Source organism: Streptomyces sp. NPDC000151 (genome assembly GCF_040301705.1).
Classification (GTDB): domain Bacteria; phylum Actinomycetota; class Actinomycetes; order Streptomycetales; family Streptomycetaceae; genus Streptomyces.
The window spans coordinates 1-55,480 of the sequence record NZ_JBEPFC010000003.1 but is presented as its reverse complement, the minus strand read 5'-3'; the positions used below and the strand labels follow the sequence as shown (position 1 = coordinate 55,480).

Genomic DNA, 55,480 nt, shown 5'->3' with positions numbered 1-55,480 from the left:
GAACCGCCAGAGCGATGTCGTCCTCGTACGGAACGACCGCTACAACTCGCCGCCGCCGTACGCGAAGCACCGCGGCCCGGCACATGTGCGCAAGGTCGTCTGGCGTTTCATCCCGGAGCCCGCGACGCGGTTCGCCGCGGTGCAGTCGGGCCAGGTCGATGTGATCGACGCGCTGCCGCCCGAGGACCAGCGGCTCGCGCAGCAGGACGAGCGGCTGCGGGTGGTCGTCCGCGACCGGCCCGGCAATCCGACGAACCTGGCGCTGAACACCGCGCGCCCGCCGTTCGACGACCGTCGCGTACGGGAGGCGTTCCTGCGCTCGGCGGATGTGCAGGACGGCCTGAAGAGCGTGTTCTTCGGGCAGTACCGGCGCGCGGGCGGGCCGCTCAGCTATGTCACGCAGGCGTACGACCCCGGGTACGAGAACGCCTGGACCTACGATCCGGCCGCCGCGGGCCGCCTCCTGGACCGGGCCGGCTGGACCGGGCGCGACAGCGCGGGCTACCGCACCCAGCACGGCCGCAGGCTCACCGCCGAGGTGCTGCTCAAGTCCGACATCAGCCCCAATCAACTGGCCCTGATGGAGCAGATCCAGGCGACCGCCAAGGCCGTCGGCTTCGACCTGCGGCTGCTGCGCCTGGACACCGCGACCGTCACGGACCGCTACAACAAGGGCGAGTACGACCTGCGGGACGGCTACTGGAACACCAACACGCCGGACGTGCTGCGCACGATGTTCGGCAGCGAGTACGCCGTCCGCAACGGCATCCACTCCAACTCCTCCTACGTACGCGACCCGAAGCTCGACGGTCTCCTGCGGGCCGCGCTCTCCAGCACCGACGAGGCCGAGCAGCGGCGGCTGTACGCCCGCGCCCAGCGCATCGTCTCGGCCGGCGCCTACCAGCTGACGCTCTATCCGCAGACGACCAGGCTCGCGGCGGGCCGTGCCTCGGCGCGCGGCGCCACGCTCGAACCGGCCCTGTCCCTGCCCTACCTCTACGACGCCTGGGTGGTCTCCCGATGACGCTCCACCGACAGATCGCCGCCCGGGTGGGCGGCGCCGCGCTGGTCCTGTGGGCCGCCGCGACCGTCACCTTCGCCGCCCTGCACCTGGTGCCCGGCGATCCGGTGATGGCGCTGCTGGGCGGCGGCGCGGGCAGCAACCCGACGCCCGAGACGATCGCCGCGACCCGGCACGCGTACGGCCTGGACCAGCCGCTGCCGCTCCAGTACGCACACCACCTCGGCCGCATCCTCACCGGCGACCTGGGCGTGTCCACCTCCCTCAAGGAGAACGTGGACACGGTCATCGCGGGCCAGCTGCCGGACACGATCGAACTGACCGTGACCGCGCTGCTGTTCGCGTGGGTACTGGCCGGGGCCGTGGTGCTGCTGTCGGTCGGCCGCGGGCGGTTCGCCGCGGCGCTGGGGTCGGGCCTGGAGACGGTCTCGGCCGGGCTGCCGCACTTCTGGCTGGGCGTGGTGCTGCTGTACGCCTTCGCGTTCCGGCTCGGCTGGTTCCCGGTCGCGGGCGGTACCGGCTTCGCCGGGCTCGTGCTGCCCGCGCTCACCCTCGCCGTGCCACTCGCGGGCTACCTCGGGCAGGTCACCCGTACCGCCCTGCTCACCGCGCTCGACCAGCCGTTCGTCACCTCGGCCCGGCTGCGCGGCATGAGCGCGGGCGCGGTGAAGGCCCGGCGGGCGCTGCGGCACGCGCTGCTGCCGCCGCTGACGCTGTCCGGCTGGGCGGTCGGCGCGCTCTTCAGCAGCGAGGTCGTCGTCGAGGCGGTGTTCGCGCGGCAGGGCATCGGGCGGGCGCTGCTGAACGCCGTACTCGCCCGTGACCTGCCGCTGACCACCGGCATCGTCCTGCTCATCGCGACGGTGTATGTGCTGGTCAACCTGATCGTCGACCTGGTGCACGCGGCCGTCGACCCCCGTGTCCGCACCTCCGTACGGGAGCTCCCCGCATGACCGCCCTCACCCTCTCGCCCGCCAGGACCCGCGCCCGGCCGTCCCTCCGCCCCGGAGCCGGCGCCGCCGCGCTCTTCCTCGTCCTCGTCGTCCTCGCGGCGATCTCCCCCGGGCTGCTCGCCACGCACGCGCCGGACGCGATCCGGCCCGCAGAATTCTTCCAACCGCCGTCAGCGGCACACTGGTTCGGCACCGACCAGAACGGCCGCGACGTGTACGCCCGCGTGGTCCACGGCGCCCGGCAGTCCCTCCTCATCGGCGTCAGCGCCACCGCGATCTCGCTCGGGCTGGGCACGCTGCTCGGACTGCTCGCCGCGCTCGGCGGGCGAGTGGCTGACTTCGTCGTCGGGCGGGTGCTGGAGGTGCTGTTCTCCTTCCCCGGTCTGCTGCTCGCGCTGCTGTTCATCGCGGTGTTCGGTACCGGCGTCACCACCGCGGCGATCGCGGTCGGCATCGGCGAGGCACCCGGGTACGCCCGGCTGATCCGCGCCCAGGCGTCCGGCGTCGTCCGGTCCGGGTACGTGGAGGCGGCCCACGGTCTGGGCCACCACCCGTTGCGTGTCGTCCGCCGTACCGTCTTCCCCAACGTGCTGCGTCCGCTGGTCGCGCTCGCCACGCTCGGCATCGGCCAGTCCGTGGTGTGGGCGTCCTCGCTCAGCTTTCTCGGGCTCGGCGCGCAGCCGCCCGCCGCCGAGTGGGGCGCGATGCTCGCCGACGGCCGCACCTACCTCCAACTGGCCTGGTGGGCCTCGCTCTTCCCCGGCCTGTTCATCGTCCTGACCACCCTGTCCACCACCGTGCTGGGCCGCCGGCTGCAGGCCCGGCTCGACTCCAGGAGCAGCTGATGAGCGACGTACCGATACTCGACGTCCGCAATCTGAGCGTGCGCTTCGGCGGCCGGCCCGTCGTACGGGACGTGTCCCTCACCGTACGTGCCGGCGAATCCCTCGCGCTCGTCGGCGAATCCGGCTCGGGCAAGAGCGTCACCGCACGCACGCTGGCGGGACTCACCGGCCCCGGCTCTCACGTCGCTGCGGAGCGGCTGGAGTTCGACGGGCAGGACGTACGCGCGTGGCGCGACCGGCGCTGGCGGGCGGTGCGCGGCCGGCGGGTCGGCTTCGTGCTGCAGGACGCGCTGGTCTCGCTCGATCCGTTGCGCCCGGTCGGCAAGGAGATCGAGGACGCGCTGCGGCTGCACGGCTACGGCAGCCGGGCCGCGCGGCGGGCACGCGTGCTGGAGGTGATGCGGGAGGCGGGCATCCCGGAGCCGGAGCTGCGCGCGGGGCAGCGCCCGCACGAGCTGTCCGGCGGGCTGCGGCAGCGCGCGCTGATCGCCTCGGCGCTCGCCCTGGATCCACCGCTGCTGATCGCCGACGAGCCGACCACGGCCCTGGACGCGACCGTACAGGCACAGATCCTGGACCTGTTCGCGTCGGCGGCGGGCCGGGGCCGGGCGCTGTTGTTCATCAGCCACGACCTGGCGGCGGTGGAACGGATCGCGGACCGGGTGGCGGTCATGCGGGACGGCGAGATCGTCGAGCAGGGCCCGGTGGAGTCAGTACTGACGCGCCCTCAGCATCCCTATACACAGCAGCTGTTGGCAGCCCGACCGGGCGCTCGACCAGGCGCCCGGAGCGTCCGGAAGCCGGGGCACGGGGACGTCGTCCTCAAGGCCGACCGGCTGTCCAAGTCCTACCGCGGGCGCCGCGTGGTCACGGACGTCTCCTTCGAGCTGCGGGCCGGGCAGACCCTCGGCATCGTGGGCGAGTCCGGCTCCGGCAAGTCCACCACCGCGCGGATCGCGCTGGGCCTGACAGCGCCGGACGCGGGCAAGGTCACGTTGCACGGCGAGCCGTGGAGCACCGTACGGGAACGCGACCGGCGCGCCCGCAGACCCGGCATCCAGCACGTGCATCAGGATCCGCTCAGCTCCTTCGACCCGCGCTGGACGGTGCGGCGTACCCTCGCCGACGCGGTGCGGGTGGCGGACCCCCACGGCGATCCGGTCGACCGCGTCGAGGAGCTGGCCGCCCAGGTCGGCCTCCCCCTGGACACGCTCGACCGGCACCCCCTCCACCTCTCCGGCGGGCAGCGGCAGCGCGTCGCGATCGCCCGCGCGCTCGCGCCCCGCCCGCGGGTGCTCGTGCTGGACGAACCCGTCTCGGCGCTCGACGTCTCCATCCAGGCGCAGGTCCTGGACCTGCTGACCGATCTGCAGCGGGCACTGGGCGTGGCCTATCTGTTCATCTCCCACGACCTGGGCGTCGTCCGGCAGCTCAGCGACGACGTGCTGGTCATGAAGGACGGCCGGGCCGTCGAGTCCGGCCCCGCCGACGCCCTCTTCCGCGCCCCCCGGCACCCCTACACGCAACGGCTGCTGTCCGCCGCCCTGCCCGCCTTCGACACAGAACTGGCCTCATGATGACCGACCGCCCCGCTCCCCGGCCGCTCCGCTTCAACGCCTTCGCGATGCACTGCGTCTCGCACATCAACCACGGCCAGTGGGTACGCCAGGACACCCGCCAGCTGGACTACGCGGACCTGGACACCTGGGTCGAGCTGGCCCGCATCCTGGAGCGCGGCCGCTTCGACGCCCTCTTCCTCGCCGATGTCGTCGGCCCGTACGAGACCTTCGGGGGCGGCCGCGGGACCGCCGTCCGCGAGGGACTGCAGATTCCGGTGAACGACCCGTCGCTGCTGGCCGCGGCGCTGGCCGGGGCCACCGAGCACCTGGGCCTGGCCTTCACCCAGTCCGTACTGCAGGAGGCCCCGTACGGCTTCGCGCGCCGGCTGAGCACCCTGGACCATCTGACCAAGGGCCGGGTGGCGTGGAACGTCGTCACGTCGTACCTGGAGGGCGCCGGGCGCAACTTCGGGTTCGGCTCGCTGCCCCTGCACGCCGACCGGTACGCCCGCGCGCACGAGTACGTCGACGTGCTGTACCAGCTCCTGGAGGGCAGCTGGGAAGAGGACGCGGTGGTGCGGGACACCGAGCGCCGTATCCACGCCGATCCGGCGAAGATCCACGATGTACGGCACAAGGGCACGTACTACGAAGTGGACGGGCCGCACCTGTCCGAGCCGTCACCGCAGCGCACCCCGCTGCTCTTCCAGGCCGGCTCCTCCGAGGCGGGCCGGGAGTTCGCGGCCACCCACGCCGAGGCCGTCTTCCTCGGCGCGATCTCGCCGGAGGGCGCGAAGGCGCAGGTGGAGGACGTACGGGCGCGAGCGGTGCGGCACGGCCGCGCCCCCGGCGACCTCCTCTTCTTCCAGGGTCTGACGCTGATCGTGGGCAGTACGGAGGCGGAGGCGCGGCGCAAGCGCGCGGAGTACGAGGAGTACGCCAGCTTCGACGGGTTCGCCGCGCACCTGTCGGGCTCGCTGGGCATCGACCTCGCGCAGATCGACTTCGACGAGCCGATCGGCGAGATCGACACGAACGGGGTGAAGGGGTTCGTGCGGGCGCTGATCGAGGGGGCGCCGGACAAGACGTGGACGTTCGGGGAGGCGCTGCGGGCGCGCGCCTGGACCCGGCCGCTGTCCGGCACGCCCGAGCAGCTGGCCGACGCGCTGGAGACCTGGCGGGCCGCCGGCATCGACGGCATCAACCTCAGTTACGTCACCACGCCGGGCAGCTTCGCGGACTTCGCCGACCACCTCGCGCCCGTGCTGCAGGAGCGCGGGCTGCTGAAGCGGGAGTACGCGCCGGGGACGCTGCGGGAGAAGCTGTTCGGGCGGGGTGCCCGGCTGCCGGAGACGCACCCGGCAGCCGGGTACCGGATCAGTCCAGCCCGCCCCGCTTGACCAGCTGTGCGGCGATGACGTTCCGCTGGATCTCGTTGGTGCCCTCGCCGACGATCATCAGCGGGGCGTCGCGGAAGTACCGCTCGACGTCGTACTCCGTGGAGTAGCCGTAACCGCCGTGGATGCGCACGGCGTTGAGGGCGATCTCCATCGCCGTCTCGGAGGCGAAGAGCTTGGCCATGCCGGCTTCCATGTCGACGCGGCGGTCCGCGTCCGCCTCGCGGGCCGCGTGCAGGGTGAGCTGCCGGGCCGCGGTCAGCTTGGTGGCCATGTCGGCGAGGTAGTTGCCGATGGACTGGTGCTTCCAGATGGGCTTGCCGAAGGACTCGCGCTCCTGGGCGTAGGCGAGGGAGTCCTCCAGCGCTGCCCGGCCCACGCCCAGCGCGCGGGCCGCCACCTGGAGGCGGCCGGTCTCCAGGCCCTTCATCATCTGCCCGAAGCCCTTGCCCTCGGTACCGCCGAGCACGGCGTCCGGCGCGGCGCGGTAGCCGTCGAAGGACAGCTCGCAGCTCTCGACGCCCTTGTAGCCGAGCTTGGGCAGGTCGCGGGAGACGGTGAGACCCGGGCCGTGCTCGACGAGGAGGATGGAGATGCCGTGGTGGGCGGGGGTGGCGTCCGGGTCGGTCTTGCAGAGCAGGGCGATCAGCCCGGAGCGGCGGGAGTTGGTGATCCAGGTCTTGGAGCCGTTGACGACGTAGCCCTGGTCGTCCTTGCGGGCGGTGGTGCGCATGGCCTGGAGGTCGGAGCCGCCGCCGGGTTCGGTGAGTGCCATGGTGGCGCGGATCTCGCCGGTGGCCAGCTTCGGGAGGTACCGCCGCTTCTGCTCCTCCGTGCCGAAGAGCAGCAGCAGCTTGGCGACGACGGTGTGGCCGCCCATCGCGCCGGCCAGGCTCATCCAGCCGCGCGCCAGTTCCTCGGTGACCAGGACGTAGCAGGGCGTGGAGACCTTGGTGCCGCCGTACTCCTCGGGGATGGCGAGCCCGTAGATGCCGAGCTCCTTCATCTTCTCGATGAGCGCTTCGGGATAGGTGTTGGCGTGCTCCAGCTCCTGGACGACGGGCTTGACGTCCTTGTTGACGAAGTCGTGCACGGTCTCGACGACGAACCGCTCGTCCTCGGGGAGGGTGTCCAGGGTGCTCATGCGGGGTTCCTTCGAAGAGTCCGGGTCAGATGACGGAGTCGGCACGGAGGGCGGCCAGGTCCTCCGGTGTACGGCCGAGCGCGGTGAGGATCGCGTCGGTGTGTTCGCCGACGGCCGGTACGGGGTCCATGCGGGCGGTGAGTCCGGCGAGGTCGGCGGGCGGGAGGAGGGCCTGCACGGTGGCGCCGGGGACGGCGACCTCGCGCCAGCGGTCCCGGCCTTCCAGGACCGGGTGGTCCAGGAATTCCGCGACGGAGTTGACCCCGGCGTTGGCGACGCCGATCTCCTCCAGGACCTTCATGATGTCCGCGGCGTCGGAGCGGGCGAAGCGCTCGGCGACGATCGCGTTGAGCGCGTCGCGGTGGGCGACGCGCGCCGATCCGGTGGCGAACCGCGGGTCGTCGACGAGTTCGGGCCGACCGAGGAACTCCCGGCACAGCGCCGTCCACTCCCGCTCGTTCTGGATCGAGAAGAGCACGTCCTTGCCGTCCGCCGCGGTGTAGGCGCCGTACGGGGCGATGGTCGCGTGCTGGGTGCCGACGCGCGGCGGCTGGCTGCCGCTGTGCCGGGTGTAGTACGCGGGCTGGCTCATCCACTCCGAGAGCGCTTCGAAGAGCGAGACCTCCACCGGGCGGACGGTCCCGGTGGTGGCGCGGGCGAAGAGGGCGGTGAGGATGCCGCTGTAGGCGTACATCCCGGCGGAGATGTCGGCGACGGACACACCGACCCGGGCGGCCTCGTCGGCGCTGCCGGTGAGCGAGACCAGGCCGGTCTGACACTGGACGAGCAGGTCGTACGCCTTGCGGTCCGCCCACGGGCCGGTGGTGCCGTAGCCGGAGACCGTGCAGGGGATCAGCCGCGGATAGCGGGCGGTGAGCGCGTCGGTGCCGAGGCCGAGGCGGTCGGCGGCACCGGGGGCGAGGTTCTGTACGAACACATCGGCCTCGGCGAGGAGTTGGTGCAGTATTTCCCGGCCGCGCTCGTCCTTGAGGTCCAGGGTGAGGCTTTCCTTGGAGCGGTTCAGCCAGACGAAATAGCTGGAGTGGCCGTGCACGGTGGTGTCGTAGCGGCGGGCGAAGTCGCCGTCACCGGGGCGCTCGATCTTGATGACGCGGGCGCCGAGGTCGGCGAGCTGGCGGGTGGCGAAGGGGGCCGCCACCGCCTGCTCGATGCTGACGACGGTGATGCCTTCAAGGGGGCGCTGCTGGTGCTTGCGTTGCTGATGCTCGCCTTGCTGATTCCCCATCAGGACTCCTTGCCCGTACGGCCGGTGGCGGCGGGGAACGCCGTCCGCATCAGCTCGGCCGCTCCCTCCCACGTGATGCCCGCGAGCAGGTCCGGTACGTCGGGGCCGCAGGCGGCGAACTTGGCCCGCAACTCGCCGTCGGTGGGCGGACGTTGCGGGGAGCCGGGCGGCAGGGCCAGTACCGAGTGCAGGGCCGTGCCGTCGGCGAAGTCGAGGCGGAGGGCGACCTCGCCGTCGAGGAGGGTGGTGGTCTCGCCGGGCCGCCGGTCGACAGTGACCTGCCCGACGAGCTTCTGCGCTGCGGGGCGGCTCACGGCCTCGTCGGTGAAGCTGTCGAAGCCGGGATAGGCGTCGAGGAGCGCGGTGGCAACGGCGTACGGCATGGAGAACTTGCCCTCCAGGCCGGTGCCGGGCCGGTCATGGATGAGGGGGTGGACGGTGCCCGCCGGGGTGGTGACGGTGACGCCCGTGAGCTCTCCGTGCACCTGGTCGCGGATCTCGCGGAGCGCGGCGATCGGGCGCTGCATGGCGTAGCAGCAGGGGTACATCTTGATCGCGAGACCGCCGGGGACGGCCGGGGCCACGGGGAAGTCGGTGGCGGGGGTGCCGCCGACGCGCGTCAGCCAGGCGTCCAGGGCGCGCGGGTCGGCGGTGGCGCCCGCCTGCGCGAGCCGTGCGGCCCGTACGCCGGCGTCCGCGGCGAAGCCGACCTGCAGGGACTTGCTGTGCGTGCCGAACGCCTCCTGGACGCCGCCGGCCGCGGGCACGGCGAGCGCCATGGCGGTGGCGAGCTGCTCAGGGTCGAGCCCGAGGGCGACACCGGCCGCGACGGCGGCGGCCGGGGCGCCCGCGGTGCAGGTCGCGTGCCAGCCGTTGGCGTAGTGGCCCCAGCCGAGCATCGCGCCGAGCCGGGCCATGACGCCGGCGCCCGCGAGGTAGGCGCGCGCGTCGCCGCCGGCGGCGAGCACGGCCGGGACGGTGACCACGGAGATGTGCGTGGTGGTCTCGATGTGCAGATCGTCGAAGTCCAGTACGTGCGCCATGGCCGCCCAGCGGGCCGCGTCCGGGAGCGGGGCGGCGATCGGCTGCAGCGGGTGCGCGCGGGCGGCCAGGGCGACGGCGACGGTGTCGGCCAGCGCGCGCCCTGCGAGCGCCAGGTCGTCGGGGTCTGCCCGGTGGTCGTGGGCCCACTGGGCGAGGGCTCGGGCGGCGGTCATGCGATCCCCTCCGTGGTGCGGCGGCCGTCGGCGGTCCGGCCGACGACTCCTCTGCCGAGGATTTGTACGGCCAAATGATCGCCGTGTCAACGGTGCCGGAGGTGCCCCGCGATTCCCCGCCCACCCTTGAGTACCAGGCCCTTGACGCCGCCGTGAGCCGGGCCACAGAATGCCGACGCCATCCGTCGAGCCGCTTTGTACGGAGCGATGCCGTACATGCCCGCGCTAAATGGCCGCCCGTTTCTGGGACCCCTTTGGAGGTAGGTCAGTGACGACCCCATCCCCCGCCCTCGCCGCGCTGAGCGGGGCACCGATCGGCCGGACGCACCGAAGAGTGCTCCTGATCATCAGCGCGATGTTCCTGTTCGACCTCGCCGACCTGAACACCTTCGCCTTCGCGGCCCCGGCGATCCGCGCCGTGCACGGCTTCACCGTCCAGGACGTGGCCCTGGTGACCGCCATGAGCTTCGCCGGCATGGCGGTCGGCGCCGTCCTCGGCGGCCGCGCCGCCGACCTGCTCGGCCGCCGCCTCGGCATGTCCGCCGCCGTGGCCGTCTTCTCGGCCGCCTCGCTGCTCAACGCCGTGGTCTCCACGCCCGGCCCGATGGCCGCGGCCCGCGCGCTCACCGGCTTCGGCCTCGGCGCGATGACCGCCATCGCGATCTCCTACCTCTCCGAGGTCACCCCGGCCACCCACCGCGGGCGCTTCCAGGCCGTGGCCCTCGGTGTCGGCCTCGTCGGCATCCCGCTGGTCGCCTTCACCGCCCGCGGGATCACCGTCTCGCACCCCACGGCCTGGCGCTGGCTCTTCGTCGCCGGGGCGCTCGGCTTCCTGCTGCTCCCGCTGGTCCTGCGACTGCCGGAGTCGCCGCGCTGGCTGCTCTCCCGGGGCCGGACCTCGGAGGCCGCGGAGGCCGTGCGCCGCTTCGTACCGGACTTCCGCGACGGACAGGAGCAGTCGTCCGAGCCCACCCCCGCCGCTCGGCCCAAGGCCCGCTTCCGCGATCTCTTCGCGCCTGCCCAGCGCCGCAACTCGGTCGTCATCATGATCGTGTGGGTCTTCGCGCTGACCGGCTTCTACGGTTTCCAGTCCTGGGTGCCGACCCTGCTGGCCGACCGCGGCCAGGACTTCGCCCAGTCGATGACCATGTCGGCGATCACCACCATCGGCGCGGTGCCCGGCGCGTTCCTCGCCACCCCGTTCATCGACCGCTTCTCGCGCAAACACCTCGCCGTGGCGCTCGGCCTGGTCGTCGCCGCCGTCGGCATCGGTTACGGGCTGAGCACCAGCACCGGGGCCGTCATGGTCTTCGGCGTACTGGTCGCCGCGCTCAGCCAGGCGTACATCGCCGTCCTGTACTCCTACACGCCCGAGCACTTCCCCACCGCGCTGCGCACCGCGGGCTCCGGCCTCGGCAACGGCGCAGGGCGGGCCGCCAACATCGTCGCTCCCCTGGTCATCGCGGCCGTCTACACGACGCCGCAGCTCGGTTACGTGGGCGTCTTCGCCTTCGTCGCCGGGGCCTGGCTGATCGCCACCCTCACCGTCGCGTTCTTCGGCATCGACACGCGGGACCGGGCGCTGGAGGACCTGCACGGCCGCCCGGCGCAGGAGGATCCGGTACGCCCCGGCTCCCCCAGCCCGGCCGCCACCCGCTGACCCGGCCCACCCCCGACCCGTACAGACAGGAGCCCCCATGTCCGGCGCCCCCGCCGACTTCAGCGTCCTCGAAGAGACCGCCCGCAGCTGGCACCCGGCCGACACCGGCGCCACCGACCCCCTCGACCCCGCCCCGGTCGCCGCGCTCTCCGCCGTACTGGACCTGCCGGAGCCGGTGGCCGCCGCCGGGCAGCCGCTGCCGCCGCTGTGGCACTGGCTGCACTTCCTGACCTGGGCCCGCCAGAGCGAGCTGGGTCCGGACGGGCACCTGCGCGACGGCCACTTCCTGCCGCCGCTGCCCGAGCGGCGCCGGATGTTCGCGGGCGGCCGCCTGGAGGTCCGTACGCCCCTGACCGTCGGCCGGCCCGCCGAGCAGACCAGCCGCGTGGCCAAGGTGCAGGCGAAGCGGGGCCGCACCGGCGGGCTGCTGTTCGTCACCGTACGCACCGAGTTCCGGCAGGACGGCGAGGTGCGGGTGGCCGAGGAGCAGGACATCGTCTACCGCAGCGGCGGCGACGCGCCCGTACCGGACCGGATCGTCCTCGACCCCGGCGCCGAGCCGCACGGCGACGCGCCCTGGCAACTGCCGTGGACCACCGACCCGGCCGTCCTCTTCCGCGTCAGCGCGCTGACCGCCAACGCGCACCGCATCCACTACGACGAGCCCTACGTCACCGGGGTCGAGGGCTACCCGGGCCTGGTCGTGCACGGCCCGCTGCTCGTCCTGCAGATGCTGGAGCTGGTCCGCCGCCGCGCGCCCGAGCGCACCGTCCGCACCCTGTCCTACCGGCTGCGCACCCCGTCGTTCTGCGGCGAGCGGCTGCTGTCCTGCGGCACGCCGTACGAGGACGGCGACGCGTCGGGCGTACGGCTGTCGGTGGCCGGGCCGCGCGCGGCGGAGCACGCCACGGCGGAGGTGACGTTCGCATGACCGGCACCGGGGCACCCTCGTACGCGCAGGCGCTCGCCGCGGCGCGCAGCCTGCTCTTCGTCCCAGGGCATCGCGCCGACCGGTTCGCGAAGGCGGCAGCGGCGGGCGCCGACGGGGTGATCGTGGACCTGGAGGACGCGGTCGCGCCGGACGGGAAGGACGCCGCGCGGGACGACGTGGCCAGGTGGCTGGCGGGCGGCGCGCGGGCCGTGGTGCGGGTCAACGCGCCGGGCACCGAGTGGTTCGAGGCCGATCTCGCGATGGCGGCGGCGCACGGCGCGCCCGTCATGCTGCCCAAGGCCGAGGACCCGGCCGTACTGGAATCGATCGCCTGCCGGACGGGCGGCAGGAGCCCGGTACTGGCGCTGATCGAGACCGCGGCCGGGGTGGAGAACGCCGCCGCGCTGTGCCGCGCCCCGAACCTCCTCCGGGCCGCCTTCGGCAACATCGACCTGGCGGCCGATCTCGGCGTGGACCCCGACGACCACCAGGCGCTGGCGTACGCGCGCTCGCGGGTGGTCTGCGCCTCGGCGGCGGCCGGGCTCGCGCCGCCGCTCGACGGCGTCACCGCCGACCTCTCGGCCGACGGCCCGCTCCCCGCGGACATCGCCCACGCCCGCCGGCTGGGCTTCGCCGGCAAGCTCTGCATCCACCCGCGTCAACTCGACGCCGTACACGAAGGGTTCACTCCGTCGGCGACCGAACGGGACTGGGCGCTGCGGGTACTGGCGGCGGGCGAGGCGGTCACCGTGGTCGACGGGCGGATGGTGGACCGCCCGGTACTGGAGCGGGCCCGTCGCATCCTGGGCGCCGGCGGCGGCTGAGCGGCCGTCCCCGCAGGTGACCCGCCCGTTCCGCGGCCGATAAGCTGGCCGTCCTTTCCTGTCCGGCCTGTCCGGACCGATCCGAACGGCGACGAGGATGTGATGGCGGCCAACAAGCCGGCCCGTGGGCGGTCCGCGTATCAGCAGCTGGCGGACGATCTGCGCACGGACCTCGCGGGCGACCGGTACCCCAAGGGGGTACGGCTGCCGACCGAGGCCGAGCTGGCCGAGACGTACCGGGTCAGCCGCCAGACCGTGCGCCGCGCCTTCCACGACCTGGTCGCCGAGGGCCTGGTGTACCGCGTCCCCGGGCGCGGCACGTTCGCCGCGCCGCGCGACGGCCGGTACGTCCGCAGGTTCGGCTCGGTGGACGACCTGATGGGGCTGTCCCTGGACACCACCATGCAGCTGTCCAGCCCGCTGCGGCGACGCGTGGACATCGACGCGGCCGGACGGCTGCGGCTGGACAGCGACATGGTGCACACCCTCGCCTTCCGCCGGTTCCACGACGACGTGCCGTTCTGCCACACCACGGTATGGCTGCCGCCGGACGTCGGCGAGACGCTGGCGGGCGTCGGCCAGCTCACCGAGACCGGCGCGCGCTCCACGTTCACCATCATCGGCCTGCTGGACGACCGGCTGGACTCGCCGATCACCGAGGCCGAGCAGTCCATCACGGTCGCGCCGGCGCCGGACGCCGTCGCGGAGGAGCTGGCGTGCGCGCCGCACCACCCGCTGCTGCGCATCGACCGCCTCTACACGACCTCCGAGGGCCGCCGCGTCGAGCTGGCCATCAGCTACTTCCTGCCCGAGCAGTACTCCTACCGGGTGCGACTGCGGCGCTGACGCCGTTACGCCCTTACGCCAGCGGTACGTCCAGGATCGCCTTCCGGTGGCTGAACGTGGCGATGGAGTGCGGGCCGTGGTAGGCGCCCATCCCGCTCTCGCCGACGCCGCCGAAGGGCAGGTCGGGGACGCGGAGGTGGGCCATCGGCATACCGAAGCCGAGGCCGCCCGAGGAGGTCTCGGTGGCGAGCCGGCGGCGCGTGGCCTCGTTCTCGGTGAAGCCGTAGAGGGCCAGCGGCTTGTCCCGGTCGTTGATGAACGCGATCGCCTCGTCCAGGTCCGCGACCTCGACGATCGGCAGCACCGGGCCGAAGATCTCCTCCTGCATGACCGGCGCCTGGGGGCTCACGTCGGCCAGTACGGTCGGCGCGAGGTACTTGCGCGCGCGGTCGTGGCCGCCGCCGGTGACGGTGCGGCCGGAGTCGAGCAGGCCGGTCAGCCGGTCGAAGTGGCGGTGGTTGATGATCCGGCCGTACGCGGGCGAGGCCGCCGGGTCGGGTCCGTACAGCTCCTCGACGGCCTCGGCGAGCGCGACTTGGAGGGCCTTGGAGGTCTCCGGGTCGGTCAGGACGTAGTCGGGGGCCACGCACGTCTGGCCGGCGTTCTGGAACTTGGCGCGGGCCAGCCGCTGTGCCGTGCGCGTCACGTCCGCGTCCCGGTCCACGAACGCCGGTGACTTGCCGCCCAGTTCGAGCGTCACCGGCGTGAGGTGCTCGGCGGCGGCGCGCATGACGATCCGGCCGACCGTGCCGTTGCCGGTGTAGAAGATGTGGTCGAAGCGCTGGGCGAGGAGTGCGGTGGTCTCCGGTACGCCGCCCTCGACGACGGCGACCGCGTCGGTGTCCAGGTACTCCGGCAGCAGCCGGGCCAGCAGCGCCGAGGTCGCCGGGGCCAGCTCGCTGGGCTTGGCGACGACGGTGTTGCCCGCCGCGAGCGCGCCCGCGAGCGGGACGAGCAGCAGCTGCGCGGGGTAGTTCCAGGGCGCGATGACCAGGACGACGCCGAGCGGGTCGTACCGGGTGCCCGCCGAGCTGCCGGCGGGGAAGCCCTCGGCGGACAGCGCGACCGGCGTGGGCCGCAGCCACTCCTCCAGGTGCTCCAGGGTGTGGTCGATCTCCCGGATCGGGAAGTCCACCTCGGCGCCGAACGCCTCCGCCTCGCTCTTGCCCAGGTCCGCATGGAGGGCGGCGGCGAGGTCCGCGCGGTGTTCGGTGAGCAGCGTACGGAGCTTCCAGAGCTGCTGCGCTCGCCACTCCAGGGAACGGGTGCGGCCGCCGCGGAAGGTGGCACGCAGCCGGGCGACGAGGTCGGCGGGGGCCTCGGCGGTCCCGGCGGCTGCTGCGGGGGCTTCGGCGGAGGTGGCGGGTGAGCCGGTCATGCGGTGCTCGATTCGTTCAGGGTGGTGCGTGCGATCGACCATGCACAGCGTCGGCGCGGAAGGATTCATTCCGCGCCGGGTCGGAAAAGGGGCCCGGTCAGCCCAGTGCCTTGACCATCTCCGCGGCGAGCGGGCCGGAGGAGGCCGGGTTCTGGCCGGTGACGAGGTTGCGGTCGGTGCGGACGTACGGCGCCCACGGCTCGCCCTCGCGGAAGTCCGTGCCGAGCTCCACCAGGCGATCCTGGAGCAGCCACGGCGCCTTATCGGCGAAGCCGGCCTGCTGCTCCTCGGCGTTGGTGAAGGCGGTGAGGCGGTACCCGGCGAACGGCGAGGCGCCGTCGGGGCCGCGGGTGGCCAGCAGCGCGGCCGGGCCGTGGCAGACGAGGCCCAGCGGCCTGCCCGAGGCCAGCGCGTCGGTCAGTACCCGGCCCGAGTCCTCGTTCGTGGCGAGGTCCTCCATCGGGCCGTGGCCGCCGGGGTAGAAGACGGCCGCGTAGCCGGCCACGTCGACCTGCTCCAGCTTGACCGGGCTGCGCAGCGGGTCCATCGACTGGAGCGCGGCGGCGACCGCGTCCGCGCCCTCCTGGCCGCCGTTGACCTCCGGGGCCAGGCTGGCCGGGTCCAGTGTGGGCAGCACGCCGCCGGGCGTGGCGACCACGACCTCGTGGCCGGCCTCGGTGAACGCCCGGTACGGGGCCACCACCTCTTCGCCCCAGAAGCCGGTGGGGTGCCGGGTGCCGTCGGCCAGCGTCCAGTGGTCGGCGCCGGTCAGCACGAAAAGGATCTTCGCCATGTCGGTCCTCCGGGTCCTTCGGTTCCTTCGGTTCCGCGCGGTTCACGTGGTGCCCCTGAACGTAACGGCTGTACGCGGCGGAGGCGGCCTACCGCGCCGGGGCCCGCATTCCCGGCGTGCCGCGCGCTATGCCTTCTCCAGCCGGTCGGGGTGCGGCGCGGGCGCGGCGTCCGCCGGGGGCGGGGCGAGCGGCTCGGTCACGGGTTCGGGAAGCGCGGGCCGGTTCCCCGCCTCCCGGGCCGGTTTCCGGTCCGTGCCGCCCTCCGCCTCCCGGTCCATCTCCCGCCACTCGTGGCGCAGCCCCGCCAGGTTGGTGGCGAGGAAGTACGCCGCGCCGCTCACCGCGAGGACCGGTACCAGCCCCGCCCAGACCACCGCCGCGCCGGCCAGCAGGCCGCCGAGCGGGATGCCCGCCCAGGCCAGCGAGTCGCCCAGCGCACCGACCCGGCCGAGGAGGCGGCGCGGTATCCGCTCCCAGATGACCGCGCCCAGGATCGGGTTGAGGAAGCCGGAACCGAAGCCGGAGAGCGCGTACACCGTCACCACCGCCCACACCGGTACGTCCACCGCCAGGATCACGAACTGGGGCGCGCCGGCGATCAGGAAGCCGGCGAAGAAGACCAGCCGGCGGCGCATCCGGTGCGCGACGACCGCGGCGACCAGGCTGCCGGCCACCGCCGTGAGGCCCGCCGCGCTCACCGTCAGGCCGATCGCGGACGGCCCGTGGCCGGACTCCTTGGCCCAGATCGGCATCAGCACGGAGTTGCGGGCCGCGTCGAGAAAGTTGGTGAAGCCGACGGTGCAGATGATGATGAGCAGCAGCGGCTGGCCGCGCAGGTAGGAGAAGCCCTCGGCGAACCGGCGCCAGTACCCCGCTTCGGCTCCGGCGGCGTCCCCGCCGTGCGCCGTGCCCGTACCGTCGTCCGCGCCGCCCATCCCGCGCGGCAGTGCCAGGCCGACGAGGACCGATCCGAGGGCGAAGGTCGCCGCGTTGACGAGCAGGCCGGCCAGCGGCCCGAGTACGGCGACCACTACGCCGCCCACGCCGGGGCCCACCGTGGCGGCCAGCCGCTCGACCACGCCGAGCAGGCCGGTGGCCCGCTCGATGGGCATCGCCGAGCGGGCAGCGGCCTCCGGGATCATGACCTCTTTGGCCAGGTCGCCGGGGCCGCGGGCGCCGCCGATCACCGCGACCATGACGAGCAGCAGCCAGAAGTCCAGCAGGCCCAGGGCGTGCAGCGCCGGCACCGCGGCGACCACCCCCGCGCTGACCACGTCCGCCGTCCAGGAGATCACCCGGGCTCCCGCCCGGTCGACCAGCGGCCCGGTCAGCGCCTTGATCAGGACGTACGGCGCCATCTCGCAGAACGCGACCAGGCCGGTCTGTGCCGCGCTGCCGGTGGTGACCAGGACGAACCAGGGCAGCGCGATCGCCGACACCCGCGTGCCGGCCTGGGAGACGGCGGCCGCCGCCAGCAGCCCGGCCAGCGGTCGCATTCGCGTCCGGCCGGCCGACCATCTGCCGCTGCGGCCGCCTCCGGTCCGTCTGCTCCCGTCGGCCCGCTCCCCCATGGGTCCGCTCACGCCGCCCGCCCCCGTTCCGTCCGCGCGCCGTCGCGCGCCCGCGCCAGTACCTGTGGATGTATTTCGTTCCTATACCGCCCGATGTGCTCGCGCGGCAGTGCTCGCTCCCCGCGTAATCCGTCGCGCGGGCGGTACGGCAGACTCCCTCCATGACCGAACTTCAGCCCGAACCCACAGCGCCCGCCGACCTGCCGGCCCCGATGCGCGTCCGCACCGGCGGCGAACGCGAAGTACTGGAAGCGTTCCTGGACTTCCACCGCTCGACGCTCCGGGGGAAGGTGCGCGGCCTGGCCGACGCCGCGGCGCGCCGCCGGCTCGTCCCTTCGGAGACCACCCTCGCGGGGCTGGTCAAGCACCTGACCGTGGTGGAGCGGGCCTGGTTCCCCGACCTGCTGTCGGGTCCGGCGTCGCCCGCGGGGGACGCGAAAGCGCCGGGTGAGCACGACGGCGGCTGGGAGCTGGAGCCCGAGGAGTCGCTCGACGGGCTGCTGGCGGCGTACGACGCGGCGTGCGCGGAGTCGCGCGCGGTGGCCGCCTCGTTCCCCCTGGACCACGTCGTGCCCCATCCGCAGATCGGCGAGATCTCCCTGCGCTGGGTCTATGTCCACCTCATCGAGGAGACCGCCCGGCACGTCGGCCACGCCGACATCCTCCGCGAGCAGACGGACGGCGCGACGGGCGTCATGGCATAAGTACTGGCTCAGGCGGGGCAGCACCGGATGTCCGGTAGCCTGAAATTGCTTGCATAGCCCACATACGTACGTGCCGTACGGGCGGCGCGCCGGTACGGACACGCGCCGTACGGGACGCCGCCCGCGTCCCGACCGGAGTTCTCCCATGCGCCTGCTGCTGATCCGTCACGGTCAGACCCCGTCCAACGTCGGCCACCTGCTGGACACCACAGCGCCGGGGCCCGGTCTGACCGAGCTGGGCGAGCAGCAGGCGGCCGCGCTCCCGGAGCGGCTGGCCGACGAGAAGATCGACGCGCTCTACGCCTCCACCCTCGTGCGCACGCAGCTGACCGCGGCACCGCTCGCCGAGACCCGCGGCCTGGACGTGGTGATCCGCGACGGCGTCCGCGAGATCGCCGCGGGCGAGCTGGAGATGCGCGGCGACGCGGCCTCGAACGACCAGTACCAGCGCGTGGCGTTCTCCTGGCCTGCGGGCAAGCCGGAGCTGCGGATGCCGGGCGGCGAGAACGGCGTGGAGATGCTGGCGCGTTACGACGCGGTGATCGAGGAGATCGCCGCTTCCGGCGCCGAGACGGCCGCCGTGGTGAGCCACGGCGCGGCGATCCGTACCTGGTCGGCGGCGCGCGCCCACAATCTGGACGCCGACTTCGCCATCGCCCACCCCCTCCCCAACACCGCGGTCGTCACCCTGGAGGGCTCCCCCACCACCGGCTGGACGGCCCTCACCTGGTCGGACATCGACATCCCGGCGACGACCAGCCCCGACCTGGCTGGCTGAGCCTCGACCGCGCCCGACCAAACGGGCACAGTCAGGAATATGCCGACGGAACATACTCATGGCCGGAAATCATCTTCCCAGCTCCGGCCGGGCGGGGTCCGATACTGCGCATGCCCTGTGTGTCTGTGCGGTCGCGTGCGATGCCTGTAGCACGCAGGGTGCAGCCGGTCACCCTAGTGAAAAGTGAATGCCATGCACCAGCGTCCCGATGTCGATGCCGCGCTCACCCGCCTGCAGGGCGCCACGGACGCCGTGCAGCGTGAGCTGTGGGCCCTGCCGCAGGTGCTGCACGACGGTGAGGCCGTCGAGCTCCTCGCCGTGGGGGCATGCGACGGCACCGACGGCATCTTGGCGGTCACTACGTCGCGAGCCTTCTTCCTGAGCGAGACCACGGGCAGCCGACTGCTGCGTGACCTGCCGTACCAAGCTCTGATGGGACTCCGCTGGGAACCGGGGATGATGCGGGGCGGCTTGCACATCGACGTGTGGTCGGCGCCTCCGGTGACCGTCACGGGCATCGACCGACGGGACGGCGACGAAGTCGCGGCACGGTTACGCCAGTGGGTGGAGCACGTACGCGGCGGCGGGCCGACTGCCGCTGCATCGCCCGTCCAGACTCCGGCTCGGCCGGCCCCAGCCCCGTCGGCACCCCCGCCCGCGCAGCCGGGTTCCGGGCACTCCGTGGGCGGCGTCTTCGGGCGCCGTCGCCGCCAAGCTGAATCCGATGCCGCGCGGCTGACCGAGCAACTGGCCGGCATGCAGGCAGGTGCCGCCGCACTGCATGCGGACAACGAAGTCCTGCGACAACAACTTGCGCAGGTGATGGGCCTGGATTCGGCACAGATCCTTGCGGAACAGCAGCGGTTGCGACGTGCGCACGAAGGACTTCTGGACGACATCGCACGGTCGGAAGCGGTACTGGACTCCAAGATCGAAGCGGCTGCCGACAGGGCGGAGGCCGAGCTCACCGGAGCTCGGCAGCGACAGGCCGAGCTGGCGCGTGACATCGCCGCGGCGGAGGCCCGGCTCACACAACTCCGGCAGTCGGTCGTCGAGACCGAGGAGAACGCATTGCTGCAGGAGGCCGGGATCTACGAGTTCCGGCACCGGCTCGCGGATGCCGTGGCATACAAGGCCGAACTGACTTCGCTCAAGGACCGCTACAAGATTCTGGCGAAGAACGGCAATGCCGTGCTGGGGTCGGTGAACTGGCAGGTCAACGGCTCACTGCAGGCCGGGCGCAAGATGGTGAAGGATTTCTCCACACTCATGCTGCGCGCCTACAACGCGGAGGCGGATGCGGCTGTACGCACCATGCGACCGCATCGGCTCACCGCTGCCGTCGACCGGCTGGACAAGTCCCGGGCCGCCATTGCCCGGCTGGGCGCCACCATGCAGATCCGGGTAACGGACGAGTACCACGGCCTGCGTGTACGCGAATTGGAGCTGACGGCCGACCACCTGGAGCAGCAGGAACGAGAGAAGGAGCACCGGCGGGAACTGCGCGAGGCGCAGCGCGAGGAAGAGAAGCTGCAGCGCGAGATCCAGCGGGAGCGGGAACGACTGGAGAAGGAGCGCCGCCACTACGAGAGTGCGCTTGCGCGGCTGCGCGCCTCGACAGGGGTGGCCGACGCCACCTCCATCGCAGAGCTGGAGGCCAGGCTGGCCGAGGTCGACGCCGCCACCGAGGCGGTCGACCACCGGGAAGCCAATGTCCGGGCGGGCTATGTGTACGTGATCTCCAACGTCGGTGCGTTCGGTGACCGGACGGTCAAGATCGGCCTGACCCGCCGACTGGATCCGATGGACCGGGTCAACGAGCTCGGCGACGCGTCCGTGCCGTTCCGGTTCGATGTCCATGCGCTGATCTTCAGTGAGGACGCGGTGGGGCTGGAGCGGCGGCTCCACCAGGAGTTTGAGGATCGTCGCGTGAACCGCGTGAACACCCGCAGGGAATTCTTCCGGGTGCGACCTACGGAGGTACGGGAGGCACTCGGGCGGCTGGCGGGGCAGCACCTGCTGGAGTTCCGCGAGGAGGCGGAAGCCCTGGAGTGGCGCGCGAGCGGGACGCCCTGAGCGCCGCCGCCGGACACGGCCCGTGAAACCCACCCGTCAGTCGAACAGGCTGCTGAACACCCACAGCACCAGTGCCCAGCTTCCGATGAGGGCCGCGGCGCCGAGGAGGAAGGCGACCCACGCGGAGGGGGGCAGGCGTTCCGGGAGGACCGGCTTCGGAGGGACGACCGGGCAGCACTTCGAGCAGTGCGGTCGCACGGTGACGGCCATGGCGCACACACTCCTGCGGACCGAAGTGCCGCACAAGGGGCGCGACCGGCATCTACGGCGCTTGTAGGCACACTCCGGGGCAGATTGCGCTACGACGGGGCCCGATTGGGCGGTTTCAACGATAAATCACCCATTTGCGGCTTTGCCGGGCTTGATACGGGCTGTGAGGCTGGAAGAACTCATGGTGACCGTCCCCACCACCCAGGAGAGAACCCCCATGGTCCTGTCCATCTCCGGCGTTGTCCTGCTCGGCGTCATCATGTTCCTGTTCTTCCGCAAGGACGGATTGAAGGTCTCCCACGCCGTCGTCTGCGCGCTGTTCGGCTTCTACCTCGCGGGCACCGCCATCGCCCCGGGCATCAAGGCCGGCGGCGCGAGCCTCGCGGGCCTGCTCAAGGGGCTCTCGCTCTGAGAGTCCCGCCGAGTCGTCACGCTTCCCCAGGAGACCTTCCGTGCCCCGGCGTCCACTGCCCAGCATCCTGAGCAACACCGCTCCCCTCGCCCGCGGCCGCGACTTCGCGCGGACCGCGGCCGACAGCGCCTCCGACGTGTTCCACCCGCTGCTCGTCATCGGCCGCGGCCTGCGCCGACTGCTCTCGGCCGGCCGGCAGCGGTGGTCGGCGACGCCGCAGGAGCGCCGCGGCCCGCTGCTGGCCACGACGGCCGTGTGCCTGGCGTCGCTGGCGCTCGTGCCGTACGGACCGCTGCTCGGCCTCATCTCGGTGATGGCGGCGGCGGCCTGGGCGGGCCGGGAGCGGACGCCCGCCGACGCCGGGCCGACCGAGGCCGAGACCGGCCGGCTGCGCGCCCTGTACGAGGCGCTGGTGCCGTACTTGAGCTTCGAGGGCGACCCGAACCCGCTGTACGTCCACGACGGCGACTGGGCCACCGCCTTCCCCGAGTACGAGTTCGACGAGGACGGGCGGCTCGCACGGCTGCGCCTGAAGTACCCGGTGTACTTCACCGATGCCGAGCCCCAGTCCCGGGCCCGCATCGAACAGGTGCTGCTCGCCAAGTCGGGGCGCGGCCGGGAGTACCACTTCGCGTGGGACCAGGAGGGCAACCAGCTCGTCCTGACCGTGCTGCCCGCGCTGCCGACCGACATCGCGGCCCAGCGGTTCGTGACCACACCGGGCGAGACCGTGCTCGGCTTCACCGACGCGGGCGCGGTCCAGCGCACCGTACCGGTGGCGGGCGCGGCCGAGGAGGCGGAGCCGCGGGACGTGCCGCCGGTGGTCTGGCGGACCGGGCCGCGCTCCACCGAGTCGCACCTGCTGGCCCTCGGCCGCCCCGGGAGCGGCACCACGACCCTGCTGCGGTCCGTCGCCCTGCAGGCGCTCTGCCACGGCGATGTGCTGGTGATCGACGGCAGCGGGACCGGCGAATTCGCCTTCCTGCTGGGGCGGCCCGGCGTGCTCGGCGTGGAGTGCGGGCTGACCAGCGCGCTGGCCACGCTGGAGTGGGCGGCGCACGAGACGGAGCGGCGGCTGATCGCCGCGAACCGCGCGCGGCAGGCCGGGCTGCCGGTCCCCGACGACATCCGGCAGCCGCTGTGGGTCCTCGTCGACCGGCCGAGCGCGCTGACCCACCTCGCCGCCGCCGAGGGCCGCGAGGACCCGCAGCGCCTCCTCCAGGTGCCGCTGCGCCACGGGCGCGCGGCGAGCGTCACCGTGGCCGTCGCCGACCAGTTCGAGAGTGCGGAGCTGCTGAGCGAGCCGGTACGCGCCCACACCCGGGCGCGCGTCGTGCTCGGGCCCGCCGGCCCGGAGGACGTGCGCGCCGTCCTGGGCGCGCCACCGGAGACCACGCCCGCCGACCAGGTCCCGCCGGGGCGCGGCTACGCCCGGCTCGGCTCGGGCCCGGTCCTCCGTCTCCAAGTGCCCGCCACGCCCGACCCGTTCGACGACGCGACGAGCGAGTACCACCGGCAGGCGGTACTGGCGCTGCTGCCGGAGCGCACGGCGCTCGGCTCCGTGCCCGCGGCCGCCGCCCCGCCCGCCGACAACGCGGACTTCGGGTACCGGGCCGGCACCGCCTCGGGGGCGGTGTGACCGACCGCCCTCACGGGCCTCTGTTCTCCGGGCGGCCACCGGTGACGCGCTCTGCCGGCGGCCGCCCGGATCCTTCTTCCGGGACCGGTGTCAGGCCTGGCAGTCCGTGTCAGGCCTGACAGGCCACGAACAAGTGCAGCTGTCAGGCCACGAACGAGTGCAGTGTGTCGCTGTCCTGGGACCGGCCCGTGGCGATGAGGTGGGCGGCGCCTGCCAGCCGGGAGGCGGCCTGGTCGGCGACCGCGCCGCTGACCGTGAACGGGAGCCGCACGAAGCCCTCGAAGGCGCCGTCCACGCCGAAGCGCGGCCCCGACGGCACCCGTACGCCCAGCCGCTCCCCCGCCTCCGCGATGCGCGAGCCGGACAGGCCACCCGTGCGCGCCCAGAGGGTGAGGCCGCCGCTGGGGACGCTGAACTCCCAGTCGGGCAGGTGGCGTCGGACCGCGTCGACGATCGCGTCCCTGTTCTCGCGCGCCTGTTCCCGCCGGATGGCGACCGCCTCTTCCCAACCGCCGCCGTCCAGCAGCGTGGTGATGGCGAGCTGTTCGAGGACCGGGGAGCCGAGGTCGGCGTAGGCGCGGGCGGCGACCAGGCTGCGGATGATGTCCGGGGCCGCACGCACCCAACCGATGCGCATACCGGCCCAGAACGCCTTGCTCGCCGAACCCACGGTGATCACCGAGCTGCCCGACGGGTCGAACGAGCAGACCGAGGGCGGCACTTCGACACCCGGGTCGAGACACAGCTCGGCCATCGTCTCGTCGACGACCAGGACCGTACCGGCCGAGCGGGCCGCCGCGACCAGTCCGCGCCGCTGCTCCTCCGTGGCGAGCGAGCCGGTGGGATTGTGGAAGTCGGCGACGACGTACGCCATACGGGGCGCGGCGTCCCGCATCACCTGGCGCCAGGCCGGGATGTCCCAGCCGCCGAGCCGCTCGGCCAGCGCCACCGGGACGAGCCGGGCCCCGGCGTCCCGCATCAGCTGCAGGATGTTCGCGTACGAGGGCGAGTCGACGGCCACCCGCTCCCCGGGCCGGGTGATCAGGCGGCAGATCGCGGCCACCGCGCCCATCGCGCCCGTGGTCACCATGATCTGCTCGGGCATGGTGGGGATGCCGCGGGCCGTGTAGCGGTCGGCGAGGGCCTGGCGCAGCGCGGGCAGCCCGGCCGGGTAGTCGCCGTGCGTGTGGGCGTACAGGGGCAGGTCCGCCATGACGCCCTGCACGGAGCGGGTGAGCCAGGGCTCGGGCGCGGGCAGCGCCGCGCAGCCCAGGTCGATCATCGAGCCGGCGGCCTCCGGGGGCAGCGGCTCCAGGCCCCGGGTGGGCAGCGGGTTGCCGGCCGGCACGGCCGTCCAGCTGCCCGAGCCGCGCCGGGACTCCAGGAAGCCCTCGGCGCGCAGCGCTTCGTAGGCGGCGGCGACGGTGGTCCTGCTGACCGACAGCGCGGCGGCCAGCTCGCGCTCGGCGGGCAGCCGGGCGGCCACCGGGACCCGCCCTTCGAGCACTAGAAGGCGGACGCCGTCGGCGAGGGTCCGGTACGCGGGGATGCGACGGCCGCCGACCGCCGCCGAGGCAGCGCGGTCGTCCTGCGACCGCACCAGGCGGGCGAGTTGGGCCGCACCCACCGCTGAAGTCCACTGCGCCATCTCGACCAGTCCACCTTTCCGCGATTGGCCATGGAACCCGGCCGCCAGCCCGCCACAGGCTGACCTCGTACAGTCCAATTCTGCCAGGAGGGGAAAGCATTGTCTGCAAAGGGGTCAGCAAAGGGGTCCACGGAGGAACCCGCTGAGGGGTCCGCGAAAGAGCGCCATCTGCCGCGCCGACTGATCCAGCTCTACGTGGGTCTCGTGCTGTACGGCGTGAGCATGGGGCTGATGGTACGCGCGGACCTCGGCCTGGAGCCGTGGAGCGTGCTGAACCAGGGCATCGCGGAACACACCGGCCTGACGATCGGCACGGTCACGATCGTCTCCGGCGCGCTGATCCTGCTGCTGTGGATCCCGCTGCGGCAGCGCGTGGGCCTGGGCACGGTCTCGAACGTCATCGTGCTGGGCCTGGTGATGGACGCGACGATGGCCCTGGTGCCCGCGTCCCCGTCGTTCTGGGTGCGCGTCCCGATGCTGGCCGGTGCGGTCGCCCTCAATGGCGCGGCGACCGGCCTGTACATCTCCGCGCGCTTCGGCCCGGGGCCGCGGGACGGGCTGATGACCGGGCTGCATCTGCGCACCGGCCGTCCCATCCGTCTCGTCCGTACCTGCATCGAGATCACCGTACTGGCCGCGGGCTTCGCGCTCGGCGGCTCGGTCGGCGTGGGCACGGTCGTGTACGCGCTGGCCATCGGGCCGATGGCGCAGTTCTTCCTGCGGCTCTTCGCGATCAAGGGACTGGACGAGGCGTCCCGGGTGGTCACCGGGAAGTCCGCACCGGTCGCCGGGACGTCCGCGCCGGTCGCCGGGGCGTCCGCACCACAGGAGCAGTCGGCGGCGGCACCGGAGGCGGTCGCGGGCTGCGACTCCTGAGCAGCGCCGGCCCTCGGGGCCCGGGGCCGCCGCACCTCTAGGGCCAGCGCCGCACCTCTGGGGGCCGGACCCCGCTCCCCCGCCATACGGAGCGCCCGCCATACTGCCCGCGTGACCGTCCTGCGCCCGCGCCCCCGCCACCCGTACCTCGACCACCCGGCGCCGCTCGCCTTCGCCCACCGGGGCGGGGCTGCGGACGGCCTGGAGAACACCGCGCTCGCCTTCCGCCGCGCCGTCGAGCGCGGCTACCGCTATCTGGAGACCGATGTGCACGCCACGTCGGACGGCCGCCTGGTGGCGTTCCACGACGCCACCCTGGACCGGGTCACCGACGGCAGCGGCCGCATCGGGGCGCTGCCCTGGCGGGCCGTGCGGCAGGCCAGGGTGGCGGGCCGGGAGCCGCTGCCGCTCTTCGAGGAACTTCTGGAGGAGTTCCCGGAGGCCCGCTGGAACGTGGACGTGAAGGCCGAGGCGGCGCTGCGCCCGTTGCTGGCGCTGCTGCGCCGTACGGGCGCGTGGGACCGGGTGTGCGTCGGTTCGTTCTCCGAGGCGCGGGCCGGGCGGGCGCAGCAGCTCGCGGGCGGCCGGCTGGCCACCTCACTGGGCACCCGCGGGGTGGCGGGGCTGCGGCTGCGCTCCTACGGGCGGAGCCTGCCGCTGGACCGGTTGCTGGGCGCAGCGGTACGGCGCAGCGCGGTGTGCGTACAGGTACCGGAGCGGCACGCGGGCCTACGGGTGGTGGACCGGCTCTTCCTGCGGGCGGCCCGGCAACTGGGCCTCCAGGTGCATGTCTGGACCGTGAACGACGCCGCGCGGATGGCCGATCTCCTGGATCTAGGTGTAGATGGCATCATGACCGATCACATAGACACGCTGCGGGATGTGCTGACCGCGCGGGGCGCCTGGACCTGACCTGACCACGGGCGCCGTACCGCGACCGCTCCCGCCGCCGTGACGGGGAGCGCGAGGGGGAACCTGTGGGTGTCGACATCGCCGTGGAAGCGGCCGAGCCGAGGGACGCGGCCGACCGGCGGCGCGAGCAGCGCGGCTGGTACTGGTACGACTGGGCCAACAGCGTCTACTCGACGACCGTCCTGACGGTCTTCCTCGGGCCGTATCTGACGGCCGTGGCGAAGGCGGCGGCCGACGCGCACGGATTCGTCCACCCGCTGGGCATCCCGGTGCGGGCCGGGTCGTTCTACGCGTACTCGGTGTCGGCCTCGCTGCTGCTGTCGGTGCTGGCGATGCCGCTGGCGGCGGCCGTCGCCGACCGCACAGGGCGCAAGAAGCCGCTGCTGGGCGGGTGCGCGTACGGAGGCGCAGCGGCGACGACGGGGATGCTCTTCCTGGGCGGCGACCGCTATCTGCTCGGTGGTGCGCTGCTGATCGTCGCGAACGTGTCGTTCGTCGTGTCGATGATGCTCTACAACTCCTACCTGCCGCAGATCTCGACCCCCGAGGAGCGGGACGCGGTGTCCTCACGGGGCTGGGCATTCGGTTACGCGGCGGGCGCGCTGGTCCTGGTGGCCAACCTGGTCCTGTACGCGGGCCACGCCTCCTTCGGGATCTCGCAGGAGAACGCCATCCGGATCTGTCTGGCGTCGGCGGGCCTGTGGTGGGCGGTGTTCACGCTCGTCCCGCTGCGCCGGCTCCGGGACCGCCGCCCGGTCCGTACGGCCGCGTCCCCGGCCCCCGGAGGCGGCCTGCGGCAGCTCCGGGAGACGCTGCGCGACCTGCGCCGGTACCCGCTGACGCTGGCCTTCCTGCTGGCGTACCTGGTCTACAACGACGGGGTACAAACGGTGATCACCCAGGCGTCGGTGTTCGGCTCGGAGGAGCTGGGCCTGGACCAGACGACGCTGATCGTCGCGGTGCTGCTGGTGCAGGCGCTGGCGGCGGCGGGCGCGGTGCTGATGGGCCGGCTGGCCCGGCGGCACGGCGCCAAACGGACGATTCTGGCGTCGCTGGTGGCGTGGACGGCGGTGATCGTCGCGGGGTACTTCCTGCCCGCGCACGCGCCCGTGTGGTTCTTCTGTCTGGCCGTGGCGATCGGGCTGGTGCTGGGCGGCAGTCAGGCGCTCTCGCGGTCGCTGTACTCGCACCTGATCCCGCACGGAAAAGAGGCCGAATACTTCGCCGCGTACGAGATCAGCGACCGGGGGGTGAGCTGGCTGGGGCCGCTGGTTTTCGGTATCGCCTACCAGATGACGGGCAGCTACCGTGACGCGATCGCCTCGCTGGCGGCGTTCTTCTTGATCGGTTTTGTCCTGCTTGCCCGTGTGCCCGTGCGGCGTGCCGCGACGGCGGCCGGAAACCGCACCCCCGACCTGATTTAGGCAAGTGGGGCGCGGGCCGGTAGTGTACGCCTTTGGCTCACCAGGCGGACCGTTACTGCGCGCTGAACTTCGGACAGCGCCGGGTGACATCTGCTGCCAGATGTGACAAACCGGGCGTTGGTGGGTACAAGAAGGGGCGGCACGACGGGCGACCTGGGTCCCCATTACGGGAATCTTCACCGCCGACCGGACGTTGACCGGATGACGACGACAGCGACACCTGTCCTGTGGGCGACAAAGCCCGGGAGGCACGATTCATGAGTGAGCGAGCTCTTCGCGGCACGCGACTTGTGGTGACCAGCTACGAGGCCGACCGCGGCATCGACCTGGCCCCGCGCCAGGCGGTGGAGTACGCATGCGAGAAGGGACATCGCTTTGAGATGCCCTTCTCGGTAGAGGCCGAGATTCCGTCGGAGTGGGAGTGCAAGGTTTGCGGCGCTCCCGCACTTCTGGTGGATGGCGATGGCCCTGAGGAGAAGAAGGGCAAGCCCGCGCGTACGCACTGGGACATGCTCATGGAGCGGCGCACCCGCGAGGAGCTCGAGGAGGTGCTGGCCGAGAGGCTGGCCGTCCTGCGCTCCGGCACCATGAACATCGCTGTGCACCCGCGCGACAGCAACAAGAAGTCCGCCTGACGACGGACCTCACGTCGAGGGCCGGTATCCCTGCTGCGGCAGGGGTACCGGCCCTCGTGGCGTTTCTCGGCGCGGTGTTTCTCAGCGGGGCAGCGGCGGGTCCTGCCGGGGCGGAGCCGGCGGCTCGTCGTCGCGGATGACCTCGCCCTGGACGACCTTGCCGTCCGGAGCGCGCATACGCGCCTGCTGGAAGGCGTCGCCGAAGGAGCCGGGGGTGTGACGCACCTGGCGGGCCAGCAGGCGCTCCACGCGCCGCTGGAGGAGTTTCCGGGTCGGCGGGAAGAGGCACAGCAGCCCCGCCGCGTCCGAGACCAGCCCGGGGCACATCAGGAGCAGGCCGCCGAGCATCGGGAGCATGTTGCCGCCGCCGGCCTCCGGGGCCGGCTTCGCGGGGTCGGCGCCGGGCTGCTGGAAGGCGCCCGCCAGGTTCTGCCAGGCGCGCCGGCCCGCCCGCTTGATGACGTAACCGCCGATCACCACACCGGCCACCAGCAGGAGAAAGACCGTCAGTCCGCCCGCTGCCTGCCCGACCAGGGTGAGCAGCCAGATCTCCAGGACGATCCACACGGCGATGCCGAGCGGCACCAGGCGGCGGGCGCGGGAGCGCTGGGGCGGACGGGAACGCGGTGGGGTGTCAGCGGACGTCATGCTTCAAGTGTGCCTGGCGCCGCGGCGTTCGCGATGTCCCCCTCGCCGTGGGCAGGGCCCCTCCCTCTCCCCGACCAGTGGGTGGGGCCCCCTCCCCCGCCACCACCGCACACCCCCAAGCTAGCCCCACCCTCCGACCGTCCCCCCAGTTATCCACAGGCTCTCTTCACCCGCTCTTCTTCCCCCGCAGCTTGTCCAGCCGGGAGCCGACGCCCCAGGCCGTCACGCGCCACAGGGCCTCCACGACGATGTCGCGGTTCATCTTGCTGTCGCCCCGCTCCCGTTCGACGAAGGTGATGGGCACCTCGACGACGTGGTAGCCGGCCTCGACAGCCCGCCGGGCCAGGTCGACCTGGAAGCAGTACCCCTGCGAGGCGACCTCCTCCAGACCCAGCCCCTGCAGCGTCTCCTTGCGGAAGGCCCGGAAGCCGCCGGTGACGTCCCGGATCGGCACGTCCAGCAGCAGCCGGGAGTACGTGCTGCCGCCGCGGGAGAGGAACTCGCGGTACTTGGGCCAGTTCACCACCCGGCCGCCGGGCATCCAGCGCGAGCCGAGCACGAGGTCGGCGCCCTTCAGCGCGGTCAGCAGCCGGGGCAGTTCCTCGGGCTGGTGGGAGCCGTCGGCGTCCATCTCCACCAGGACGTCGTAGCCGTGCTCGATGCCCCAGCGGAAGCCCGCGAGGTAGGCGGCGCCCAGGCCCTCCTTGCCCTTGCGGTGCAGGACGTGCACGTGGTCGTCGCCCGCGGCCAGTTCGTCGGCGAGCTTGCCCGTGCCGTCCGGGCTGTTGTCGTCGGCGACCAGTACGTGCGCGTCGGGCACCCCGGCGCGTACCCGCTCGACGACCGGCTTGATGTTCTCCGCCTCGTTGTACGTCGGAATGATCACCAAGATGTCGCCCAGCGGTCCGTACTGCCGCCGCCCGTCGCCCTGTCCGCCGTCTGTCACTGCTGCCCCTTCTCGTCCTTCGTACGCCCGCGCCGGCCGAGCACGAAGGCGGCAGCGCAGGACAGAAGGCCCACCATAGCGATCACCCATTCAGGAGACGCGCCGACGCGGTCGGCGACGGTCTTTTCCTCCCGCAGCGGAAGGCTCGCGCTGACCACGCCCCGGGTGAATTCGGGGATGCGGTGGGTGACTTCGCCGTCCGGGGCGACGACGGCGCTGATGCCGCTGGTGGCGGCGGTGACGACGGCGCGGCCGTGCTCGACGGCGCGCAGCCGGGACATCGCGAGCTGCTGCTCGGGCTGGCCGGTGCGCCCGTAGGTGGCGTTGTTGGTCTGCACGATGAGGGCGCGGGCCCCGGCGTTCACGGTGTCGTGCACGATCTCGTCGTACGCCACCTCGAAGCAGATGACGTCGCCGAGCTTTGCCCCGGCCATGTTCATCACGCCGGTGTGGTCGCCGGGGTAGAAGTCGCGCGGCACCCGCTGGAGCCGCGTGATGACCTGGCTCAGCTCCTTGCGGAAGGGCACGTACTCGCCGAACGGCACCGGGTGCTGCTTGGTGTACGAGGCGCCGGGGCCGGTCTTCGGGTCCCAGAGGATGCCCTCGTTGAAGACGTAGCCGGGCTTGGTCGGGTGGTCCACGAGGGCGCCGACGAGCACGGGGACGCCGATGGCCCGTACCGCCTCCTGGATACGGTCGTACGCCTGCGGGTACTGGAACGGGTCCAGGTCGGAGGAGTTCTCCGGCCAGATGACCAGGTCGGGCTTCTTCGCCCGGCCGGCCTTGATGTCGGCGGCCAGCTTCTCGGTGGCCGTGGCGTGGTTGTCCAGGATCTGCATCGGGCGGCCGAGGAAGTCCATGCCGGGCTGCTGGACGTTGCCCTGCACGACGGCGATGTCCAGGTGGTCGGTGGCCTTGGTCGGTACCGGCACGGCGTACCCGGCGACGGTGACGGCCGCGGCCAGCCCGAAGGCTTCCAGTGCCGGGATCGCCCGGCGCAGCCGCGTACCGCCGCCATCGGCCTTCCTGCGCAGACCCCACACGGTCACGGCGACCGCGGCGAGCAGCGTGCCGCTGAGCGCGACGGCGAAGGTCACCAGGGGCGCGCCGCCGAGCGCGGCGAGCGGGGTGTAGGGCGAGTCGGTGTTGGCGAAGGCGAGGCGGCCCCAGGGGAAGCCCCCGAAGGGCAGCCGGTCGCGGGCCCACTCCTGGGCCACCCACAGGCAGGCCGCCCACAGGGGCCACGCCTTCAGGCGCGAGGTGACCGCCAGTCCGGCGCCGAGCAGCGCCACGAAGACGGCCTCGGCGAAGGAGAGGCCGACCACGGCGTCCCAGCCGACCACGTGCAGCCACTTCAGCAGCAGGAAGAAGAACGGCCAGCCGAACACGAGGCCGGTCCAGGCCGCCTGACGTGCCGTACGGCCGCGGGTGAGCAGGCCGAGTCCCGCCACGGCCAGGATCGACAGCGGCCAGAAGTCGTACGGCGGGAAGGCCAGTCCGAGTGCGAGTCCGGCGAGGACCGCGAGCACCGTGCGGGGCGTCTCGCGGCGCACGAGGGCGGCGAGGCGGCGCAGGCGTCCGGGGCGGCGGCCCGCGGCGGCGGGCGCCTCGGTGGCCACGGGGCCGCCGTCGGCGGCGGGGCCGTCCCCGCCAGGGCCCTGGGCAGGGCCTGGCACGGTTTCGGCGGTGGTTTCGGAGCCCGATGGCACGGTCGCGGCCTTCCTGCAGGTCGTGCGGTGGTGAGCCGACGGTACAACGGGGCGCGTGCGCGCGGGACGCCGGTGACCGGTACGGATACGCGCGGTCGCGCTCGGTGAGGGCGAGGCGGTGCCGCGTACGAAGAGAGCGCCTCGTTGCGAGGCGGGGTGCGGGTGGGGCGGTGATCCGCGGGGTGCGGATCGGGGCCCGGCGCCCTTCGGGCCGACCTGGGGCCCGCTGGCTGCGGGTCGACCGAGAGCCGTTGTCTACTGAGCGTCCGGGCCCCACCCGGGTCGCACCCGCCGACCTGCCGAAACCTGAACCGTCGCTTCCGTGCCGCAGGGGTGGACCTGGCTCCCAGTTGTGGTGTGCCGTGCGGCGCACCACCCCATGGCCCAGCTGCGTTCGACGACTGCGCGGTGGCCTGCCGGTCGGACGTCCTTGTGGTGGACTCGGCCGAACCTACCGGCCGCCGACGGGCTCCTGTCAACATCCGTTCTACCTGCGTCGTTTTTGCGTTCAACCAGGTCAGTGCCGAACTGCCGCAGGTAGGGCGAGTACGCGCCGGGCACGTCGCCCGGCGGCACCCGTCATGGGAGGTTCACTCGTTCGGCCGCTGGAAGACCGTCCGGCCGCCGACGACGGTCCGCAGGCAGCGCGGCAGCTCCCGGCCGGGGGTGAGGTCGGGCAGGCCGGGTGTGCCGGAGCGGGGGTCGGTGGACCAGCGCTGGACGCGCTCGTCGGGGGCCTGGACGAGCAGCTCGCCGGTGTGCCAGACCGCGTAGTCGGCGGGCGCGCCCGGCACGAGAATGCCGGCTTCGTCGCGGCCGACGGCCCGCCAGCCGCCGCGGGTGTGGGCGGTGAACGCGGCGCGCGCGGAGATGCCGTGCTCGCGGGTGCGGTGGAAGACGGCGGCGCGGACCGTGCCCCAGGGGTCGAGCGGGGTGACGGGGCTGTCGGAGCCGAGCGCGAGCGGGACGCCGGCCTTGAGGAGCGCTGCGTACGGGTTGAGGGTGCGGGCCCGTTCGGCGCCGAGGCGGGTGGCGTACATGCCCTCCTCGCCGCCCCAGAGCGCGTCGAAGGCGGGCTGGACGGAGGCGGTCAGGGCGAGTTCGGCGAAGCCGGCGAGGGTGTCCGGGGTGAGCATCTCGCAGTGTTCGATGCGGTGCCGGGCGGCGCGTACCCGGTCCAGGCCGACCCGGTCGGCGGCTGCCCGTACGCCGTCGACCACGGCGGTGAGCCCGGCGTCGCCGATGGCGTGGAAGCCCGCCTGGAGGCCGGCTTCGGTGCAGGCGGCGACGTGCGCGGCGACGGTGTCGGCGTCGAGCAGCGCGTTGCCGGTGTGCGCGGCGTCGGCGTACGGGGTGCAGAGGTGGGCGGTGTGCGAGCCGAGCGAGCCGTCGGCGAACAGGTCGCCCGCGGCGCCGACGGCGCCGAGCTCCCTGATCCGCTCCGCTTCCTTTGCGGTGGTGACGAGCTCGCCCCAGTAGCCGACGACGCGCGGGCCGTCGCCGGCGGCGGCGCGGGCGAGCAGCGCGGTCAGGTCGTCCTCGCCGGAGATCTCGGGCCCCGCGCATTCGTGGACGGTGCCGATGCCGAGGGACGCGGCGTGCGCGAGCGCGGCGGCCTGTGCGGCGGCGCGCTGGGCCGGGGTGACGGTGTCGTACGCGGCCTGCCGGACGGCGTGGTGGGCGTCGCCGGTGAGCGGTCCAGCGGGGTCGAATCCGGCGCGTTCGCGCAGGCCGGGGACGAGGTCCTGGAGGGCGGTGGTGACGACGGCGGAGTGCACGTCGATGCGGCTGAGGTAGAGCGGGCGGCCGCCGGTGGCCTCGTCCAGTTCGGCGCGGGAGGGCGGGCGGCCCTCGGGCCAGGCGGTGGCGTCCCAGCCGTGGCCGAGCAGCACGCGGTCGGCGGCGCGGGCGGCGGCGAAGGAGCGGATGCGGTCCAGGGCGCCGGAGAGGGAGTGGGTGTCGCTGAGGTCGAGGCCGGTGAGCGCGAGCCCGGTGGCGGTGGTGTGCACATGTGCGTCAGTGAACGCGGGGGTCACGAGCGCGCCGTCGAGGTCGATGACCTCGTCGACCCCGTCGGCGAAGGAGTCGGCGGCGCCCTCCGAGCCGACCCAGGCGACCGAGCCGCCCTCGACGACCATGGCGGTGGCGAAGGGGTCGGCCGGGCTGTGGACCTCGCCGCGGCGCAGCAGGACGGTGCGGTCGGGGGCCGGTGCGGGGGTGCGTTCGCTCATACCGGACAGTTTCGCCCCTGCGCGTGCCCGGCGGACGCGCGGGGTGGGTGTGGCGTGACCGGCATCCGGACAGGCGCCGCCCGGGGGCGCGCCCGCATCCGTACGGGCGCGCCGCCGCGCGTCAGATGCGGGGCGGCCGGGCCTCGTACGGCGTGGACAGCACCACGGTCGTGCGCGTCGAGACGCCGGCCAGGGTGCGGATGCGGGTGAGCAGGTGTTCCAGGTCCAGCGGCGCGGCCACCCGGACCTTGAGGATGTAGTTCTCGTCGCCCGCGACGCTGTGGCATGCCTCCAGTTCGGGGACCTCGGCCAGCCGCTCGGCGATGTCGTCCGGGGCGCTGGGGTCGAAGGGTTTGACCGAGATGAAGGCGGTCAGCGGCAGCCCCACCGCCTCGGGGTCGACGATGGCGGCATAGCCGCGGATCACGCCGCGCTGCTCCAGTCTGCGCACGCGCTGATGCACCGCCGAGGTGGACAGGCCAGTGGCCTTGCCCAGGTCGGTGTAGCTCATCCGCCCGTCCTTGACGAGCAGATCCACGATTTGTCGGTCCAGCTCCTCCACACGATCAACCTACTGTGCCGGGGCGCTGCGGCGCAGCTCGCGCCGGATCGTGGACACCGTGCGCCCCCTGTGTGACGAACACCACACCCCTCACTCCGTGTCCGGCCGGAAGCCAAGATTATGCAGTCGAGAGGCAGGGAAATGCTCGTGATGGTCGAGGCCGCCCAACACAGGACGATGGCGGTACTCGCAGCCCACCCGAGGGGGATGGACATCATGCGACGCCCGAAGCAGGAATCCACGCTGGAGAACACCGCCGCCCAGGAGGGCGACAGTTTCCGCGACGACGCCTTCGACGAATTCGACGCCTTCGACACCGTCGAGCTCTACCGCGTCAGCTGCCCGGACTGCGGGCAGCCGATCGCGCTGCTCGCCGACGAGGACACGCTGCCCGAGCACGCGGTCTGCTCCTCGCCCTGGAACCCCTTCGGCCTGACGGTCTGCCAGGGTTCCGGCCGGGGTGTGGCCGAGACGGCCTCCGCCGATGACGAGCTGGCTCCCCAGGAGCAGGACAGCGGCATGCTCCTGACGCTCCCGGAGGGCCTGAACTGGCGCACTCAGCCGTTCTCCCACGTGGGCGGCCCCGGCTCCCGCCCGGTGCGCGTCCCCCTGATGCGCCGGCACCGCTGACGCGCCCGCGGAGCGCTCTCCGCGACATCACCGTCCGCGACGTCACCGTGCGAGTGAGCCGCCCGACTCACTCGCACCCTTTTGCCGCGACGTGACGCATCCGCCTTGTGCAGTCCCGTTTTTGACGTGCCGTCAGCGGGACTCCTGGCCTGTGACCGGGCCTGTGATCAGCGGGACTCCGGGCCCGCGAGGTGCCGGGCGATGACCATCCGCTGGATCTGGTTGGTGCCCTCCACGATCTGCAGGACCTTGGCCTCGCGCATGTAGCGCTCGGCCGGGAAGTCCGCGGTGTAGCCGTACCCTCCGAGCAGCTGGACCGCGTCGGTCGTGACGCGCATCGCGGCATCCGAGCAGAAGAGCTTGGCCATGGCCGCCTCCTTGGTGAAGGGGCGGCCCTCGTCCCGCAGCCGGGCCGCGGTGAGGTAGAGCGACCGCCCGGCGCTCACCTGCGTGGCCATGTCGGCGAGCATGAAGCGCAGCCCCTGGAAGTCGGCGAGCGGGCGCCCGAACTGACGGCGCGCCACGACGTACGCCAGCGCCTCGTCGAGGGCCGCCTGCGCCACGCCCACGGCGCACGCGGCGATGCCCAGCCGCCCGGAGTCCAGCGCGTCGAGCGCGATGGCGAAGCCCTGGCCCTCCTCGCCGATCCGGCGCGCGTCCCCGATCCGTACGCCGTCGAAGTGCAGTTGCGCCGTGGGCGAGCCCTTCATGCCCATCTTGCGCTCGGGCGGCGCGGCGCTCAGCCCCTCGGCGTCGCCGGGGACCAGGAAGGCCGTGATGCCGTGCGAGCCCGCTCCCCCGGTGCGGGAGAGGACGGTGCAGAAGTCGGCGATGCCGCCGTGCGTGGTCCACGCCTTCGTACCGTTCAGCACCCACGTCTCGCCGTCCCGCGTGGCGCGGGTGGTCAGGGACGCGGCGTCCGACCCGGATGCGGGCTCGGAGAGGCAGTACGCGCCGAGCAGGCCGCCGCCGAGCATCGCGGGCAGGTGCTCGGCGCGCTGCTCCTTCGTGCCGTACGAGGCGAGCGCGTGGCAGGCCAGGGTGTGGACGCTGACGCCGAGGCCGACGGTGAGCCGGGCGGCGGCCAGCTCTTCGAGGACCTGGAGGTAGACCTCGTACGGCTGGCCGCCACCGCCGAACTCCTCGGCGTACACCAGGCCGAGCAGGCCCGACTCGGAGAGCAGGGTGAAGAGCTCGCGGGGGAACCGGCCCGCCTCCTCCTCCGCGGCGGCCGCGGGCGCGATCTCGCGGGCCGCCAGGTCGCGTACGAGCGTCATCAGCTGGCGGGCTTCGTCGGTGGGCAGCCTGCGGTCCACGGGCCTCGGTCCGTACTCGGTCATGGCGGCGCTTTCCTCCCTGTAGGGCACTGCGGCGGAGCACCGCTCGGGTGGCGCGGCGCGACCGGTCCCCACTGCCGCGATGATCCCTCTCCGGGTCGCGGAAGGCGATGACCTGCGGCGGTGGCGCAGGAAGTATGCCCAATACGGCGGCGCCCTTCACCCCTTGATCGGCTTCTCCCGATGGTCGTCGGTCCGTCGGCGGGTGTTCAGCAAATTGGTCCAAACCATTGACCCAGTTGGTCTAGTCCTTCTACGTTCTCCCCCGACGCTCCACGCGTTCGGCGCCACTGCGGACGCAGGTCACAGCACTTCCCCCTCGATGGACCCCCACTCCGAGGAGCAACCATGCTCAGACCGCACAAGAAGCGCCTCCACCACGGATTCGCGGCCGTGGCCGCGGCCCTGTGCACGGCCGCGATGGGCGCCGGCGCGCTCACCGGGACCGCCGCGGCCGCCCCCGCCCCCGCCTCCGCCAAGACCGCCGCCGCACAGCCCGCATCGGTCGGCGCCGGGACCACGGCGGCCGGCGACAAGGTCGTCGGGTACTTCACCAACTGGGGTGTCTACCAGCGCAATTACCACGTCAAGAACATCGAGACCTCCGGCTCGGCGAACAAGCTGACGCACATCAACTACGCCTTCGGCAACGTCACGGGCGGCAAGTGCGCGATAGGTGACGCGTACGCCGACTACGACAAGGCGTACACCGCCGACCAGAGCGTCGACGGCAAGGCCGACACCTGGGACAACGGGGCGCTGCGCGGCAACTTCAACCAACTGCGCAAGCTCAAGGCGCTGCACCCGAACCTCAAGGTGATCTGGTCCTTCGGCGGCTGGACCTGGTCCGGCGGGTTCGCCGAGGCGGCCAAGAACCCGGCGGCGTTCGCGCAGTCCTGTTACGACCTGGTCGAGGACAAGCGCTGGGCGGACGTCTTCGACGGCATCGACATCGACTGGGAGTACCCCAACGCCTGCGGCCTGACCTGCGACACCAGCGGCCGGACCGCCTTCACGAACGTGATGAAGGCGCTGCGCGCGAAGTTCGGCGGCAGCAATCTGGTGACCGCGGCGATCACCGCGGACGCCTCGTCCGGCGGCAAGATCGACGCCACCGACTACGCGGGCGCCGCGCAGTACGTCGACTGGTACAACCCCATGACGTACGACTACTTCGGCGCCTGGGACGCCAAGGGTCCGACGGCCCCGCACTCGCCGCTGACCTCGTACAACGGCATACCGAAGGCCGGCTTCAACACCGCCGACACGACCAAGAAGCTCAAGGGTCTCGGCATCCCGGCCAACAAGCTGCTGCTGGGCATCGGGTTCTACGGGCGCGGCTGGAGCGGCGTCACGCAGGACGCACCGGGCGGCACGGCGACCGGCGCGGCACCGGGCAAGTACGAGGCGGGCATCGAGGACTACAAGGACCTCAAGGGCCGCTGCCCGGCGACCGGCAAGGTCGGCGGCACCGCGTACGCCAAGTGCGGTGACCAGTGGTGGAGTTACGACACTCCGGAGACCATCGGCACGAAGATGGCCTTCAAGAACGAGCAGGGCATGGGCGGCACGTTCTTCTGGGAGCTCAGCGGGGACACCGCGAACGGCGAGCTGATCAAGGCGATCAAGTAGGACCCATCGAGTGAGTGGTGCGTGGGGCGGGGGGCCGTGGCCTCCCGCCCCACGTTCGTGCAGCACTGTTGACGCGTAGTCAACAACGGTCCTAATCTCTCGTCAGCTACCTTCGTTACCGCAAGTAACCGCACGTCAGCGCTGTGACCGAACGCCATGACCGAGCGCTCCCCAGGGAGGAAGCAGTGGGCAGGAATCAGCGGGCCGTACCGGAAGGCCGCACGTCCTGGAGGAAGAGCGCGGTCGTGGCCGTGCCGGCGGTACTGGCCGTCGGCGCGCTGGCGACCGTAATGGCGCAGGGCGTGCTCGCCGCGTCGTTCGCCGTCTCCGGCACCAACTTCCAGGTCACCTCGGGCAAGTTGACCAGCGACGGGCTGGCCTCGTACGTGCACACCGACCGTTCCACCGACGGCACCGGCCATCCCGTGGCCCTGCTCGGCATCGGCAGGGCACACCTCTCCGACATCTGCCAGTCGGCGCAGGTCAGTACGCCGGTGGGGCCGGTGGTCTTCAAGCTCACCGCGGGCGGGAAGGCGGGCCCGGTCACCGCGGACAGCCTCGTCATCGACGGCGAGGACCTGGTCGGTGACGCGCGCTTCGGGACGGCGCAGATCGGCCGGGACGCCTCGACGCTGGACGAAGTACCGGGCGTCCGCGGCCCGAAGGGCAAGTTCGGGCTGCAGGCCGGTGACATCGAGGTCGCGGGCGTGAAGTCGCACGCCTGGTCGGCCACCGGCGGGAACTTCCGCCTCAAGGGCCTGAAGCTGGGCGTCAGCCTGGGCGGCGAGAAGTGCTTCTGAAGGCGCGGTTCCGCGGGTGGCGGCGGACCCGGCCGTTCTGGGCCGGGCTGCTGCTGATACTGGGCGGCGCCGAGCTGCTGCTCGTCCCGCTCTCCCCGCTCGGCGTGCTGGTCAGCCTGGGGCTCGGCGGGCTCGCGGCGCTCGGCATCGGGCTGGCGCTGATCGTGGCCGGGGTGTTCCTGTGGTGCACCCCGGCCGCGCGGCACTACGTGAGCGTCAACGCGCTGATCCTGTCCGTGATCTCCTTCGCGGCCACCAACCTCGGCGGCTTCCTGGTCGGCATGGGGCTGGGCATCGCGGGCGCGGCGATGGGCTTCGGCTGGACGCCGGTACTGGACGAGGCGGTGGCGGCGGAGGATGCGACTGCGGAAGCGGAGGCGGGCGCCGCTCCCCCGCCCGGCCGCACAGCCACCGACCGTACAGGCCCCGGCCGCACAGGCCCCCGTACGGCCCTCGCCGTGGCCTTGCCCGTCGCCCTCCTCGCCGCGCTCGGGACGCCCGCCACCGAGGCCCGGGCGGCCGGCGCCGGCATCCCCGCCCCCGCCGCCGTCCCCACCGTCACGACCAGTCGTTTCGCCCCCAAGGGCTTCACGCTCGCCGGGGTCGAGGACGTGCCCACCGCGCGCGGCCCGGTCCGGGCAATGGTGCTGAGGATGAAGGCCGCGTCCCTCACCGACTACCGTCTGCTCACCCGCGACGGCAGCGACGAGCTGGGGCTGGGCGCGAAGTCGCTGGATCTGAGCGGCGACGTCACGCTCTATCTGACGAAGTTCCGCGGCTGTGTGGAAGGGGTGCTCTGCCTGACCTTCACCCCGGACCGGCTGCCCGTGCCGCCGCTGGTCCCGCCCTTCGTCTACATGACCGACGTCTCCGCCGAGCAGGCGCTGGTCACCTCGGACCTGATCGTCGCCGACGGCCTGCGGCTGCGCGCGGACGGCCCCGCCGGGCATTGGTGAGGCCCCGCACACGGGGGATGATGCGGGGCCTCACTCGGTACAACGGGCCGAGGGCATGAGAGGTTCCCCGTTCCGCGAGAATTTCGTGGAAAAATCTATGGAGCGCCGGTCAGGGGTCCCCGAGGCCCCTTCGGCCGCTCCTACGCCTCGTCCTGGACCAGCCGTTCCAGCATGGTCTGGAAGTCCTCGTCGACGACGACCCGCAGCCCGTCGCCGTCCGGCTCGCTCAGCCGGGTCATCGTGCCCTGGCGCCACCAGAAGACGTTCGGCGTGATCGCGCCCGCCGAGTCCTCGTGCGCGGCGGCGGAGAACTGCGCCATGGCCTGCAGCGCCGGTACCACCTGGGCGTCGTGGATGCGGTGGAAGGCCAGCTGGTGCCGGAAGGGCAGCGCCACCAGCGCCCCGTCGGGCGTCAGCGGCGCGCCGGTCAGCCGCTCGACCAGCTCATCGAGGACCAGGACCCGGCTGGCGGTGAAGAAGGAGTCGCCCAGTACCACTTCGAAGGCCGAGCCGTCGCCGCGGCGGACCGTCTCGTGCCCCTCGACCGGCAGCGCCCGGAGATTGTTCAGCGCCCGGATGCGCAGCTCGGCGACGTCCCCGATGTCCAGCAGCGAGTCCTCGCCGAGTATCTGCACCGCCTCGGGCAGGTCGAGCGCCAGGACCTCGCGCAGGCCGGGGGCGAGCGGGCGCGCGTACCGGAAGGAGTCGGAGGCGGGGAGGGAGTCCTCGGCGACGACGCGGGGGTAGAGCCGGGCCCGGATCTCGTCCTCGGGCATCGTCTCCATCGGCTGGGGGCCGTCCATCGTACGGAGGACCTTGCCGACGTGGTCCCGGACGAGCGCGGGCCAGGCGCGCTCGCCGCGGCGGTCGCGGTGGCAGACGGCGGCCAGATTGCCGAGGCCGAACTGCCGGCCCGCCGAGTCGGTGACCATGCCGGCGTACACCGTGACCTCCAGGCCCAGCTCGGCGAAGGCCGACCGCACCTGGCCGCGGAAGATCCCGCCCTCCCGGTCGGAGAAGAATCCGAACTCCTCATCGCGCGGGGTGTCGCGCGGATCCCGCTTCGGTCCCCGGCGGAACAGGCCCATCTCTCGCTCTTCCTCCCGGCGGCAGCCACGAATGCGCCGATCGTAGCCGTTGCCCGGGACACCTTCGACCGTGCGCGCCCGCCGTCCGGAGCACGTTCCGGGGCGCGTCCGCGGGCATCGGCACGAGCGGATTCGGGCCTTCGGGATGCGCGGCGGGCGGCGGGGAGACAGCCTGGGGGGTATGACCACACATCCACCGGTGATCGTGTATCCGCCCACCGCCGGTGGGCGGCGGGTGACCATTCACGGCCAGATCGTCGGCCTCGCCCACGGCCGCGGGGACGTCGCCGAGTTCCTGCGCCGGGCCGGGCTGTCCGACGCGGAGGAGATCCCGCTGGCCGATCCCGCGCTCATCGAGTGGCGGGGCGGCGATCTGGACTACTGGCCACGGGACGAGTGAACGGCGGCGCGCGCACGGACGGGGCGCGCCGCCCCGGGGACTCGTACGGCTGTCAGCGCTCCCGGAGCGGGTCCAGGCGTTCGCGGACCCACAGCTCGACGTCACCCACATGGCGGCCGGCCGCCGTGAAGGCCGCCAGGCTGTCGCGGGCGCGCAGCGCGGCGTAGATGTCCATGTGCTGCTGGTGGGTCCAGGCGAGCACGTCCGACTTGACCAGCGCACGCCAGATGCGGGCCCTGGCAGTGCGCTGGGTGACGGAGGAGACCAGGGACTCCAGCGTGCGGTTGCCGGTCGCCGCGACGATGTCCGCGTGGAAGGCGAGGTCCTCGCGTACCAGCTCCTCCGGGTCCTGGAGGGTCCGCATCCGTTCGATGCGCTCCAGCAGGCCGTCCAGCGCCGCGTCGTCGATGCGGGTGGCCGCGAGCGCGGTGGCGCCGGGCTCCAGTACTTTGCGGCACTCCAGCATCTCCTCCAGGCCGGTGTCCTGGGCCAGGTCCAGGAAGCTGCCGATGGCGCTGAGCAGCCGGTCCGGGCGCAGGTCGGTGACGAAGGTGCCGTCCCCGCGCCGTACGTCCAGCACCCCCGCCATGGCCAGCGCGCGGACCGCCTCGCGGAGCGAGGGGCGGGAGAGCTCCAGCTCGGCGGCGAGCACCGCCTCCGGGGGGAGGCGGTGGCCGGGCGTGAACTCGCCGCTCTCGATGCGCTTGCGCAGCCGGCCGATCGCCTCGTCGACGACGCTGCCGCCGCCGGCGCCGGTCCCGTCACCGCGTCCCGGCCGCTCTTTCTTGGTGGGCATGGACGTCAGGATGCCACCCGGCCGCGGCCGCTCCAGACCGGCCCTTCCGGGTAGCGGTACCGCTCCAGCGTCTCGCGGCGGATCCGCGCGCTGTAGCCGGGGGCCTCGGGGACGAGGTAGCGCGAGCCGCGGATGCGGACCGGGTCGTGGAAGTGCTCGTGGAGGTGGTCGACGTACTCGATGACGCGGTTCTCCAGGGAGCCGCTGACCGTGATGTAGTCGAAGAGCGACAGGTGCTGTACGAGTTCGCACAGGCCGACGCCGCCGGCGTGCGGGCAGACCGGTACGCCGTGTGCCGCGGCCAGCAGCAGGGCGGCGACGGCCTCGTTGACGCCGCCGAGCCGGCAGGCGTCGATCTGGCAGATGCCGATCGCGTCGGCCTGCAGGAACTGCTTGAACATCACGGCGTTGTGGGCGTGTTCGCCGGTGGCGACGTGGGTGGGGCCGATCTGCCGGGCGATGGCGGCGTGGCCGAGTACGTCGTCGGGGCTGGTGGGCTCCTCGAACCACCAGATGTCGAACTCCGCCAGCGCCTTGGCCCAGGCGACGGCCTCGTCGACGCCGAGGGTCTGGTTGGCGTCGATCATCAGGCGGCGGTCCGGACCGATGATGTCGCGGGCGATGCGGCAGCGCCGGATGTCGTCCGCCAGGTCCGCGCCGACCTTGAGCTTGACGGAGTCCCAGCCCGCGTCGACGGCCTCCTGGCAGAGCCGGGCGAGCTTGGCGTCGTCGTAGCCGAGCCAGCCGGCGCTGGTGGTGTAGGCGGGGTAGCCGTGCTCCCGTACGTGCGCCTCGCGTTCGGCCCGGCCTGCCGCGCGTTCCTGAAGCATCGTCAGCGCGTCCTCGGGGGTGAGCGCGTCCTTGAGGTACCGCCAGTCGACCAGGTCGACGATCTGCTGGGGCGTCATGTCGGCGAGCAGCTTCCAGACCGGCTTGCCGGCCTGCTTGGCGGCCAGGTCCCAGGCGGCGTTGAGGACGGCGGCGGTGCCGAGGTGGATCGCGCCCTTGTCCGGGCCGAGCCAGCGCAGTTGGCTGTCGCCGAGCAGGTGGCGGGAGAAGCCGCCGAGGTCGCCGGTGATCTCCTCGACGGTCATGCCGATCGCGCGCTCGCCGATGGCACGGGCCGCCTGGACGGCGAGGTCGTTGCCGCGGCCGATGGTGAAGGTGAAGCCGTGTCCCTCGGGGACGCCGGGCCCGTCGGCCTTCAGTACGACGTAGGCGGCCGAGTAGTCGGGGGCCTCGTTCATGGCGTCGGAGCCGTCGAGGTCCTGGGAAGTGGGGAAGCGGATGTCGATGGTCTCGACGTCGACGATACGGGCCGCTGTCATCGGCGCTCACTCCTGTACATGTACGTCCCTGAGTAGGGCTGCGGCGCAGCGCCCCCAAGATGTCAGATGTCTGCGTCATCGACCAGATGTTTCGTCGAGCAAAATTGCCGGTGTTCGAGGTATTGCCCGGGCGGACCACGCCTCGTACGGTCCAGCGGTCAGATGTCTCCAAGGAGGTCGGATGAACGCGGCAACCACCGCGGACCGCGTGCGCCGGAAGGTCGCGCGGCGCCTGCTCCCACCCCTGTTCCTGATGTTCGTCCTGAGCTTCCTGGACCGGACGAACGTCGCGCTCGTCAAGAGTCACCTCGCCACCGACGCCGGCATCGACGCGGCCGCGTACGGCTTCGGCGCCGGCGTCTTCTTCGTCGGCTACGCGCTGCTCGGCGTGCCCTCGAACCTGGTACTGCACCGCTGGGGCGCCCGCCGCTGGCTCGCCGCGCTGATGTTCGTCTGGGGCCTGCTGTCCTGCGCGATGGCGCTGACCGCCAGCCCCACCGGTTTCTACGTGCTGCGCTTCCTGCTCGGCGCCGCCGAGGCCGGCTTCTTCCCCGGCGTGATCCTCTACATCACCTACTGGTTCCCCGCCTCCGACCGCGGGAAGGCCACCGGCATGTTCCAGTCCGCCGTGGCGATCTCCAGCATCATCGGCAACCCCGTCGGCGGTTACCTCATCGGGCTGCACGGCCTGGCCGGGCTGGACGGCTGGCAGTGGATGTTCCTGCTGGAGGGCGCGCCGACCGTCCTCCTGGCGCTCGCCGTGCCGTGGCTGCTCACCGACCGCCCCGAGCAGGCGCGCTGGCTGACCGCCGAGGAGAAGCGGCTGCTGGCCGCGCGCATCGAGGCGGACCGGCCCGCCGAGGACGCCCGGCCGCCGCGCCGCATCCGCGAGATCGTCGGCGACAGCCGCGTACTGCGCCTGATGTTCGTGTACTTCGCGATCCAGATCGGCGTGTACGGGGTGACGTTCTGGCTGCCCGCGCTGGTCGGCCGGATCGGCGGCCTGGACGACGTCGGCATCGGCTTCGTCTCGGCCCTGCCCTGGGTGTGCGCGCTGCTCGGCGTGCTGGTCCTGCCCTGGTTCTCGGACCGCAGCGGCAACCGGCGCGGCCCGCTCCGCCTCGCCCTGCTCCTCACCGCGGCCGGCCTGGTCGGCGCGGCGCTGCTGCCCCCGGTCCCGGCGGTGGCGGCGCTGTGCGTCGCCGCGTTCGGCTTCCTGGGCGCCCAGCCGGTCTTCTGGACCGTGCCGCCGACGATCCTCACCGGCGTCCAGATGGCCGGCACGATCGCGCTGATCTCCGGCTTCGGCAATCTCGGCGGCTTCCTCGGCCCGTACGTCATGGGCGTCGTCGAGTCGTCCACCGGATCCGGCGCCAACGGCCTGTACGCCGTCGCCGTGATCGTCGTCGCCGGCGCCGCGGTCGTCACCGGCTTCCGCTGGGCCGGCCTCCGTACCCCCGCCGCTCATCCGCACACCGACAAGGAGGACATCACCGATGACCCGCATCGTGCGCTTCGCTGACACCACGGGCGCGGTCCGCACCGGCCTCGCGGACGACGACGGCGCGATCCGCGCGTTCCCCGGCGCGCCGCGCCTCGCCGACCTGCTGCACCGCACCTCCGCCGAACTGCGGGCGCTCGCCGAGGAGACCGCGGCGCGTGCGCCGGACGCCGCCGCGTCGGAGGTTCTGCTGCTGCCGCCCGTCGACGGGCTGACGGAGGTGTGGGCGGCCGGCGTGACGTACGAACGCTCGCGCGAGGCGCGGATCGCCGAGAGCACCGAACAGTCGGTGTACGAGCGGATCTACGACGCGGAGCGGCCCGAGCTGTTCTTCAAGTCCGTGCCGTGGCGGGTGGTGACGGACGGCGAGCCGATCGCCGTACGGGACGACTCCGCGCTGAACGTCCCCGAGCCGGAGCTGGCGCTCGTACTGAACCGGCACGCCGAGACCGTCGGCTACCTCGTCGCCGACGACGTCAGCTCCCGCTCCATCGAGGGCGAGAACCCGCTGTACCTGCCGCAGGCCAAGGTCTACGCCGGCAGTACGGCCCTCTCGGCGGGCATCGTGCCCGCGTGGGAGATCGGCGACCCGTCGGCCCTGAAGATCGCCATGACCGTGCACCGGGACGGCGCGCCCGCCTACGAGGCCACGACCTCCACCGCCGCCTTCCACCGCACCCCGCAGGACCTGGTGCGCCACCTCTTCCACGGCCAGCCGTTCCCGGACGGCGCGGTGCTCTCGACCGGTACGGGCATCGTGCCGGAGCTGGACTTCACGCTGGCGGACGGGGACGTGGTGGAGATCGTCATCGACGGCGTGGGCCGGCTGGCCAACCCGGTCCGCACCGGGCGGGCGGCGCTGGACTGGCTGGGGGAGGCGCTCGCCGACCCCTGGGTCCGGCGGGCGCACCGGAGCGGGTGAGCGGGGGCTCTCAGTCCCGCGGCCCGGCCGGGAGCACCGCCTGTGTCTGGGTGGTCCGGGCGATGTGCCGGCCCGCGTCGTCGTGCAGGTCGGTCTGTACAACGATGCTGGTCCGGCCGGTGTGCAGCGGGCATGCCGTGGCCCGGACCGTGCCTTCGCGTACGGCACGCAGGAAGTTGGTCTTGGACTCCAGCGTCGTGGTGGTGGCGTCCGGCGGCAGGTTGAGGAAGGCGCAGACGGCGCCGACGGAGTCGGCCAGGGTCATCAGCGCGCCGCCGTGCAGGGCGCCGCCGAGCGTCGTCAGCGCGGCCGAGTGGTCCAGGTGTCCGACGACCTCGGCCGGTTCGGCGGTGTCGAGCCGGACGCCGAGGGTGACGGCGAGCGGCATGGACTCCAGCAGCTGGTCGGTGGTGTACGCGGGCCGGACGGTCATGGCTGTGGACTCCAGTCTCCAGGGCGTCGCCTTCGGGCATCGGGCCGAGCGAGACCTCAGATCGTAACGGGTGCCGGGCACAACCGCCCCTGTACTGAGCTGAATTCGAGCTCACCGGACACCGCGTCCCGGCCGCCGAGCCACATGCCGAGCGCTTCGGCCGTGCCCCGCACTTCGGGGCCGCTGCCGAGCGCGGGCAGGTCCACGGTGGTGGGCACCACACGGTGGCGCAGCAGGCGCCGGTTGTGTTCGAAGCTGAGCAGGACGCCTTCCTGGAAGACGGCGCGTTCGACGGCGCGCGGCAGGCGGCGGCTGCGGCCGAGCCCGCGCAGTACGTCCTGGTGGTGGACGGCGGTGTCGCCGAGGAGGAAGGCGGCGGCGCAGCGGCCGAAGAGGGAGGGGCGTACGGCCCAGCGCCGTCCGGCGGCGGTCAGCTCCGCGCGACTCATGGTCCGTCCCCTGCGCACCTGCGCGGAGTTGGCCCGGTCGATCCACATTCCCTTGGCGAGGTAGTCGCCGATCCGGTCCGTGCCGGTCAGATGGGCGAGGACGTCGCGCGGCGCCCAGCCGGCGCACAGGGTGCTGGCGCCGTCGAACTCGGCGTCGGTCAGGCTCTCGATGGTGTCGAGGAAGCGGGCGCGCTCCTGGCGCAGTTCCTGTTCGACGGGCAGCCGCACGGCACTCCTCGCTTCGCGGTCGGTCGGGTGGCCGCGGTCATTGTGCGGGCCGTCCCTGACCGCGCGCTGACCGTGCGCTGACACCCTGCTGACCGCGCACATACGGGACGGGCCCGCAACCTCGGTACCGCGGTTGGCTCATGTTCTCCTGTACCGAATCACCCAGCTTGAGCGGGAATTGGCGAAGCGTCTAGTGTGCGCATGGTCCGGAAACACGGCACCCCCACGCTCTTGCCACGGAGAAGGTCCATGCCCCGTTCCGACCCCCGTCCCCGATGCGCCGACCTGCCGCTCTTCCGTCTCCTCGGCCCACTGGAGGTGGGGACGGGGCCATGCCCGCTGCCGCTGCGGGCGATCCGGCAGAAGCTGATCCTGGCCACCTTGCTGCTCAGTGCGGACCGGGTGGTCCCGGTGGCGGGGCTGATCGAAGCGGTCTGGGGTCAGCAGCCGCCGCCCACCGCCCGCGGCCAGGTGCACATCTGCATCTCGCAGCTGCGGCACAAGCTGGCCGACGCGCTGCACGACGGCTGCCGGATCGAGACCCGGGCGCACGGTTACATCCTGCACACGGAGCCCGGCGACCTGGACGTGGCGGTGTTCCGGCAGCAGGTGGCGGCCGCCGACCGGGCGGCGGCACGGGGGCACGCCGAGCAGGCCGCCGTGCTCTACCGTGCCGCGCTCGACCTGTGGCGCGGGCCCGCGCTGTCCGGCCTCCAGGGCGACGCGGTGGACAGGGCGGCGGCGCAGCTGGCGGAGGAGCGGATCGCGGCGGCCGAGAAACGGATCGAGCTGGAGCTGCGGCTGGGCCGGCACCGGGCGCTGGTGCACGAGCTGACCGGCCTGGTGGGCGAGCATCCGCTGAACGAGCGGCTGAGCGGCTATCTGATGACGGCGCTGTACCGGTCGGGCCGGCAGGCGGAGGCGCTGGCGTCGTACCAGCGGGCCCGCCACCACCTCGTGGCGGAACTGGGTCTGGAACCGGGTCGGGAGCTGCGCGCCCTGGAGCGCGCGATCCTGCGCCAGGACGACACCGCGGCGCTGTAGGCGGCGGTGGACGACGAGGGTGGCGGCCCGGACGCCATCGGGCCGCCCCGCTCGGCGGCCACGCCACTCACCGGCCACCCCACTCACCGGCCACCCCGCTCACCGGCCACCCCGCTCGCCGGCTACGCCGCTGCCACCGCCAGTACCGTGTTCTGGCCGCCGAAGCCGATGGAGCTGGTGAGCGCCAGGCCGATGCGGCGGCGGACGGGGGCGGTGGCGATGTCGAGGTCGATGGCGGGGTCGAGCCGGCCGAGGTTGGCGGTCGGCGGCACCAGGCCGCCTTCCACCGCGAGCACGGTGTAGGCGGCCTCCACCGCCCCGGTGGCGCCGAGCAGATGGCCGGTGACGCCCTTGGTGGAGGTCACCAGCGGGCCGCCCGGCAGGACCCGGCGCACCGCCTTCGCCTCGACGAGGTCGTTCAACGGCGTTGACGTGCCATGGGCGTTGAGGTGGTCCACGGCGTCCGGTGCCGCGTCGGCGTCGGCCAGCGCCGCCCGCAACGCGGCCTCGATGCCCTGCCCTTCGGGGTGCGGGGCCGTGATGTGGTGGGCGTCGGCGGTGCCGCCGTACCCGACGATGCGGGCGCGTACGCGTGCCCCGCGCGCCCGCGCGTGCTCGGGGCGCTCCAGGACGAGCAGTCCCGCCCCCTCCCCCATCACGAAGCCGTCGCGGTCGGCGTCGAAGGGGCGGGACGCGCCGGCCGGGTCGTCGTGGCGCCGCGAGAGGGCGCCCATCTGGGCGAATCCGGCGACGGTGAGCGGCGTGACGGGGGCCTCGGTGGCGCCGGCCAGGACGATGTCGCAGCGGCCGAGCGCCAGCAGGTCACGGGCCACGCCGATCGCGGCGGTGCCCGACGTGCAGGCGGTACTGACCATGAGGTTGGGGCCGCGGGCGCCGCACTCGATGGCCACCTGGCCCGCCATCGTGCCGGCCGGGAACATCGTCATCAGCAGCGGCGAGACCCACTGGCCGCCCTCTTCCCTGAGCACCCGGTGTTCGCGTTCGGCGGTCGCGATCCCGCCGAGCCCGCAGCCGAGCACCACGCCGACCCTGCTCCCGTCCCAGCCGTCGGGGTCGAGGCCGGCGTCGGCGACGGCCTCGCGCGCGGCCACCAGCGCGAACTGCGCCGCGCGGTCCAAGCGGTGGGCGCGGCGCGCCCCGAGGAGCGCGGCCGGGTCGAAGTCCGGTACGCGGCAGGAGATCCGTACCGGTATTCCGTCGAGCTCCGCGTCCAGGGCGGCGGCCGGCTTCGGCGCGCAGACCGTCTCCCAGTTCGCGCCGGTCCCGATGCCCGCGGGAGTCACCAGTCCGATGCCGGTGACGGCCGCTTCGGCGACCGGCATCAGAGGGCCACCCCCCGCTCCTCCATCAGCCGGACGATGTCGCCGACGGTCCGGGCCGCGGCCAACGCGTCATCGCTGATCTTGATGCCGAGTTCCTTGTCCAGGACGAGGGAGAGCTCGACGGTGGCCAGGGAGTCCAGCTCGATGGACTCGGGGGTGGCCTCCATGGTGATCAGATCGGCCGGCACCTGGAGCTTGCCGGCGAGGATCTCCTTGAGCTGGTCGAACATGCTGCTCCTCGGGGTCGTGGGCGGGTGGGAGGTCGTCGGTGGTGCCGTCCGGGGCGCGCCGTCGGCGCCGGTGTCTCAGCGCCCGGGCCGCACGTCCGGCCAGACGAGCGTCGTCGCGCCCCACGTGAGGCCGCCGCCGAACGCGGTCAGCAGGAGCCGGTCGCCGGCCCGGAGCCGGCCGTCCCCGCTGGTCTCGGCGAGCAGCAGCGGGATGGAGGCGGCGCTGGTGTTGCCGGTGTGCGCGATGTTGGTCAGCTGCCGTTCGGCGGGGATGTCCAGGTCGGCGCCGAGCGCGGCCAGGATGCGGGCGTTGGCCTGGTGCGCCACGAGGTGGTCGACGTCGCCGGTCTTCCAGCCGGCGGCCTCCAGCGCGGTACGCGAGGAGTCCGCCATCCGCTCCACCGCCTGCCGGAAGACCTCCCGGCCGCGCATCCGCAGGTACTCCCCGCCGGGCACGGGCGGCCGGCCGCTCTGCCGCTCCCGGGAGCCGCCCCCGGCGATCCGCAGCAGCTCGCCGCGGGTGCCGTCGCTGCCGAGGACGACACGGCCGAGCGCGCCGGGCTCGTCGGGCGTGCCGGCCCGCAGCACCACCGCGCCGGCGCCGTCGGCGAAGAGCACCGCCAGGGAGCGGTCCTGCGGGTCGATGACGCTGGTGAGCACTTCGGCGCCGATGAGCAGGACGTGCTCCGCGGCGCGTCCCGCGATCAGTCCGGCGGCGATGCCGAGCCCGTAGACGAAGCCCGCGCACATCGCGGCGACGTCGAAGGCCGCGACGCTGCCGAGGCCGAGGCGGGTGGCGACCTCGGGCGCGGTGGCCGGCGACGGGTGGTCGGGGGTCATGGTGGCGAGCAGTACCGCGTCCACCGCGGGCGAGCCTGCCGAGCGCAGGGCCTGCCGTCCCGCCGCCACGGCCAGATCCGAGGTGGCCGTGCCGCGCGGCGCCACGTGCCGCACGGCGATGCCGGTGCGGGAGCGGATCCAGGCGTCGGAGGTGTCCAGGCGGGCGCCGAGATCGTCGTTGGTCACCAGATCGGGCGGCAGGTGGCCGCCCACTCCGGCCAGCACCGCGGCGGGGACCGCGGCGGCGCGGTCCGCCTGATCGGCCGTCACCGTGCCCCCTGGCCCGGGTCGCCGAGTATCGCGACGGCTTCCGGCAGGCCCATCTGGGCCAGCCGGACCCGTGCCATCTCGTCCGTCCAGCGTTCCGCCGTGGCGTACCGCTCCTCGGGGGTGGTGTCGAGCAGGCGGCGGCCCGGCCAGACCTCGTAGTCGCCGATCAGCTCCGCGTGGTACGCCATGCCCTTCTGGAAGAGCTCTTCACGGGCGAGCACGAACTCACTGTCGGGCACCTCGTCCCACAGCTTCCGGCCGTCGCGCAGGATGTCCAGGAGGCGCGGCCGGTAGTCGGGGTGGGCGGCCAGATGGTCACGGAGGATCGAGCTGCCGACGGCCAGGTGGCGGATCTCGTCGATCGCCGCGCCGCGGGAGATCTCCCCCGCGGCCGGATCGAGCCGGTCCCACTTGCGTTCACTGAGCTCGGCGGCGGGCGCGAGGACGCCCTCGATGATGATCGTGAAGACGGCGACACCGCCCGCGAAGTCCGCCTGGTCGCGGATCACTTCCAGACAGAACCGCTCGATCGGGTCGAGCACGCGAGTGCGGTAGTCGGCGGCCATCTCCTGAATGTCGCGCACCAACGTCCGCTCAGGACAGCCCAGTTCGGCCAAGTGCTGCCGGAACACCCGGGCGTGCCGGGCCTCGTCCAGCAGCTGCGTGGCGTAGAACTCCAGCTCGGCGATGCCGGGGGCGTGGGCGACGTAGTACCCGAGCGCGCGGGTGGCCATCTCTTCGGCCACGGAACGGAAGCCGAGTTCGAGGGTGAGGGCCTCGCGCAGCGGGCCGGGCTCCTTCATGTACCGGGGTACCGGCGCCTGCTCGGCGTGTCCGGTGACGGCGCGGCCGCGCAGGGTGCCCTGGGCGACGTGCCGGAGCCAGTACGCGAGGTCGCACTGCTCGGCGGTGAGGTCGAGGGTCTTGGCTCCGTCGAGGAGCCCGGGTGCCGTGTCCCAGTCCGCTGCGTCGATGGGGGCGTCAGTCATCGCTGAGTGTCCTCCTGTGGTGGGTGCGGAGCGCTCCGCCGGACGGCGCCGGCACGGCTGCCGGGGCCGGGACCCGGGCTGCCGCGCTCCGGGTCCGCAGGGCGTCGGCCAGCCGCCGGTACAGCGGTTCGGGTACGGGCTCGAAGGGCAGGGCGAAGGGCTTGAGGAAGTTGCCGAACAGGCCGCGGTCGCCGCACAGGTGGAACGGCAGCGCCAGCAGGGCCCATTCGGGGCGCACCAGCCAGCACCACAGGGCGGCCACGGCACCCTGGGTGAGCAGGCTGTGCATGCTGTTGTAGAGGACGTAGTAGACCTTGGAGACGCGCTTGTCGGGGCTGCGGCGGTAGGCGAGGGCTCCGGGCAGATAGCCGATGAGGTCGATGTACACGAAGAAGCCGAGCGCGACGAGCCAGCGGATCTCGCCCGCGTGCAGCACGATCAGGACGGTCGTCACGACCAGTCCGGCCAGGTACTCGGCGCGGTGCAGCCGGAAGGTGGTGCGGGTCTCGAAGGGGTTGGCCTGGTCCACCGGTCACTCCCCCGCGCCGAGCCGCTGGGCCGCCCGGCCCTGCGGCTCCTCCGCTCGGCCCTGCGGCTCCTCGGTCCGGACCTCGGCGCCGAGCCGGACACCGGCGAACATCCCGGTGACCGCCCAGGCGATGGTCTCCTCGATGACGCGGGCGGCGATCGGGTCGAGGATGCCCGCCATGCTGGGGATGCCGAAGTCGAAGTCGGCATCGAAGCGCAGGGCGCAGTCCGCGCCGGTCTGCCGCAGGTCCCAGGTGCCGGACAGCTCGTCGAAGTCGCCGTCGGTCTGCCGGAAGGCGATGTGCAGCCGCTCCCGGTCGTAACTCTCGCTCTCCGTCCAGCGCAGCACGCCGCTGCGGAAGTACAGCTCCCAGCTGGAGCTGCCCGCTGGCTGCGGCGGGCCGCTGTGCACCACCGTGGAGCGCACGTGCGGGGTCAGTTCCGGATAGCGCTCGAACCGCAGGACGGCGTCGAAGACGTCCTCCGCGGGGACGTCGGGGATGAGCGCTTCCACGATCACGTGCCGCATGTCGGCTACCGCCTTTCCGGCATCCGGGCAGCGTGCTCGACCAGGTCGCGGGTGGCCGCGTCGAAGGCGGCCAGGAGATGTTCCACGTCCGCGTCGGTGAGCACGGCGGGCGGGGTGAACCGCACCACGCTGCTGCCGTTCATCGAGTGGTTGGCCACCACTCCGTGGTTGAAGAGTTCGATCAGCAGCTCGCCCGCGAGGCCGGCCTCGGCCAGCTCCACGCCGATGAGCAGGCCCCGGCCGCGCACCGCGGTGACGAGACCGGGGACGTTGCGGGCGGCGATCCCCGCGATCAGCGGCAGCAGCCGGGCGCCGAGCGCGGCGGCCCGCGGTACGAGATCATCCTCCCGTATCGCCCGGATCGCGCCCTGCACGGCGGCCATGAGGAGCGGGGCGCCGGAGAACGTACCGGTGTGCAGGTAGGGGTCCTTGTCGAACGGGCGGAACGCCTCCCGGGTGGCGAGCGCGGCGGAGACCGGGACGACGCCGCCGCCCAGCGCCTTGCCCGCGAGCAGCACGTCCGGCACCACTCCGGCGGCGTCGGCGCCCCACCACGTGCCGAGCCGGCCCAGGCCGGTCTGCACCTCGTCCAGGACGAAGAACCCGCCGTACTGGCGGCACAGTTCGCCGATCCGGCGGAGGTAGCCGTCCGGCGGGATGATCACGCCGCCCTCGCCCTGCACCGGTTCGACGATCACGCAGATCTCGCCGGGGCTTTCGGCCAGCTCCTTCTCCAGGAGATCGGCGTCCCCGTACGGGATGTGGGTGACGCCGGACAGCAGGGGACGGAACGGCCGCTGATAGACGTCCTTGCCGGAGACCGACAGCGCGCCGAGCGTCTTGCCGTGGTAGCCCAGGTGCGTGGCGACGACCTTCCGCCTGCCGTTCGCGCGGGCCAGCTTCAGCGCGGTCTCGACCGCCTCCGTGCCGGAGAGCGAGAAGTGCACGCGGTCCAGGCCCGGCGGGGCCACCGCGGTCAGCGCCTCGGCGGCGCGGGCCGCGGCCGGCTCCAGCAGGATGCGGGTGGCGACGGGGTGCACGTCGAGCTGGCGGCGCACCTCTTCCATGACGACGGGGTGCCGGGCGCCCATGAGGAACACGCCGTAACCGCCGCAGTTGAGGTACCGCGCGCCGTCGCTGGTGGTCAGCCAGGCGCCGGACGAGGCGACCTCCATCCGGCCGCCGAAGAGTTCGGCCACGGTCGCGCGGCCCTTGCTCAGGTGGGCCCGGTACAGGCGGAGGGTCTCCGCGTCGGTGCCGGGCCAGGGTTCCGCCGGGGCGTTCACGGGCGTTGTTCCTCCAGGTCGTCGGCCGGATCGGGGTGCAGGGCCGCTTCGGTCCACGCGCGCAGTTCGGCGGCGCCCGTCTTCGGCAGCCGGGGCAGTGCGTCGGCGACGTCCGCCGGCCCGCCGAGCGCGCGGAACTTGGCACGTACGAGGTCGGCGTGGTGGGTACGGGTGTGCGGGCCCGCGGCGCCGTACGGGATCAGCAGCTCGCGCACGGCGGTGCGGCCGTCGGTGAGGCGGACGGTCACCCGCGCGCCGGTGGCCTTGGTGGCGGCGGCGAAGTCGGTTGCGGGCGGGGCCGGTTCGCCTGCGAGCCGGACGAGTGCGTCGCCGCCGAACTCCCGGAGCCATGCCGCGCCCGCGGGGCCCGCCTGCCGCAGCGCCTCCCCGAACGGCGCCTCGGACGCGAGGAGTTGTCGCGTCAGGGCGGGGTCGTGCCGGAGCCGTACCTTTCCCGCGGCGGCCCGGCGTACCGGATCGTCGCTCGCCGGCGGTTCCAGGTCGGCGACGGTCAGCCGTCCGGTGAGCAGCGCGGTGGCCACCGGGTGGCCGATGTCCAGTACCAGGGCACCGAGCGGCCTGCCGGGACCGTCGAGGTAGCGGCGGGCCCGCTGTCCGGCGAGGACCGTGTAGAGGGACGCCTCCACGAGGACGTCGTCGAGTACGGCGGCGAGCTCTGCCGCGTCCGGGGCGCCCAGGTCGTGGTGGAGGTCCCGCGCGCAGTCCACGGCCGCGTCGATGCCGGGCCCGCCGGGATGCAGCTTGTACGAGAAGGTCTCGGTGTGCCAGCGCGTCCCGAGCCCCGCGGTGACCGCCTCGGGCAGCGGCACGGTCGCGAACCGGCGCAGGAAGCCGTCGGGGTGCTCCAGCAGGTCGGGCGCGCCGGTGAACCCGGCGGCGGCCGCGTCGCAGGCGTCCATGCCGGTGCGGACCGGGCCGAAGGCGTGGAGGAGGCGGGCGTCGCTGGCGAGGAAGGCACGCATCAGGGGCCAGGGCGGCTGTGCGTACGCGAGGCCGAGCGCGGCGGTCCAGCGGTGGGCCGGTGCACCTTCGCAGTGCAGCCGGCCGGCGACCGCGCCCGCGAGGTGGGCGTGCAGCGCGGTCTGGCCGCGGAGCGGGCCCAGG

53 protein-coding genes (1 of these 53 cut by a window edge) are annotated in these 55,480 nt (G+C 73.0%); 26 read left to right on the top strand and 27 right to left on the bottom strand.

All coding sequences use genetic code 11. From position 1 onward, the window contains the following. The 5 genes in view from ABT381_RS02030 to ABT381_RS02010 are tightly spaced (each overlapping or abutting the next) and all read left to right on the top strand, a layout consistent with a single transcriptional unit that may run on beyond the window. Positions 1–1,024, top strand: partial view of an ABC transporter substrate-binding protein gene (locus ABT381_RS02030; protein WP_351586584.1) — the 3' portion only. The gene continues 617 nt to the left of window position 1, outside the view; 1,024 of the gene's 1,641 nt are visible here — the last part of the coding sequence; its start codon lies off the left edge, out of view; its stop codon occupies positions 1,022–1,024. Then, the gene (locus ABT381_RS02025; RefSeq protein WP_351586582.1) at positions 1,021–1,974 is read left to right on the top strand and encodes an ABC transporter permease; all 954 of its coding nucleotides are present in this window, start codon (positions 1,021–1,023) and stop codon (positions 1,972–1,974) included. The genes ABT381_RS02030 and ABT381_RS02025 overlap by 4 nt, the downstream gene beginning before the upstream one ends. After that, entirely contained in the window at positions 1,971–2,819 is an 849-nt protein-coding gene (locus tag ABT381_RS02020) for an ABC transporter permease (protein WP_351586580.1), read from the top strand. Before ABT381_RS02025 ends, ABT381_RS02020 begins: the two co-directional genes overlap by 4 nt. Beyond that, complete coding sequence (locus tag ABT381_RS02015) at positions 2,819–4,396, top strand: dipeptide ABC transporter ATP-binding protein (protein ID WP_351586578.1); 1,578 nt, start codon at positions 2,819–2,821, stop codon at positions 4,394–4,396. Before ABT381_RS02020 ends, ABT381_RS02015 begins: the two co-directional genes overlap by 1 nt. Continuing rightward, positions 4,393–5,778: an LLM class flavin-dependent oxidoreductase gene (locus ABT381_RS02010; protein WP_351586576.1), complete on the top strand. Its 1,386-nt coding sequence runs from the start codon at positions 4,393–4,395 to the stop codon at positions 5,776–5,778. The genes ABT381_RS02015 and ABT381_RS02010 overlap by 4 nt, the downstream gene beginning before the upstream one ends. Here ABT381_RS02010 and ABT381_RS02005 read toward each other — a convergent pair. From ABT381_RS02005 to ABT381_RS01995, 3 genes are read right to left on the bottom strand one after another with little or no spacing between them, the layout of a single operon-like run. Next, complete coding sequence (locus ABT381_RS02005) at positions 5,756–6,919, bottom strand: acyl-CoA dehydrogenase family protein (RefSeq protein ID WP_351586574.1); 1,164 nt, start codon at positions 6,917–6,919, stop codon at positions 5,756–5,758. The two genes, ABT381_RS02010 and ABT381_RS02005, sit on opposite strands and share 23 nt — an antisense overlap. 25 nt (positions 6,920–6,944) lie before the next feature. Next, positions 6,945–8,165: a CaiB/BaiF CoA transferase family protein gene (locus ABT381_RS02000; RefSeq protein WP_351586572.1), complete on the bottom strand. Its 1,221-nt coding sequence runs from the start codon at positions 8,163–8,165 to the stop codon at positions 6,945–6,947. After that, entirely contained in the window at positions 8,165–9,382 is a 1,218-nt protein-coding gene (locus ABT381_RS01995; protein WP_351586570.1) for an MmgE/PrpD family protein, read from the bottom strand. The genes ABT381_RS02000 and ABT381_RS01995 overlap by 1 nt, the downstream gene beginning before the upstream one ends. Before the next feature lie 268 nt (positions 9,383–9,650). On the opposite strand from ABT381_RS01995, the gene ABT381_RS01990 reads away from it, so the two are divergent. The 4 genes from ABT381_RS01990 to ABT381_RS01975 all read left to right on the top strand — a co-directional run bounded on the left by ABT381_RS01990 (position 9,651) and on the right by ABT381_RS01975 (position 13,643). After that, entirely contained in the window at positions 9,651–11,042 is a 1,392-nt protein-coding gene (locus ABT381_RS01990; protein WP_351586568.1) for an MFS transporter, read from the top strand. Between the two features lie 37 nt (positions 11,043–11,079). Continuing rightward, on the top strand, positions 11,080–11,973 hold the full coding sequence (locus tag ABT381_RS01985; protein WP_351586566.1) for an HTD2 family dehydratase: 894 nt from the start codon (positions 11,080–11,082) through the stop codon (positions 11,971–11,973). Beyond that, complete coding sequence (locus ABT381_RS01980) at positions 11,970–12,797, top strand: HpcH/HpaI aldolase/citrate lyase family protein (protein ID WP_351586564.1); 828 nt, start codon at positions 11,970–11,972, stop codon at positions 12,795–12,797. Before ABT381_RS01985 ends, ABT381_RS01980 begins: the two co-directional genes overlap by 4 nt. Before the next feature lie 102 nt (positions 12,798–12,899). Next, positions 12,900–13,643: a GntR family transcriptional regulator gene (locus ABT381_RS01975; protein WP_351586562.1), complete on the top strand. Its 744-nt coding sequence runs from the start codon at positions 12,900–12,902 to the stop codon at positions 13,641–13,643. Positions 13,644–13,656: 13 nt separating this feature from the next. Here the strand turns inward: ABT381_RS01975 and ABT381_RS01970 are convergent, their stop codons facing one another. The 3 genes from ABT381_RS01970 to ABT381_RS01960 form a co-directional block, all read right to left on the bottom strand. Then, entirely contained in the window at positions 13,657–15,021 is a 1,365-nt protein-coding gene (locus ABT381_RS01970; protein WP_351586560.1) for an aldehyde dehydrogenase family protein, read from the bottom strand. Positions 15,022–15,118: 97 nt separating this feature from the next. After that, positions 15,119–15,814, bottom strand: a complete 696-nt coding sequence (locus tag ABT381_RS01965) for a type 1 glutamine amidotransferase domain-containing protein (protein WP_351586558.1) — start codon at positions 15,812–15,814, stop codon at positions 15,119–15,121. Positions 15,815–15,940: 126 nt separating this feature from the next. Next, positions 15,941–17,311: an MFS transporter gene (locus ABT381_RS01960; RefSeq protein ID WP_351586556.1), complete on the bottom strand. Its 1,371-nt coding sequence runs from the start codon at positions 17,309–17,311 to the stop codon at positions 15,941–15,943. Positions 17,312–17,547: 236 nt separating this feature from the next. Here ABT381_RS01960 and ABT381_RS01955 point away from each other — a divergent pair, with 236 nt between their 5' ends. From ABT381_RS01955 to ABT381_RS01945, 3 genes are all read left to right on the top strand, one after another. Then, on the top strand, positions 17,548–18,090 hold the full coding sequence (locus ABT381_RS01955; protein ID WP_351586554.1) for a DinB family protein: 543 nt from the start codon (positions 17,548–17,550) through the stop codon (positions 18,088–18,090). Between the two features lie 145 nt (positions 18,091–18,235). Then, positions 18,236–18,868, top strand: a complete 633-nt coding sequence (locus tag ABT381_RS01950; protein ID WP_351586552.1) for a histidine phosphatase family protein — start codon at positions 18,236–18,238, stop codon at positions 18,866–18,868. A gap of 192 nt (positions 18,869–19,060) precedes the next feature. Next, positions 19,061–20,944 (top strand): SNIPE associated domain-containing protein, encoded by a 1,884-nt coding sequence (locus tag ABT381_RS01945; protein ID WP_351586550.1) that lies wholly within the window; start codon positions 19,061–19,063, stop codon positions 20,942–20,944. Between the two features lie 36 nt (positions 20,945–20,980). Here the strand turns inward: ABT381_RS01945 and ABT381_RS01940 are convergent, their stop codons facing one another. Beyond that, positions 20,981–21,154 carry a hypothetical protein gene (locus ABT381_RS01940; RefSeq protein WP_351586548.1) on the bottom strand — a complete coding sequence of 58 codons (174 nt, stop codon included), beginning with the start codon at positions 21,152–21,154 and terminating at the stop codon, positions 20,981–20,983. A gap of 217 nt (positions 21,155–21,371) precedes the next feature. Here ABT381_RS01940 and ABT381_RS01935 point away from each other — a divergent pair, with 217 nt between their 5' ends. Both ABT381_RS01935 and ABT381_RS01930 read left to right on the top strand, forming a co-directional pair. Continuing rightward, positions 21,372–21,566: a hypothetical protein gene (locus ABT381_RS01935; protein WP_351586713.1), complete on the top strand. Its 195-nt coding sequence runs from the start codon at positions 21,372–21,374 to the stop codon at positions 21,564–21,566. Positions 21,567–21,606: 40 nt separating this feature from the next. Beyond that, complete coding sequence (locus ABT381_RS01930; protein WP_351586546.1) at positions 21,607–23,205, top strand: hypothetical protein; 1,599 nt, start codon at positions 21,607–21,609, stop codon at positions 23,203–23,205. Between the two features lie 142 nt (positions 23,206–23,347). Here the strand turns inward: ABT381_RS01930 and ABT381_RS01925 are convergent, their stop codons facing one another. Next, positions 23,348–24,853: an SCO1417 family PLP biosynthesis transcription factor gene (locus tag ABT381_RS01925; protein ID WP_351586544.1), complete on the bottom strand. Its 1,506-nt coding sequence runs from the start codon at positions 24,851–24,853 to the stop codon at positions 23,348–23,350. Between the two features lie 222 nt (positions 24,854–25,075). On the opposite strand from ABT381_RS01925, the gene yczE reads away from it, so the two are divergent. The 4 genes from yczE to ABT381_RS01905 all read left to right on the top strand — a co-directional run bounded on the left by yczE (position 25,076) and on the right by ABT381_RS01905 (position 28,700). Further along, the gene (gene yczE / locus ABT381_RS01920) at positions 25,076–25,729 is read left to right on the top strand and encodes a membrane protein YczE (RefSeq protein WP_351586542.1); all 654 of its coding nucleotides are present in this window, start codon (positions 25,076–25,078) and stop codon (positions 25,727–25,729) included. Between the two features lie 111 nt (positions 25,730–25,840). Then, positions 25,841–26,641 carry a glycerophosphodiester phosphodiesterase family protein gene (locus ABT381_RS01915; protein WP_351586540.1) on the top strand — a complete coding sequence of 267 codons (801 nt, stop codon included), beginning with the start codon at positions 25,841–25,843 and terminating at the stop codon, positions 26,639–26,641. A 65-nt stretch (positions 26,642–26,706) separates the two neighbouring features. Then, positions 26,707–28,065 (top strand): MFS transporter, encoded by a 1,359-nt coding sequence (locus ABT381_RS01910; protein WP_351586538.1) that lies wholly within the window; start codon positions 26,707–26,709, stop codon positions 28,063–28,065. Between the two features lie 257 nt (positions 28,066–28,322). Further along, positions 28,323–28,700 (top strand): RNA polymerase-binding protein RbpA, encoded by a 378-nt coding sequence (locus ABT381_RS01905; RefSeq protein WP_351586536.1) that lies wholly within the window; start codon positions 28,323–28,325, stop codon positions 28,698–28,700. Positions 28,701–28,781: 81 nt separating this feature from the next. Here ABT381_RS01905 and fxsA read toward each other — a convergent pair whose 3' ends face one another. From fxsA to ABT381_RS01880, 5 genes are all read right to left on the bottom strand, one after another. Next, on the bottom strand, positions 28,782–29,348 hold the full coding sequence (fxsA, locus tag ABT381_RS01900) for an FxsA family membrane protein (protein ID WP_351586534.1): 567 nt from the start codon (positions 29,346–29,348) through the stop codon (positions 28,782–28,784). A gap of 166 nt (positions 29,349–29,514) precedes the next feature. Beyond that, on the bottom strand, positions 29,515–30,294 hold the full coding sequence (locus ABT381_RS01895) for a polyprenol monophosphomannose synthase (protein ID WP_351586532.1): 780 nt from the start codon (positions 30,292–30,294) through the stop codon (positions 29,515–29,517). Continuing rightward, positions 30,291–32,003, bottom strand: a complete 1,713-nt coding sequence (gene lnt / locus ABT381_RS01890; RefSeq protein ID WP_467753670.1) for an apolipoprotein N-acyltransferase — start codon at positions 32,001–32,003, stop codon at positions 30,291–30,293. The genes ABT381_RS01895 and lnt overlap by 4 nt, the downstream gene beginning before the upstream one ends. Before the next feature lie 590 nt (positions 32,004–32,593). Beyond that, on the bottom strand, positions 32,594–34,234 hold the full coding sequence (locus tag ABT381_RS01885; protein ID WP_351586530.1) for an amidohydrolase: 1,641 nt from the start codon (positions 34,232–34,234) through the stop codon (positions 32,594–32,596). 121 nt (positions 34,235–34,355) lie between these two features. Beyond that, positions 34,356–34,796, bottom strand: a complete 441-nt coding sequence (locus tag ABT381_RS01880) for an Lrp/AsnC family transcriptional regulator (RefSeq protein WP_030608595.1) — start codon at positions 34,794–34,796, stop codon at positions 34,356–34,358. A gap of 207 nt (positions 34,797–35,003) precedes the next feature. Here ABT381_RS01880 and ABT381_RS01875 point away from each other — a divergent pair, with 207 nt between their 5' ends. After that, a complete protein-coding gene (locus ABT381_RS01875; RefSeq protein WP_351586528.1) occupies positions 35,004–35,426 on the top strand; it encodes a hypothetical protein in 423 nt (140 codons plus the stop codon). A gap of 167 nt (positions 35,427–35,593) precedes the next feature. Here the strand turns inward: ABT381_RS01875 and ABT381_RS01870 are convergent, their stop codons facing one another. Continuing rightward, complete coding sequence (locus tag ABT381_RS01870) at positions 35,594–36,766, bottom strand: acyl-CoA dehydrogenase family protein (RefSeq protein WP_351586526.1); 1,173 nt, start codon at positions 36,764–36,766, stop codon at positions 35,594–35,596. A 345-nt stretch (positions 36,767–37,111) separates the two neighbouring features. Between ABT381_RS01870 and ABT381_RS01865 the strand changes: the two genes are divergently transcribed. The 3 genes from ABT381_RS01865 (at position 37,112) to ABT381_RS01855 (ending at position 40,151) form a co-directional block, all read left to right on the top strand. After that, positions 37,112–38,395 (top strand): glycoside hydrolase family 18 protein, encoded by a 1,284-nt coding sequence (locus ABT381_RS01865; RefSeq protein ID WP_351586524.1) that lies wholly within the window; start codon positions 37,112–37,114, stop codon positions 38,393–38,395. Between the two features lie 290 nt (positions 38,396–38,685). After that, on the top strand, positions 38,686–39,195 hold the full coding sequence (locus ABT381_RS01860) for a DUF6230 family protein (RefSeq protein ID WP_467753896.1): 510 nt from the start codon (positions 38,686–38,688) through the stop codon (positions 39,193–39,195). Continuing rightward, positions 39,186–40,151, top strand: coding sequence for a DUF6114 domain-containing protein (locus tag ABT381_RS01855; RefSeq protein ID WP_351586520.1), 966 nt, complete (start codon positions 39,186–39,188; stop codon positions 40,149–40,151). The genes ABT381_RS01860 and ABT381_RS01855 overlap by 10 nt, the downstream gene beginning before the upstream one ends. A gap of 140 nt (positions 40,152–40,291) precedes the next feature. Here the strand turns inward: ABT381_RS01855 and ABT381_RS01850 are convergent, their stop codons facing one another. Beyond that, complete coding sequence (locus ABT381_RS01850; RefSeq protein ID WP_351586518.1) at positions 40,292–41,239, bottom strand: hypothetical protein; 948 nt, start codon at positions 41,237–41,239, stop codon at positions 40,292–40,294. Positions 41,240–41,420: 181 nt separating this feature from the next. On the opposite strand from ABT381_RS01850, the gene ABT381_RS01845 reads away from it, so the two are divergent. Then, positions 41,421–41,639, top strand: a complete 219-nt coding sequence (locus tag ABT381_RS01845; RefSeq protein ID WP_351586516.1) for a hypothetical protein — start codon at positions 41,421–41,423, stop codon at positions 41,637–41,639. A 52-nt stretch (positions 41,640–41,691) separates the two neighbouring features. On the opposite strand, the gene ABT381_RS01840 is transcribed toward ABT381_RS01845, so the two are convergent. Next, entirely contained in the window at positions 41,692–42,435 is a 744-nt protein-coding gene (locus ABT381_RS01840; RefSeq protein WP_351586514.1) for a FadR/GntR family transcriptional regulator, read from the bottom strand. 5 nt (positions 42,436–42,440) lie between these two features. Further along, complete coding sequence (locus tag ABT381_RS01835) at positions 42,441–43,763, bottom strand: enolase C-terminal domain-like protein (protein WP_351586512.1); 1,323 nt, start codon at positions 43,761–43,763, stop codon at positions 42,441–42,443. Positions 43,764–43,944: 181 nt separating this feature from the next. Between ABT381_RS01835 and ABT381_RS01830 the strand changes: the two genes are divergently transcribed. Further along, positions 43,945–45,285 (top strand): MFS transporter, encoded by a 1,341-nt coding sequence (locus ABT381_RS01830; RefSeq protein WP_351586511.1) that lies wholly within the window; start codon positions 43,945–43,947, stop codon positions 45,283–45,285. Then, positions 45,260–46,186 carry a fumarylacetoacetate hydrolase family protein gene (locus tag ABT381_RS01825; RefSeq protein WP_351586509.1) on the top strand — a complete coding sequence of 309 codons (927 nt, stop codon included), beginning with the start codon at positions 45,260–45,262 and terminating at the stop codon, positions 46,184–46,186. The genes ABT381_RS01830 and ABT381_RS01825 overlap by 26 nt, the downstream gene beginning before the upstream one ends. Before the next feature lie 10 nt (positions 46,187–46,196). Here ABT381_RS01825 and ABT381_RS01820 read toward each other — a convergent pair whose 3' ends face one another. After that, on the bottom strand, positions 46,197–46,619 hold the full coding sequence (locus ABT381_RS01820) for a PaaI family thioesterase (protein WP_351586507.1): 423 nt from the start codon (positions 46,617–46,619) through the stop codon (positions 46,197–46,199). Positions 46,620–46,675: 56 nt separating this feature from the next. Next, the gene (locus ABT381_RS01815) at positions 46,676–47,296 is read right to left on the bottom strand and encodes a maleylpyruvate isomerase family mycothiol-dependent enzyme (RefSeq protein WP_351586505.1); all 621 of its coding nucleotides are present in this window, start codon (positions 47,294–47,296) and stop codon (positions 46,676–46,678) included. A 249-nt stretch (positions 47,297–47,545) separates the two neighbouring features. On the opposite strand from ABT381_RS01815, the gene ABT381_RS01810 reads away from it, so the two are divergent. Next, complete coding sequence (locus ABT381_RS01810) at positions 47,546–48,340, top strand: AfsR/SARP family transcriptional regulator (protein WP_351586503.1); 795 nt, start codon at positions 47,546–47,548, stop codon at positions 48,338–48,340. A 122-nt stretch (positions 48,341–48,462) separates the two neighbouring features. Here ABT381_RS01810 and ABT381_RS01805 read toward each other — a convergent pair whose 3' ends face one another. The 8 genes from ABT381_RS01805 to ABT381_RS01770 form a co-directional block, all read right to left on the bottom strand. After that, positions 48,463–49,683: a beta-ketoacyl-[acyl-carrier-protein] synthase family protein gene (locus ABT381_RS01805; protein ID WP_351586501.1), complete on the bottom strand. Its 1,221-nt coding sequence runs from the start codon at positions 49,681–49,683 to the stop codon at positions 48,463–48,465. Beyond that, positions 49,683–49,913: an acyl carrier protein gene (locus ABT381_RS01800; RefSeq protein WP_351586499.1), complete on the bottom strand. Its 231-nt coding sequence runs from the start codon at positions 49,911–49,913 to the stop codon at positions 49,683–49,685. The genes ABT381_RS01805 and ABT381_RS01800 overlap by 1 nt, the downstream gene beginning before the upstream one ends. 75 nt (positions 49,914–49,988) lie before the next feature. Continuing rightward, a complete protein-coding gene (locus tag ABT381_RS01795; protein ID WP_351586497.1) occupies positions 49,989–51,023 on the bottom strand; it encodes a beta-ketoacyl-ACP synthase III in 1,035 nt (344 codons plus the stop codon). Next, the gene (locus ABT381_RS01790; protein WP_351586495.1) at positions 51,020–52,012 is read right to left on the bottom strand and encodes a ferritin family protein; all 993 of its coding nucleotides are present in this window, start codon (positions 52,010–52,012) and stop codon (positions 51,020–51,022) included. The genes ABT381_RS01795 and ABT381_RS01790 overlap by 4 nt, the downstream gene beginning before the upstream one ends. Further along, positions 52,005–52,541 carry a hypothetical protein gene (locus ABT381_RS01785; RefSeq protein WP_351586493.1) on the bottom strand — a complete coding sequence of 179 codons (537 nt, stop codon included), beginning with the start codon at positions 52,539–52,541 and terminating at the stop codon, positions 52,005–52,007. The genes ABT381_RS01790 and ABT381_RS01785 overlap by 8 nt, the downstream gene beginning before the upstream one ends. A gap of 3 nt (positions 52,542–52,544) precedes the next feature. After that, the gene (locus ABT381_RS01780) at positions 52,545–53,069 is read right to left on the bottom strand and encodes a type II toxin-antitoxin system RatA family toxin (RefSeq protein WP_351586491.1); all 525 of its coding nucleotides are present in this window, start codon (positions 53,067–53,069) and stop codon (positions 52,545–52,547) included. 5 nt (positions 53,070–53,074) lie between these two features. Next, positions 53,075–54,355, bottom strand: coding sequence for an aspartate aminotransferase family protein (locus tag ABT381_RS01775; RefSeq protein ID WP_351586489.1), 1,281 nt, complete (start codon positions 54,353–54,355; stop codon positions 53,075–53,077). Then, on the bottom strand, positions 54,352–55,480 hold a 1,129-nt coding region (locus tag ABT381_RS01770; protein WP_351586487.1), incomplete at its 5' end, for an MmgE/PrpD family protein. The genes ABT381_RS01770 and ABT381_RS01775, both read right to left, overlap by 4 nt.

What these genes read in the sequence shown, in the direction of transcription:
- ABT381_RS01995 (WP_351586570.1), bottom strand. Translation starts at nt 9,382, where the DNA reads ATGACCGCCGCCCGAGCCCTCGCCCAGTGGGCCCACGACCACCGGGCA.
- ABT381_RS01840 (WP_351586514.1), bottom strand. Translation starts at nt 42,435, where the DNA reads ATGCCCACCAAGAAAGAGCGGCCGGGACGCGGTGACGGGACCGGCGCC.
- ABT381_RS02015 (WP_351586578.1), top strand. Translation starts at nt 2,819, where the DNA reads ATGAGCGACGTACCGATACTCGACGTCCGCAATCTGAGCGTGCGCTTC.
- ABT381_RS01830 (WP_351586511.1), top strand. Translation starts at nt 43,945, where the DNA reads ATGAACGCGGCAACCACCGCGGACCGCGTGCGCCGGAAGGTCGCGCGG.
- fxsA (WP_351586534.1), bottom strand. Translation starts at nt 29,348, where the DNA reads ATGACGTCCGCTGACACCCCACCGCGTTCCCGTCCGCCCCAGCGCTCC.
- ABT381_RS01980 (WP_351586564.1), top strand. Translation starts at nt 11,970, where the DNA reads ATGACCGGCACCGGGGCACCCTCGTACGCGCAGGCGCTCGCCGCGGCG.
- ABT381_RS01825 (WP_351586509.1), top strand. Translation starts at nt 45,260, where the DNA reads ATGACCCGCATCGTGCGCTTCGCTGACACCACGGGCGCGGTCCGCACC.
- ABT381_RS01860 (WP_467753896.1), top strand. Translation starts at nt 38,686, where the DNA reads ATGGCGCAGGGCGTGCTCGCCGCGTCGTTCGCCGTCTCCGGCACCAAC.
- ABT381_RS01810 (WP_351586503.1), top strand. Translation starts at nt 47,546, where the DNA reads ATGCCCCGTTCCGACCCCCGTCCCCGATGCGCCGACCTGCCGCTCTTC.
- ABT381_RS01790 (WP_351586495.1), bottom strand. Translation starts at nt 52,012, where the DNA reads ATGACTGACGCCCCCATCGACGCAGCGGACTGGGACACGGCACCCGGG.
- ABT381_RS01780 (WP_351586491.1), bottom strand. Translation starts at nt 53,069, where the DNA reads ATGCGGCACGTGATCGTGGAAGCGCTCATCCCCGACGTCCCCGCGGAG.
- ABT381_RS01820 (WP_351586507.1), bottom strand. Translation starts at nt 46,619, where the DNA reads ATGACCGTCCGGCCCGCGTACACCACCGACCAGCTGCTGGAGTCCATG.
- yczE (WP_351586542.1), top strand. Translation starts at nt 25,076, where the DNA reads ATGGGGCTGATGGTACGCGCGGACCTCGGCCTGGAGCCGTGGAGCGTG.
- ABT381_RS01845 (WP_351586516.1), top strand. Translation starts at nt 41,421, where the DNA reads ATGACCACACATCCACCGGTGATCGTGTATCCGCCCACCGCCGGTGGG.
- ABT381_RS01940 (WP_351586548.1), bottom strand. Translation starts at nt 21,154, where the DNA reads ATGGCCGTCACCGTGCGACCGCACTGCTCGAAGTGCTGCCCGGTCGTC.
- ABT381_RS01965 (WP_351586558.1), bottom strand. Translation starts at nt 15,814, where the DNA reads ATGGCGAAGATCCTTTTCGTGCTGACCGGCGCCGACCACTGGACGCTG.
- ABT381_RS02005 (WP_351586574.1), bottom strand. Translation starts at nt 6,919, where the DNA reads ATGAGCACCCTGGACACCCTCCCCGAGGACGAGCGGTTCGTCGTCGAG.
- ABT381_RS01975 (WP_351586562.1), top strand. Translation starts at nt 12,900, where the DNA reads ATGGCGGCCAACAAGCCGGCCCGTGGGCGGTCCGCGTATCAGCAGCTG.
- ABT381_RS01925 (WP_351586544.1), bottom strand. Translation starts at nt 24,853, where the DNA reads ATGGCGCAGTGGACTTCAGCGGTGGGTGCGGCCCAACTCGCCCGCCTG.
- ABT381_RS01960 (WP_351586556.1), bottom strand. Translation starts at nt 17,311, where the DNA reads ATGCGACCGCTGGCCGGGCTGCTGGCGGCGGCCGCCGTCTCCCAGGCC.
- ABT381_RS01945 (WP_351586550.1), top strand. Translation starts at nt 19,061, where the DNA reads ATGCACCAGCGTCCCGATGTCGATGCCGCGCTCACCCGCCTGCAGGGC.
- ABT381_RS01870 (WP_351586526.1), bottom strand. Translation starts at nt 36,766, where the DNA reads ATGACCGAGTACGGACCGAGGCCCGTGGACCGCAGGCTGCCCACCGAC.
- ABT381_RS01985 (WP_351586566.1), top strand. Translation starts at nt 11,080, where the DNA reads ATGTCCGGCGCCCCCGCCGACTTCAGCGTCCTCGAAGAGACCGCCCGC.
- ABT381_RS02010 (WP_351586576.1), top strand. Translation starts at nt 4,393, where the DNA reads ATGATGACCGACCGCCCCGCTCCCCGGCCGCTCCGCTTCAACGCCTTC.
- ABT381_RS02000 (WP_351586572.1), bottom strand. Translation starts at nt 8,165, where the DNA reads ATGGGGAATCAGCAAGGCGAGCATCAGCAACGCAAGCACCAGCAGCGC.
- ABT381_RS01850 (WP_351586518.1), bottom strand. Translation starts at nt 41,239, where the DNA reads ATGGGCCTGTTCCGCCGGGGACCGAAGCGGGATCCGCGCGACACCCCG.
- ABT381_RS01935 (WP_351586713.1), top strand. Translation starts at nt 21,372, where the DNA reads ATGGTCCTGTCCATCTCCGGCGTTGTCCTGCTCGGCGTCATCATGTTC.
- ABT381_RS01905 (WP_351586536.1), top strand. Translation starts at nt 28,323, where the DNA reads ATGAGTGAGCGAGCTCTTCGCGGCACGCGACTTGTGGTGACCAGCTAC.
- ABT381_RS01835 (WP_351586512.1), bottom strand. Translation starts at nt 43,763, where the DNA reads ATGACAGCGGCCCGTATCGTCGACGTCGAGACCATCGACATCCGCTTC.
- ABT381_RS01885 (WP_351586530.1), bottom strand. Translation starts at nt 34,234, where the DNA reads ATGAGCGAACGCACCCCCGCACCGGCCCCCGACCGCACCGTCCTGCTG.
- ABT381_RS01970 (WP_351586560.1), bottom strand. Translation starts at nt 15,021, where the DNA reads ATGACCGGCTCACCCGCCACCTCCGCCGAAGCCCCCGCAGCAGCCGCC.
- ABT381_RS01955 (WP_351586554.1), top strand. Translation starts at nt 17,548, where the DNA reads ATGACCGAACTTCAGCCCGAACCCACAGCGCCCGCCGACCTGCCGGCC.
- ABT381_RS01950 (WP_351586552.1), top strand. Translation starts at nt 18,236, where the DNA reads ATGCGCCTGCTGCTGATCCGTCACGGTCAGACCCCGTCCAACGTCGGC.
- ABT381_RS02020 (WP_351586580.1), top strand. Translation starts at nt 1,971, where the DNA reads ATGACCGCCCTCACCCTCTCGCCCGCCAGGACCCGCGCCCGGCCGTCC.
- ABT381_RS01805 (WP_351586501.1), bottom strand. Translation starts at nt 49,683, where the DNA reads ATGCCGGTCGCCGAAGCGGCCGTCACCGGCATCGGACTGGTGACTCCC.
- ABT381_RS01800 (WP_351586499.1), bottom strand. Translation starts at nt 49,913, where the DNA reads ATGTTCGACCAGCTCAAGGAGATCCTCGCCGGCAAGCTCCAGGTGCCG.
- ABT381_RS01875 (WP_351586528.1), top strand. Translation starts at nt 35,004, where the DNA reads ATGGACATCATGCGACGCCCGAAGCAGGAATCCACGCTGGAGAACACC.
- ABT381_RS01865 (WP_351586524.1), top strand. Translation starts at nt 37,112, where the DNA reads ATGCTCAGACCGCACAAGAAGCGCCTCCACCACGGATTCGCGGCCGTG.
- ABT381_RS02025 (WP_351586582.1), top strand. Translation starts at nt 1,021, where the DNA reads ATGACGCTCCACCGACAGATCGCCGCCCGGGTGGGCGGCGCCGCGCTG.